The organism is Aeromonas sp. 602396 (assembly GCF_049173735.1).
Lineage (GTDB): Bacteria > Pseudomonadota > Gammaproteobacteria > Enterobacterales > Aeromonadaceae > Aeromonas > Aeromonas veronii_A.
Genome location: NZ_JAAKSD010000013.1, coordinates 1 through 56,828, shown reverse-complemented (window position 1 = coordinate 56,828; position 56,828 = coordinate 1). Strand labels below are relative to the sequence as shown.

Sequence of the window (56,828 nt, the reverse complement as noted above, 5' to 3'; positions counted from 1 at the left end):
TCCAGTTTGATCTATTTGGATGCCTTTGATTGTCATCATTTTCCACGCCTATTTTTCCTTGTGCGCGATCTTCTCCACAAAAACAGTGGATGAAGGGCATCTTGGAAAAGACGTATTCCAATACTGTGTTAAGATGCAAGCCGCTTCATTTTCTCTGAAAAAATCTCCATGCTGCTTCAAGTTAACAATCTGAGCTGCGTGCGTGAAGATCGCACTCTGTTTGAACATCTCTCCTTTGCGGTAGTTCCCGGTGATCTGGTGCAAATTGAAGGTCCCAACGGGGTTGGCAAGACCAGCCTGCTGCGTCTGCTGACTGGCCTGTCTCAGCCGTTTTCCGGTGAAGTGTGCTGGAATGGTGAAAATATTCGCCATTGCCGTGATGAGTACCATGCCAATCTGCTCTATCTCGGTCATCAGCCCGGGGTCAAAGCTGCCTTGACTCCGCTCGAAAATCTCGCCTTTTATCAGAAGCTGCATCATGTATCCCGGCAGACAGTGGATTTGTGGCAGGTGCTTGCCCAGGTTGGGTTGGCCGGTTTTGAAGAGAACCCGACCGGACAGCTCTCGGCAGGTCAACAGCGTCGGGTGGCTCTGGCCAGGCTCTGGCTCAGTGACAAACCGGCTCTCTGGATCCTGGATGAGCCTTTTACCGCCATTGATAAGCAGGGGGTCAAGGTGCTGGAGAGGTTGTTTCTGGCTCATGCCGAGCGGGGGGGGATGGTGATCCTCACCACTCATCAGGATATGACGCTGATGCAGGGTCGACTGAAAACACTCTCGCTTACGCCCTTGCTGCAGGAGTAGTTTCGATGTTGCGTGCCGTCATGTATTTGATCCACCGCGAGTTATTGATGGCCCTGCGCCAGCGTGCAGATATTCTTAACCCGCTCTGGTTTTTCCTTATTGTCATCACCCTGTTCCCACTCGGTATCGGCCCTGAGCCCAAGTTGTTGGCTCGCATTGCTCCCGGCATCATCTGGGTGGCAGCCTTGCTGGCGGCCATGCTGTCGCTGGAGCGACTGTTTCGCGACGACTTTGGCGACGGTTCGTTGGAGCAGATCATGTTGATGCCCCATTCACTCGGGTTGCTGGCGCTGGCCAAAGTGATTGCTCACTGGTTACTGACTGGATTGCCGCTGCTGCTGATTTCGCCCTTGCTGGCAATTTTGCTATCGCTGGATATGAACAGTTATCTGGCGGTAGTCGCCACTCTGGCACTCGGCACACCGGTGCTGAGCCTGCTCGGTGCAGTCGGGGTTGCCCTGACGGTCGGGTTGCGCAAGGGCGGAGTGCTGCTCAGTCTGCTTATCCTGCCGCTCTATATTCCGGTACTGATTTTTGCCACCTCTGCAATTGATGCGGCGGGGATGGGCTTGCCCTATGGCGGACAGCTTGCCATTCTGGCCGCCATGCTGGTTGGTGCCCTGACGCTGACGCCGTTGGCCGTTTCGGCCGCATTGAGGGTCAGTCTTAACTGATGATCTATTGGTAGAACGCAACATGGTTTCGCATGGGGCATTCTTTTCCAGAAATAAAGTTGCGATGGATCAAGCGGATTGCCGCTTATTGCTTTCGAGGTATTTGATGTTATCCCGAGGTCAGTATGTTAGGCCTCGCCAAACAATTAATAACAAAAAGGTTTGTGAGTTATGTGGAAATGGTTGCACCCTTACGCTAAACCCGAACGGGCCTATCGGCTGGCTGGGACCCTGTTGCCCTGGTTTGCTGTGATAAGTCTGCTATCGTTCATCATCGGCACTGTCTGGGGACTGGCTTTTGCCCCCGCCGATTATCAGCAGGGTGACTCCTTCCGGATCATCTATATCCATGTTCCTTCCGCCATTCTTTCGATGGGGGCCTACTCCACCATGGCAGTTGCCGCCTTTATCGGGCTGGTATGGCAACTGCGGATGGCGGACATGACGGTGGCGGCTATCGCACCTGTCGGCGCTGTGTTCACTTTTATTGCACTGTTTACCGGTGCCGCCTGGGGCAAGCCCATGTGGGGAACCTGGTGGGTGTGGGATGCACGGCTCACCTCTGAGCTGATCCTGCTGTTTCTCTATCTCGGCGTGATTGCCCTCTACAACGCCTTCAGTGACAAGGTGGTTGCTGGCCGTGCTGCCGGCATTCTGGCACTGGTGGGGGTGATCAACCTCCCCATCATTCACTACTCGGTGGAGTGGTGGAACACCTTGCACCAGGGGGCCACTATCACCAAGTTTGACAAACCCTCCATCTCTCCCGAGATGCTTTGGCCACTGCTCATCATGATCTTGGCGTTTGTTGCCTTTCTCGGGGCCCTTACCCTGATGCGTTTTCGAAACGAGCTCTTGATGCGGGAGTGGCATCGTCCCTGGGTTCAAGAGATTGCCGAACAGGAGAAGTAAGCATGCACTTTGCCTCATTCAGTGACTTTTTGGCGATGGGCGGTTACGCCTTCTACGTCTGGCTCTCCTTCGGTCTGACCCTGCTCTGTCTGGTCGGTATCATCATTTCTACCCGCATGAAAACCCGTCGTCTGTTTAATGAGTTACGCAGCAAGCAGGCACGCGAGAGCCGTCGCAAGGCGGCCCGGCAGATGGAGAACACCCTATGAACCCGAGACGCAAAAAACGCCTCACCATCATTCTGGCCATCACCCTGGGCCTCGCCACCGTGAGCGGCCTGGTGCTTTACGCCCTCAGTCAGAATATCGACCTCTTCTATACCCCGAGCGAGCTGGTGGAAGGGAAGGGGCCGGACAAGATCAAACCGGAAGAGGGGCAGCGCCTGCGCATTGGTGGTCTGGTGGTCCCCGGCACTGTCAAGCGCGATCCGAACAGCCTCAAGGTTAGCTTCAACCTGATCGACAATGGTGGTCATCAGGTGATGGTGCAATTTGATGGCATCCTGCCGGATCTGTTCCGCGAGGGGCAGGGGATTGTGGCGCAAGGAACTCTCAAGGATGCCACCACGGTCGAAGCGTTCGAGGTACTGGCCAAACACGATGAAAACTACATGCCGCCAGAAGTGGCCGATGCCACCAGTGGCATGCACTTCAAACCTGAATACACCGATGCGCAGTTGAAGGGGAATAAGCCATGATCCCGGAATTAGGACAGTTTGCGCTGATCCTGGCCTTTGCCACCTCCCTGTTGCTGGGTAGCTATCCGCTGCTTGGCGCAAGTCGGGGGCGTCTTGGCATGATGTCGGCGGCTCGTCCGCTCGCCTATGCCCAGTTTTTGTTGCTGCTGCTGTCGTTTCTCTGCCTGACCTGGGCCTTTATCGATAACGACTTTACCGTGCAGTATGTGGCCACTAACTCCAACAGCCTGCTGCCGCTCGCCTATCGTATCTCGGCGGTGTGGGGGGCCCACGAAGGTTCCCTGCTGCTGTGGGTACTGACCCTAGGTGGCTGGACTGCGGCGGTAGCCATGTTCAGCCGCCGTCTGCCGCTCGATGCGGTGGCGCGGGTGCTCGGCGTGTTGGGGCTGATCTCGGTCGGTTTCACCGCGTTCGTGCTGTTCACCTCTGATCCCTTCACCCGCACCTTGCCCTATTTTCCGGTCGATGGCCGTGACCTCAATCCGCTGCTGCAGGATCCGGGTCTGATCTTCCATCCGCCGATGCTCTACATGGGTTATGTAGGATTCTCGGTGGCATTTGCCTTCGCCATAGCCTCATTGATGACCGGTCGTCTTGATGCAACCTGGGCCCGCTGGTCGCGCCCCTGGACCATGGCGGCCTGGGTATTCCTGACCCTCGGCATAGTGCTGGGCTCCTGGTGGGCCTACTACGAGCTCGGTTGGGGCGGCTGGTGGTTCTGGGATCCGGTAGAAAATGCCTCCTTCATGCCCTGGTTGGCGGGTACCGCTCTGCTGCATTCGCTGGCGGTGAGCGAGAAGCGCGCCACCTTCAAGGCGTGGACCGTGCTGCTGGCCCTTTCGGCCTTCTCGCTGAGCCTGCTTGGTACCTTCCTAGTGCGCTCCGGCGTGCTGGTGTCGGTCCATGCGTTTGCCTCCGACCCGACCCGCGGCCTGTTTATTCTCGGCTTCCTGCTGGCGGTGATCGGTTCATCCTTGCTGCTGTTTGCCTTTAAAGGTTCGCAGGTGAAAAGCCACGGCAAGCATGAGCTGTGGAGTCGCGAAACCCTGCTGCTTTGCAACAACATCATGCTGGTGGCTGGCCTGCTGACTGTGCTGCTCGGCACCTTGCTGCCGCTGGTGCACAAGGAGCTGGGGCTGGGGAGCATCTCTATCGGTACTCCCTTCTTCAACCATATCTACAGTTGGCTGATCATTCCGTTTGCCCTGCTGCTGGGGGTTGGTCCGCTGTTTCGCTGGCGCCGCCAGGAGCTTGGCGAGCTCAAGGGCAAGGTGATTCTTGCGCTGGTGCTGAGCCTGGCAGCAGCCCTGCTGTTGCCGCTGATCTTTGCCGAAACCTTCAAGCCGTGGGCTGCGGTGGGGATTGGTCTTGGGGCCTGGGTCATCGTTACCAGCCTGCAGGAGACCTGGGTGCGCGCGACCCACAAGCACAGCTTTGCGGTCGGTGTGCGCAAGCTTGGCAACAGTCACTGGGCTATGATCCTTGGCCATGTGGGGCTGGCAGTCAGCATCATAGGTATCGCCTGCACCCAGAACTACAGCATCGAGAAGGATCTGCGGATGCAGGCGGGTGATCGGGTGCACTTTGCCGATTACGAGTTCGTTTTTGCCGGGATCAAAGAGAAGAACGGCCCCAACTACGATGGCTTCAAGGGCGTGCTGGAAGTGCACAAAAATGGCAAGCAGGTCGCCCTGCTCAAGCCCGAGAAGCGGATGTACACAGTGACCCGGATGCCGATGACCGAAGCGGCCATCGATGCCGGTTTCACGCGAGATCTTTATGCGGCCCTTGGCGAGCAGCTAGACAACAATGCCTGGGCAGTGAGGATCTACTACAAGCCGTTCGTGCGCTGGATCTGGTTCGGCGGCGTCTTTATGGCTATCGGTGGCGTGCTGGCGATGCTCGACAAGCGTTACCGTTTCGGCCGTCGTGAGGAGGAAGCCAAGGCATGAACAAAAAGCTCTGGTTGTTTTTAATTCCCTTTATCGTTTTTTTGCTGGGGGCTGTGTTCCTGTTCAAGGGGCTCTACTCCGATCCCACCAAGCTCGAATCTGTGATGGTGGGCAAGGAGGTACCGGTGTTTACCCTGCAGGACATTTACGATCTGAACAAACAGCACGATCGCAGTATCCTGACCGGTCGCCCCATGCTGCTCAACGTTTGGGCCACCTGGTGCCCGACCTGCTACGGCGAGCACACCTACCTCAAACAGTTGGCAGGGCAGGGCATTCCCATCATCGGCATGAACTACAAGGATGAGCGCGACAAGGCGATCAAATGGCTGGCGGAGCTGGGCAACCCCTATCTGGTCAATCTCTATGATCCGGACGGCATGCTGGGACTGGATCTTGGGGTGTACGGCGCGCCGGAGACCTTCTTTATCGACAGCAAGGGGATCATCCGTTATCGCCACGTGGGGGATATCAATCCCGAGAACTGGGTGTCGACCCTCAAACCCATCTTTGATGCCATGAAGTGAGGGGCGTGCTGATGAGAGTATTTATTGCTTCCCTGCTGCTGTTGCTGGGATGGGTGGTACAAACGCCGGTCATGGCTGCTATCGATGTCTACACCTTCGACAACGACAATCAGGAGCAGGTCTTTCGCGAACTGACCAAAGAGCTGCGCTGCCCCAAGTGCCAGAACCAGGATATCGCCGATTCCAATGCGGGGCTGGCCAAGGACTTGCGTGACAAGACCTACCAGATGGTGCGCGAGGGTAAGGATAAAGAGGAGATCGTGGACTATATGGTTGCCCGCTATGGCAACTTTATCCTCTATAACCCGCCCCTGATGGCATCGACCCTGATCCTCTGGCTTGGCCCGCTGTTAGTGATCGTTATCGGCATCGGCGTGGTGGTGATACGTAGCCGACGCTCTGCGGCAACGTCAGAGCCTGTGGAAAGCACCCTGAGCGATGAAGAGCAGCGTCGCCTGGCCGAGCTGCTCAAAGAGGAAGAGAAACAATGACCGCCTTTTGGATTGTGATTGCGGCCCTGCTGGTGCTGGTGAGTCTGGCTCTGGTGTTACCGTTGTGGCGCAGTGAGGGAAACCAGAGCATCAGTCGCTCGGCGCTCAACAAACAGCTCTATCGTCAGCGCTTGCTAGAGATTGGCGAGGAGCGAGAGCAGGGTGTGCTTGCCGAGGAGCCCGAATCGCTGGTCGAGTTGCAGCGCAGCCTCTTGGATGATATTCCCGATGTGGAGCAGACAGCCCGCAGTGGCAAGAGTCTGAGCTGGATCCCAGGTGTGCTGGTGCTGGTGGTGGTGAGCCTGGGTATCTACTACAAGCTGGGTTCATGGCAGGAGGTGAGCCGCTGGCAGGATGCCAGCAGCCGTCTTGGCGAGCTGAGCAACCGCATTCTGGTGGAGCGGGATGCCCAGGTAACCGAGCAGGATCTGCTGGACTTCACGCTGGCACTGCGTACCCGCCTAAAGGATGAACCGAACGACTACCGCGGCTGGTTGCTGCTCGGACGTTTGGCGCTGGATGGCAATGATCCCGAGATGGCCAACGATGCGCTGTCGCGTGCCTACAAGCTTGCTCCCCAGAAATCGCTGGTGGCGGTGCCCTATGCCCAAGCGCTGATGATGACGGGGGAGGAGGTGCAGGCCGATGCACTGCTGCGTGCAGCCATCGCGCAGGAGCCTGATAATATCGAGGCGCGCTCCGTCTATGCCTTTATGGCGCTGCAGAAAGAGGACTTCCAGACCGCGCTGTCTCGCTGGCAGGCGATGTTGCCCTTGATGGAAAAAGGCTCTCCCCGTTATGTGATGGTTGAGCGCTCCATGGAGTATGCCCGCACGCAGCTCAAGCAGCGTGGCATAGAGGTGACGAATTCAGGCGCAGCCAAAACGGGAACAGAGCAGGTAAAGCAGTCTGACGTTAATGAGGGAGAGTTCCCCATCCACATCACGCTGGCTGCGGGCATCCAGATGCCGGAAGATGCTCACCTCTTCGTCTTTGCCGTGGTGCCCAACGGACCACCCATGCCCATCGCGGTGAAACGTATCGCTGGGCCAACCCTGCCTGTCACCCTTTCACTGGGGGATGGTGACGCCATGATGGAGGGCAGCAAGCTGGAAGCGTATCCAGAACTGCAGTTCAAGGCACGTCTCTCCCGCGGTGGCAATGTGATGAACAAGGAAGGAGCCTTCGAAGGGGTATCCGTGCCGGTCAAGACGGCCGAGACCCCTACTGCTCCGATTGACATCCGTATCGATCACGCCCTCTAATATGTCCTTTGAATAACCCGGCTCCTTGATAGGGGCCGGGTTATCTATACTTCTGATAAATCAAAATAAAACGTCAGGACAATCATATGTATCTTCGTTCAGGGGCCATACTGGCAGCCCTCTTGCTGGCTGGTTGTGCCGGTGGCCCGCCCAAGCCTGGCCCAGAGAGTCTGGATCTCAATCCCGGTATGAATCGTCCGGGCGCCACCAGTACGGCGGCCGACCCGCGTGATCCCTTCCAGGGAGCAAACCGGGCCATGTGGGCGGTCAATTATGATGTGCTGGAGCCCTATGTAGCACGTCCTGTGGTACATGCTTACGCTCGCTATATTCCGGTGGGGGTGAAGGATGGCATTGCCAACTTTGTTGCCAACTTTGATGAACCGAGCAGCATGGTGAACCACCTGATCACCGGTGATTTGAAGGGGGCGGGGACCAACCTGGGGCGCTTTACCCTCAACACCACCGTCGGTCTGCTGGGTATCTTCGATGTGGCCAAACATGCCGGTCTCGAGCGCAACAAGCTGGAGATGGACACAGTGCTGGGCAGGGCCGATATCGGTAATGGTGCCTACATCATGGTGCCTGTCTACGGCCCGACCACCACTCGGGAGCTGGTTGGTGACACCATTGACACCATCTACTTCCCCTATGCCTTGCTGACTATCCCGTTAAGGGTTACTCATTGGGTTCTGGATGGCTTGGGCAATCGCGCCAAGCTGATCGATCAGGAGCGGATCATCGACAACTCCCTCGACCCCTATGCGCTAACCAAGGACTTCTACCTGCAATATAACCAGGGCAAGGTGACGGGCAAGCAGACCGAGCTGAAAGCGTCTCAGCAAGAGCAGGCCGACGATGCCAATCTGGATGAATACATGGACGAGCTGGACCAGTAAACTGGCTATCTCGATATGTAAAAGGCGCCTGCGGGCGCCTCTTTCATTTACGCAGCCATCTAGATATAAAAAAACGCCCCGCAGTGCGGGGCGTTTTGGCAAGCGAGGCTGATTAGGCAGCCAAGTTCTTGGCCACGAATTCCCAGTTAACCAGAGCCCAGAAGGTTTCCATGTACTTCGGACGCAGGTTGCGGAAGTCGATGTAGTAGGCGTGCTCCCACAGGTCAACGGTCAGCAGCGGGGTGGTACCGGCTTCAGTCAGCGGGCAGCCAGCGTTGGAGGTGTTGACGATAGCCAGAGAGCCGTCAGCTTTTTTCACCAGCCAAGTCCAGCTGGAACCGAAGTTGCCGATGGCTGATTTGGTGAAGGCATCTTTGAACTCGGCGAAGGAGCCGAATGCCTTGTTGATAGCATCAGCCAGGGCGCCAGTCGGCTCGCCACCGCCATTCGGGGAGAGGCAGTGCCAGTAGAAGGTGTGGTTCCAGATCTGGGCGGCGTTGTTGAAGATGCCGCCGTTGGAGGTCTTGATGATCTCTTCCAGAGACTTGCCTTCAAACTCGGTACCCGGCACCAGATTGTTCAGGTTGACCACGTAGGTGTTGTGGTGCTTGCCGTGGTGATATTCCAGAGTTTCCTGGGAGATGTGCGGTTCCAGAGCGTTGATTGCATAGGGCAGAGCGGGAAGTTCGAATGCCATTTTCTACTCTCCATTGGCTGGACCGTGCGAAGGCGACGGTTGCAAGACATTGCGTACTCTTTTCTATATGTGAAAAGAGTTGTTTTTAAAATGATGGGGCTGGGTAGCCCAAAGCCAAGGGATTGTAGCAGTATCAAAGATGGCCTAACAACTCTTGATTGGCGCCATGATCGCGATCAATCCTGTGTGGGTTCTTTGCACAATTCGAGCCGGGTCACCCCTTTGTCAGTTTGTGCTCGGGCAAGATTGCAGTAGAATGGCCGCCGAAATCGCTCTAGTGAGGCACCTATGGAAACTATTGAAAAGATTAAGCAGCAGCTGGCTGACAACCCCATCATCATCTACATGAAGGGCTCCCCCAAGCTACCCAGCTGTGGCTTCTCTGCCCAGGCCTCCCAGGCTCTGATGTCCTGCGGCGAGCCGTTTGCCTACGTTGATATCCTGCAGAATCCGGATATCCGCGCCGAATTGCCAAAATTCGCCAACTGGCCGACCTTCCCGCAACTGTGGGTTGAAGGTGAGCTGATCGGTGGCTGTGACATCATGATCGAGATGTTCCAGGCTGGCGAGTTGCAGGCTCTGATCAAAGAGACTGCTGCCAAGTACAAGAAAGATGATGCAGCAGCCGAGTAATCGGTCCTGTGTTGTCGATAGGGAGCCACATCGGCTCCTTTTTTATTATCCCGGTTCTGGCAGGCAAGCAACTGATTGTCGGTTGCAAAAAGCAACGCGTTCGCCCTGAAAAATCTAATCTTTGCCGCTTTGTTTTGGAGTTGTTAACCATATTGATTTCCCAATCTGCGATTACTTTTTTTAATCATTTTGGATTCAAGTGTTGCTGCCATCACATTTTTTGATAATTTCACCGTGACGCAGTCTCTTTGTAGATTTTTTTGTGTTTATGCTCACATTAATTGCAAGTGATAGAACCTAGTATCGCTTCGCCCTGTGAAATAAAACCCTACAAATTAATAAATAAAAAGAGATTTGCGATGAAGATGTATAGCAATCTGCCCATTGGTCTTCATGATATTACCGAAGCCAAAAAAAGACTGACCAACCATATATACAAGACCGCGCAATTACCCTCTAACTACATCAGCGAACGTTGCCATGGCGAGGTTTACCTCAAGCTTGAAAACATGCAACGTACAGGCTCTTTTAAAATTCGCGGTGCCTTCAACAAACTCAGTTCATTAAGTCTGGAGGATCGTCAAAAAGGTGTTGTCGCCTGCTCTGCCGGTAATCACGCGCAGGGGGTATCTTTGTCCAGTGCCATGCTGGGAATTGATGCCAAGGTGGTCATGCCTTGCTGTGCACCAAAATCAAAAATTGCTGCAACCAGCGATTATTCGGCGGAAGTTATTCTGCATGGCAATAGTTTCAATGACACCATTGCCAAAGTCAGCGAAATCGTGGAGATGGAAGGCCGCGTATTTATTCCCCCCTTTGACGATGCAAAAGTGATTGCCGGTCAGGGCACCATTGGCCTGGAAATTATCGAAGATTTGTATGATGTCGATAACATCATAGTGCCGATCGGTGGCGGTGGTTTGATTGCCGGTGTTGCCATGGCTATCAAATCTATTAATCCGACCATCAAGGTGATTGGTGTGCAATCCGAGAATGTGCACGGTATGGCGGCCTCTTTCTATGCCGGTACCATGACCAATCACAGAACCAGCAGCACGCTGGCCGATGGCTGTGATGTGGCAAGACCCGGTTCACTGACCTTCGAAATCGTCAAACAATTGGTGGATGATATTGTACTGGTCACCGAGGATGATATTCGTCATAGCATGGTTGACCTTATTCAGCGCAACAAGGTGATTACCGAAGGGGCGGGAGCTCTGGCCTCGGCAGCGCTGCTCAGTGGCAAGCTGAAACATTATGTCGAAGGTAAAAAGACCGTCAGCATTATTTCGGGTGGCAATATTGATCTGACCCGGATCGCCGAAATTATCGAACAGAACAATATTCGTCATTTTAGCCTGTAAGGAATGCAGTCATGATATTAGACAGTGTTGTCACCGGCAGTAAAGAGAATACGCGTGCATGGCGTAAATCGGATACCACATGGGGATTAGGTCTGTTCGGTACTGCTATCGGGGCGGGGGTCTTGTTCTTTCCAATCCGGGCCGGATATGGTGGCCTGATACCTATATTAATCATGTTGGTGCTGGCTTACCCTATTGCATTTTATTGCCACAGGGCGTTGGCCAGATTATGTCTTTCTGGCAGCAATCCATCGGCAAATATTACCGAGACCGTTGAAGAACATTTTGGCAAAATGGGTGGGGTAGTGATTACCTTCCTCTATTTCTTTGCCATCTGCCCACTGCTGTGGATATATGGTGTGACGATCACCAATACCTTTATGGCATTCTGGGAGCATCAACTGCAAATGGCGCCGCTTAATCGGGGTGTTGTCGCCCTTGGGCTGCTGCTATTGATGGCATTTGTGATCTATTTTGGTAAGGATCTGATGGTTCGCGTAATGAGCTATCTGGTATTTCCTTTCATCGCCAGCCTAGTGGTCATCTCTCTCTCCCTCGTTCCGTACTGGAATAGTGCCGTCTTTGATCAGGTCAACCTTAGCGAGATATCCATGTTCGGTCACGATGGTATTCTGGTCACCGTCTGGCTGGGGATCTCCATCATGGTTTTCTCCTTCAACTTCTCGCCGATTGTCTCCTCTTTCATCGTCTCCAAGCGGGAAGAGTATGAGCAGGAGTTCGGTCGTGATTTTACCGAGAAGCGCTGCTCGAAGATTATCTCCGGTGCCAGCATGCTGATGGTGGCCGTGGTGATGTTCTTTGCCTTCAGCTGCCTGTTTACCCTGTCGCCGCAAAATATGGCGGAAGCCAAGGCCCAGAATATTCCGGTGCTCTCCTATCTGGCCAACCACTTCTCCTCGATGACGGGCAGCAAGTCTGCGTTTGCCACCACTCTGGAGTATGCGGCGTCCATTATCGCGCTGGTTGCTATCTTCAAATCCTTCTTCGGCCACTATCTGGGGACGCTGGAAGGGTTGAACGGCCTTATCCTCCGCTTTGGCTACCAGGGCGACAAGAGCAAGGTTTCCAGTAAAAAACTCAATATGGTCAGTATGTTGTTCATCATGGGCTCCACCTGGCTGGTCGCTTATGTGAACCCCAACATCCTCGACCTGATTGAGGCAATGGGGGCGCCGATCATCGCTTCCCTGCTCTGTCTGCTGCCGATGTATGCCGTCAACAAGACACCGGCACTGGCAAAATATAAAGGTCAGGCCAGCAACCTGTTTGTCACCATCATAGGTGTGCTGACCATCCTGAATATTGTTTCCAAGCTGTTCTGAAAACCTTTTCTGCAAGTCATCAGCCATTCAGATCCCCTTGGCGGGGTCTGCATGGCGTAGTCAGAAGCGCGCAATAACCGGTTCTTGGTTGGCCCAATTATTTGGGCCGAGGGCAAGGCTATCCGTTATTTGGCCACTAAACACAGTGGTAAATATGTTCTGACAGCAGTGACTCGACAGCATAAATATCGAGGCGATGTAATGAAGTTTGATTCGTTGGTTCTGGTTATCAATTGCGGCTCTTCGTCGGTCAAATTCTCGGTACTGGATAGTAAAACCTGCGAGGTGGTGATATCCGGTATGGCGGATGGTATTGAGACGGCCCATCCCCAATTGCAAGTGGGTAAAGAGCCCGCAATGTCATTAGCTGAAAATAACCACACCTGTGCATTGGCTGCCATCGCGGCGGAATTGAAAAAACGGGATCTGCTGGATGCCATTGCACTGGTGGGTCATCGCATTGCTCATGGTGGCAGTGAATTTAGCGAAGCCGTGATCATTGATGAACATGTATTGGCCAAAATAAAGCAGGTGTCACCCTTGGCTCCCCTGCACAATCACGCCAATTTGAGTGGTGTGATGGCGGCTCGTCAGCTATTTCCCACACAACCCCAAATTGCGGTATTTGATACCGGTTTTCACCAGACCCTGAAGCCGGAAGCCTATATCTATGGGCTGCCTTACCAATATCTGCAGGATTATGGCGTGCGCCGCTATGGCTTCCATGGCACCTCCCATCGCTATGTCGCCGAGCAGGCGGTCTCCTTCCTTGGGTTGAATGGCCACGATGCCGGTCTGGTCATTGCTCATCTGGGTAATGGCGCCTCTGTTTGCGCAGTACAGGATGGCAAGAGCGTCGATACCTCGATGGGGATGACGCCGCTGGAGGGGCTGATCATGGGCAGCCGCAGCGGTGATATCGATTTTGGCGTGCTGGCCTATATCGCCAGCAAGACGGGGCAATCCATCGAGGATATCGAGCGGGTATTGAACAAGCAGTCCGGCCTGCTGGGTATTTCGGGGCTCTCCTCCGATATGCGGGTATTGGAAGCTGCCTATCACGAAGGACATCCCGGGGCAAAATTGGCCATTCACGCTTTTGTCCATCGTATTGCCCGCCATATCGGCGGCCATGCCACCTCATTGCGCCGGCTGGATGCCGTTATTTTCACCGGCGGGATCGGCGAGAACTCGGCCTTTATCAGAAAGCTGGTATGCGAACGACTTCAGGTATTTGGCGTAGCGATCAGTGAGCCGTTTAACCAGCGTCCCAATAGCGAGGGCTGCCGGGTGATTTCGGCGGCAGAGTCCATGGTGCTGGCGGCGGTTATTCCCACCAATGAAGAGAAAATGATCGCACTGGATGCCATTCGTCTGGGGCAGCTGGTTCGTCAGGCCGAGTGCGTCTGACATCTTCCACTGTAGTGTCATGAGTAGTGAATGAGGTTTATTTGATGAAAGTTGATATGCAATTGGATCAGGATAAATTCCGTCAGGCATGGCAAGGGTTTGCCGGTGAAAACTGGAAGCACGAGATCAACGTCCGTGATTTTATCCAGCAGAACTACACCCCCTATGAAGGTGACGAGCAGTTTTTAGCAGATGCGACCGAAGCGACCACCACTTTGTGGAATAAGGTGATGGAGGGGATCCGCATCGAGAATGCCACCCACGCGCCGGTCGATTTTGATACCAATATTGCCACGACCATCACCGCCCACGGGCCGGGCTATATCGAGCAGGGGCTGGAAAAGATTGTTGGCCTGCAAACCGACAAGCCCCTTAAAAGAGCGCTGCACCCGTTTGGCGGCGTAAATATGATCCGCAGCTCTTTTGAAGCATATGGCCGGGAGATGGATCCCGAATTTGAATATACCTTCAGCGAATTGCGCAAAACCCATAACCAGGGCGTGTTCGACGTCTACTCTCCCGAGATGTTGCGCTGCCGAAAATCAGGGGTATTGACCGGTTTGCCGGATGGTTACGGCCGTGGTCGCATTATCGGAGATTATCGTCGGGTGGCGCTCTATGGCATAGATTATCTAATCCGTGAACGGGAGCTGCAGTTTGCCGATCTGCAACCGGCTCTCGAGCGGGGAGAGCAGCTGGAGCAGGTGATCCGCCAGCGCGAGGAGCTGGCCGAGCACAAGCGGGCACTGGTGCAGATCAAGCAGATGGCGGCCAGCTATGGCTTTGACATCTCCGGGCCGGCACGCACTGCCCAGCAGGCGGTGCAGTGGCTCTACTTTGCTTATCTGGCGGCGGTGAAGTCGCAAAATGGTGGGGCCATGTCCCTCGGTCGTACCGCTACCTTCCTCGACATCTATATCGAGCGGGATCTGAAGGCGGGGCTTATCAACGAGCAGGATGCCCAGGAGCTGGTCGATCACTTCATCATGAAGATCCGCATGGTGCGCTTCCTGCGTACTCCCGAGTTTGACTCCCTCTTCTCCGGCGATCCCATCTGGGCCACCGAGGTGATCGGCGGCATGGGGCTGGATGGTCGCACCCTGGTGACCAGGAACTCCTTCCGTTATCTCCATACCCTCAAGACCATGGGGCCGGCGCCCGAGCCTAACCTCACCATCCTCTGGGCGGAAGGGTTGCCACGTGCCTTCAAGACCTATGCGGCCCGCGTCTCCATCGATACCTCATCCCTGCAGTATGAGAATGATGACCTGATGCGCACCGATTTCGAGAGCGATGACTACGCCATCGCCTGCTGCGTGAGCCCGATGGTGATCGGCAAGCAGATGCAGTTCTTCGGTGCACGCGCCAACCTGGCCAAGACCCTGCTCTATTGCATCAACGGCGGCGTGGACGAGAAGCTGAAGATCCAGGTTGGTCCGAAAGTGGCGCCCATCATGGACGAGGTGCTGGATTACGAGACCGTCATGGCGAGCCTCGACAGCTTTATGGATTGGCTGGCGGTGCAGTACATCAGCGCGTTGAACCTGATCCACTACATGCACGACAAGTACAGCTATGAGGCCTCGCTGATGGCGCTGCACGATCGCGACGTCTATCGCACCATGGCCTGCGGCATTGCCGGTCTGTCGGTGGCGGTCGATTCGCTGGCGGCCATCAAGTACGCCCGGGTCAAGCCGGTGCGTGATGCTGACGGGCTGGCGGTCGATTTCGTAATTGAGGGGGAGTATCCCCAGTACGGCAACAATGACGAGCGGGCCGACTCCATCGCCTGCGATCTGGTCGAGCGCTTTATGAAGAAGATCCAGGCGTTGCCGACCTACCGCAATGCTGTGCCGACCCAGTCGATCCTGACCATCACCTCCAACGTGGTCTATGGTCAGAAGACCGGCAACACCCCTGATGGTCGCCGTGCCGGTGCCCCGTTTGCACCGGGAGCCAACCCGATGCACGGTCGGGATCGCAAGGGGGCGGTTGCTTCACTCGCCTCGGTGGCCAAGCTGCCGTTCAAATACGCCAAGGACGGGATCTCCTACACTTTCTCCATCGTGCCGGGGGCGCTCGGCAAGGAGCCGGCCAATCGCGAGAACAATCTGGTGGGGCTGATGGATGGCTACTTCCATCATGAGCGGGATGTGGAAGGGGGTCAGCACCTCAACGTCAACGTGATGAACCGCGAGATGCTGCTGGATGCCATCGACAATCCGGACAAGTACCCCAGCCTGACCATCCGGGTCTCCGGTTATGCGGTGCGCTTCAACGCCCTGACCCGCGAGCAGCAGCAGGACGTCATCTCCAGAACCTTCACCAACATGATGTAACTCTCATGCCCGGGGTGAGCAGGCTTGCTCCGGGCCTACTTTTTGTTTGTCAGCACGAGGAAGTAACAGATGCGACAGGTTATCACGACCAGGGCGGCGCCGAGCGCCATCGGCCCCTATGTGCAGGCCACCCGGATTGGCAACATCCTATACACCTCCGGTCAGATCCCACTGGACCCGGTGAGCGGCGACGTTGCGGAGGGGATCGAAGCGCAGACCCTGCGCTCCCTGCAAAACGTACAGGCGATTGTCGAGGCGGCAGGCGGCGAGGTGCGCAACATCTTCAAGACCACGGTGTTTGTCTCGGATCTGAACGACTTTGCTGCGGTGAATCAGGTCTACAACGACTTCTTCACCGAGCACGATGCCATGTATCCGGCGCGCTCTTGCGTGGAAGTGGCCCGCTTGCCGAAGGATGTGAAGATCGAGATAGAGGCGATTGCTGCGCTGTAACCCCATCGGGAGTGTGTCAGCAAGCCAAAACAGAGCGGCTGCCAATGGCAGCCGCTTTTGTCTATATGGTCATCGGGCAGATCAGGCGATCCGTTCGATACGAGCCATGTAAAAGCCGTCGAAGCCGGTTTCGGACGGGCTCACGGTGTGATCGTCACGCAGACGGAAGTTTTCGTTGGCGGCGAGGAACTTGTCCACCTGCTGGCGGTTCTCCTCGGGCAGGATGGAGCAGGTTGCATAGACCAGCAGGCCGCCGACCTTCACCATCTGGCTGTAACGCTGCAGGATCTCTTCTTGCAGCGCGACCAGTACCGGCAGACGCTCGGCGGTATCACGCCACTTGGCATCCGGATTGCGCTTGAGGACGCCCAGACCGGAGCAGGGCACGTCCAGCAGTACGCGGTCGGCGCTCTCTTTGAGGCGCTTGACGGTCTTGCTGCTGGTGATGACCCGGGTCTCCACGTTGTGGGCACCGGCGCGACGGGCGCGCTGCTTGAGGTTCTCCAGCTTCCACTCTTCCACATCCATTGCCAGCAAACGGCCTTTGCCCTGCATCATGGCGGCGATATGCAGGGTCTTGCCACCGGCACCTGCGCAGGCGTCGATGACGCGCATGCCTGGGGTAACCTCCAGAGCCGCTGCAACCAGCTGGGAGCCAGCGTCCTGCTGTTCGAAGCAACCATCGGCAAAAGCCTTGGTACGGAACAGGGCGGCGTCGGAGGTGACCTGCAGGGCTGTCTCCACACCTTCAACCGGAATGGTGGTGACATGCTCTTTGGCCAGCATGGCTTGCAACTCATCACGGGTACACTTGAGGGTGTTGACCCGCAGGTAACGCTTGGGCATCCAGGCCAGCGCTGCACGCTCGGCCGGCCAGGCTTCACCCAGCTGCTCGCTGCCCAGTTTCTCCAGCCAGCTCGGGCAACCATCCATCAATACCGGGTTCTTCTTCGCCTCGGTCAGACGGCGGCGGAATGCTTCTTCATTGAAGCGATCCAGGGTCGGGTGGTTGGGCTGGGCAATTTTGTGGAAGGCGTGCCAGCTGTGCAGCAGTGGCCAGACATTCTTTTCGGCCTGACGCACCTGAATGCCGGTGAGGAAACAATAGAGGCTGAGACGGCGCAGCAGGTCGCCGGTGACCAGAGCAATCCTTGCCTGTTCTTGCGGTTTGAGTTCGATGCCGGAGAAGTGACGGGCATAGGCGCGGTCGAGGGTAAGACCCTGACCGAGCACATCGTCAACAATGGCAACGACCAGATCCCCGAAACGGGGCAACAGTGGGGATTTGAGCATGAGATTAACCTTGGCCAGATAAAGATGAACCGCACCTTTGTGAAGAGGAGCAGTTCTAAAATTGACAAATCCGCGCAATGATAGGGGTTAGACGGGGTTGGCGCAACACTCCCACTCGGGAATGGTGGAAAGGGTTGCTTCAGCTTTGTATTGATGTGGCCGAATAAAAATAAAGTACAGGCCGCAATTCAGGCGATTGCATTAATACAAGGACTAAAAACAATGCATGTGACGAAATACTCTAGGGTGGCCTTGCTGGTTGCCAGCATGCTGGGCTCAACCAGCCTGATGGCCAGCGAGTGGAGCACGGTAGCCGCCAGAGCGACTGCGGAGCAAGGTTATGAGGTGCGGGCCAATCAGTTTCGAGTGGCCAAGGTGCCGCTCGACTATTTTGCCGGACTGCAAGCCGGGGTGAGTGAGCTGACCCTGCCGCTGCCCGATGGGGGGGAGGTCACCTTTGCTCTGGAAGCCTACGACTTGCTGCCTGCAGATCTTGCCGCCAAGTATCCGCAGATCCGCACCTTCAAGGGGTACAACCCGGCGCATCCGATAGAGACGGGGCGCTTCGATCTGGGGCCACAGGGTTTCCATGCCATGTTCAGCCATCAGGGCAAGATGGTGTTTGTCGATCCGCTGCGCAATGCCGAAGGGTATGCCGTCTATTACCAGCAGGATGCCCATAGTCGCCTGGAGGATGAGGCGGACAAGGTGCTTGGCCATGATGCCGACAGGGCGTTGCAGCAAAGGGTGCAGGTGGATGGTAATGTGCGTAAGCGCTACACCATCGCCATTTCGGCGACGGGGGAATATACCCGATACCACGGAGGCTCCAGGGTTCTGACCATGGCGGCCATCACAACCCTGCTCAACCGAGTGAATCAGGTCTATCAACAGGATGTGGGGGCCGAGTTTGTATTGGCCAGTGGCAATGACAACCTGGTCTTTACCGATCCGGCCAGCGATCCCTTTGATAACACCAATGCGGATGCTGATCTGAACGTAGATGTGCAGGCTCAGGCGTTTGCTGCCGGGGATGTGGGGGCATTTGATATCGGCCATGTCCTCAATACTGGAGGCGGTGGTTTGGCGAGTTTGGGGGTGTTATGTGTTGATACCCTGCCACCCTATTACGCCTATGGCGCCAAGTCATCTGGCATGACGGGTTCAAAAGAACCAGTCGGTGATGCTTTCTTTATAGACTATGTGGCCCATGAAATTGGCCACCAGTTTGGTGCCGAGCATACCTTCAACGGCACGACCGGCAATTGTGGTGCGGGTAACCGTGCTGAGGAGCAAGCTTGGGAGCCGGGCAGTGGCAGCTCCATCATGGCCTATGCCGGCATCTGCGGTGAGGAGAATATCCAGCCACACAGCGATCCCTATTTCCATAGCAAGTCCATCGAGCAGATGCGAGCTCATATGGCGAGCGTATCGACCTGCGGAACCACGCTCGCGTTGAGCAATAATGCTCCGCAGGTTGCGGCCGGCAACGATTATGTGATCCCGGCCAATACGCCCTTTGCCCTGAAGGGGGCGGGGGCGGATCTGGATGGTAACCCTCTGCTCTTCAACTGGGAGCAGATCGACAAAGGCACCGAATCGAGCAGCGTCGCTACCATGGTTGACGATGGCTCCCGGCCGCTGTTTCGTTTTGTCTCTCCCACGGCATCGCCGGAGCGGATCCTGCCGAGTTTGCCATCCCTGCTCTCCGGCACGCTTGCCAAAGGAGAGGCCTGGCCGACCACCAACCGGGATCTCAATTTCAGACTGACGGTGCGAGATGGTCAGGGTGGCGTTGCCAGCGATGACATGAAGGTGCAGGTGGTCAATACCGGCACAGCATTTCGCATCACCAGCCCAATTTCCGGGGTCACCCTCACGCCCGGGGGGAGTCAGGCAGTGGCATGGGATGTGGCGGGCACAACTGTGGCGCCGATCAGTTGCAGCAAGGTGGACATCTCGGTGACCCAGGATGAGGGCGCAAGCTGGACAATGCTCGCCGCCGGACAACCCAATAACGGCGCAGCAACGGTAACGTTGCCTGCCGATCTCACCAGCAGTGTCAGGCTGAAAGTGGCTTGTAGCGACAACATCTTCTTTGCCATCAGTCCCCTCAAATTGCCTCTGGTGCAAGGTGGCTCTAATTCAGGTGGCGGTGGTGGTGGCGGGGTGCTCGGATTGTGGACGCTAGCACTGGCGCTGCTTGGCTGGCAACGGAGGCGCAAATGAAGGGAGTCCCTCTGTTGCTGCTTGCCATGCTCGGCGGTTGTCAGGCCGATGCCAGCACCCTGGAGCAGGAGCTGAGTGCAAACCTCGCCAGGCAGGATTACCGCCTGATAGTGATAGCTGGGCGGGGAGAGTTCGCCCCTGGTATTGCAGCCGAGCAGCAGGCAGAGGCCAAGGCGCGCTGTGGCAAGCGTTATCTGGATGGATTGGGCGATGTGATAAGGCCCGGCCAGCACGAAACGCATGCCAAACTGAGTGCCTACGCCAGCGAGTTTAACCGGCGCATGGTGATTCATTGCCCGATAGCATCGGGCGCGGATAAGCAGTAATACGCCAACGAACCAATCCAAATGGGGGGATATTCAGCCTCCTATCTATCCGTGAAGGCGCCAATGGCGCCTTCACTTTTTTCCGTTGTTGAATGGGGTCAGTCTGTATCGCCTGAGATGGGGAGCGTGGGTGTAGCACGATGTCTCAGCGTGACAGAAGTTTTGTGCGAATTTTCTTTTCTGTCTGTCACGCAGATCGTCAATTGACGCTGCACCATACTTGTTGTCACCAAGGTAGGGCAAGGAGGCTCTATGAAGCATGGCATTGCGGTGATTATCACCAGTTTGTCTGTTCAGGTTGCAGCAGAACCACAGTGGACCTTCATGGATGAAAACTTGGAAAGGGGAGGGATCTATGATGTGCGAGCTGAAAAGGTCAGAGTGGTGGTTCCTGACAAGCCTTTTGAACCCGGGCATCTCGCCAGTGTGTTGACTTTGCCACTGCCGGATGGCACTACGGTGCAGTTTGATGTTCATCCCAATGCCTTGCTCCCGGAGCCTTTGGCCCAGCGTTATCCATCTATCAATACTTACAGTGGGAAGGCTATCGATCGGGCGGCGGATACAGGCCGATTTGATGTCACCATACATGGTTTTCACGGTATGTTTACCCATCAGGGGCGTACCTTTTATGTCGATCCGCTTCAGAATGGTTTCTCCTATGCCGTTTATGAACAGCAAGATGCCTGGCGGCGACAGGATGTGGATCAGGTGATTGATCCTCATGGTATCGAGCGTGAGCGAGCTGTGCTGGTCGATGGCAATTTGCGCAAGCGCTATACCATCGCCATCTCGGCAACCGGAGAATATACCCAGTATCATGGTGGTACCAAGGTTGCTGCACTCTCTGCTATTGCAACACTGCTTAATCGGGTCAATGAAGTCTATCGCCGTGATGTGGGGGCCGAGTTTCAGCTTGCAGCCGATACAGACAAGGTGATTTTCACTGATCCGGCGACGGATCCTTTCACCAACTCGACTCAGGATATTGCCATCAATCAGGTCCAACAGGATTTGCTGTTGAATCCATCCTTTGATTTGGGCCATCTGCTGGCGACATCAGGCGGCGGGGTGGCGACCCTGAGATCCCTCTGTAACCCGTTTAGCCGTTCACGGGGCATGACCGGAGGGTCACAGCCTATCGGCGATGCATTCTTTATTGATTATGTGGCTCACGAATTGGGGCACCAGCTGGGGGCCGAGCACTCCTTCAATGGCATGGCCGACAGTTGTGCGACAGGTCGCAAGGCTAGCTCAGCCTGGGAGCCGGGCAGTGGCTCGACCATCATGGCCTATGCCGGGATCTGTGGTGAGGAGAATCTGCAGGTTAACAGCGCACCTTTCTTTCACAGCAAGTCGATCGAGCAGATGCGTACCTTGATGGCCTATTTACCCTCCTGCGGCACCGACCTAGCACTTGCCAATAATGCGCCGGTCGTGGATGCGGGTGTTGATCGCGTGATCCCGGCCAATACCCCTTTCACCCTTGGCGGCAGCGCGCTGGATCTGGATGGGGATGCCTTGAGTTACACCTGGGAGCAGGTGGATCTGGGCAACGCATCCAGCAGTTTGGCCACCATGGTGGATGATGGGTCACGCCCGCTGTTTCGCTTTGTCTCGCCAACTTCGGATCCCCGCCGAACCTTGCCTGCCATGAGCTCGCTGATCACGGGTGTGCTGGCCAAAGGGGAGGCGTGGCCAGCGACCAATCGCAATCTCCAGTTCCGCCTTACCGTACGTGATGGTCAGGGGGCGGTCAGCAGTGATGAGATGGTGGTGCAGGTGATCAATACCGGCGCGGCATTTGCCATCACAGCCCCACAGATTGGCGCCATGGTGGCGGGTAGCACTCAGCTAGTGACATGGAATGTTGCCGGTACCGATCAGCCTCCTATCAACTGTCCCAGCGTGGATTTGGCACTGACACAGAATGGCGGTTCTAGCTGGACTACGCTGGCAAGCGGGCTTGTCAATAACGGTTCGGCCAGTGTGGTGTTGCCTGCACCGTTGATCAGCACGGCTAGGCTGAAGCTGGCATGCAGCAATAATATTTTTTTCTCTATCAATGGGATAAGAGGTAATGCGTCGGCCACTACGGAAAGTGCAACTGTCATTACCGACAACAATACGGGTGGCGGCGGCGGCGGCGGTGGTGGTGCGGTGAGTATCATTGTGATCATCCTGATGGGAGGTGCAGCCGGATGGCGCAGGTATTACGGTTAGCCGTCAGTTTGCTGTTTCTGCATATCTGCGCAGCGCCTGTTGTGGCCGCATCACTGACCGAGGCAATAGATGAGAGTCTTGCTGCTCAGGATTATCGGCTCATCGTGCGCGGCGGGCGTGGCGGCATGGCCCCGGGGGTTGTGGAGTCATTGCAAGCAGAAGCGAGAACCCGGTGCGGAGTCCGTTATCTGAAAGGGTTCGGAGATGTGATTGAGATGGGCAAGGAGGCGGAGTTTGAGCAGCGGATTGACTATGCCACCCGATATAACCGACAGATGCTGGAAAGGTGCATGCCGGAGGCGATTCAGAGGTAATAGTTTGCAGGTAAACACAGCGGGGAGGCAGTTGCCTCCCCGCTGTGTTATGGCTTGTCACTGACAGATGAGCGGAGCACAATGCCTGCGTCACTCTCTTGATGGTCGTGGAACCATTATTTATTTGAAGGAAAATCAAGATGATGGATGTTGCTGATCTGCGCCGTGAATACTCCCGTGGCGGGCTGCACCGGGCCGATCTGCCGGCCGAGCCGCTGGCGCTGTTCGAGAAGTGGTTGGCGCAGGCTTGTGAGGCCAAACTGACCGATCCCACCGCCATGGTGGTGGCGACGGTGGATGCCGATGGTCAGCCCTGGCAGCGCACTGTGCTGCTCAAGCACTACGACGCCCAGGGGATGGTCTTTTACACCAACATGGGCAGCCGTAAGGCGCAGCAGCTGGAAGGCAACCCCCGTATCAGCCTGCTCTTCCCCTGGCACACGCTGGACAGACAGGTTCATGTGACTGGCCGGGTGGAGAAGATGAGCACCTTCGAGGTGATGAAGTATTTCCACAGCCGCCCCAAGGATAGCCAGATCGCTGCCTGGGTCTCCAAGCAGTCGACCCGCATATCGGCCCGCGGCGTGCTGGAGGCCAAGTTCCTCGAGCTCAAGCAGAAGTTTGCCAATGGCGAAGTGCCGCTGCCGAGCTTCTGGGGCGGATTCCGGGTGGTGATCGAGACGGTGGAGTTCTGGCAGGGGGGCGAGCACCGGCTGCACGACCGCTTCTACTACACCCGCGACGGGGATGGCTGGCATATCGAGCGTCTGGCACCCTGAGCGCACTGTTCAATTCTGTTTTCACAAGGAGTGTGTATGCGTCTGTATGGTGATCTGCGTTCCGGCAACTGTTACAAGGTGTGGCTGCTGGCCCGCTGGCTGAAGCTGCCCCTTGAGTGGGTTGAGGTGGATATTCAGGCGGGGGATACCCGTACCCCCGCATTTCTGGCCAAGAACCCCAACGGCAAGATCCCGGTGCTGGAGATTGGCCAGGGCGATACGCTGGCGGAATCCAATGCCATCCTCTTCTATCTGGCGCAGGGCTCGTCTTTGTGGCCAACCGATCCGCGCCAGCAGGCCGAGGTGCTCAAATGGATGTTCTTTGAGCAGTACAGCCATGAGCCCTACATCGCGGTGGCCCGCTTTATCGTTCACTATCTCGGCCGACCCGAGTCGCAGGAGGCGCGGCTCGACAGTCTGAAAGCCGGTGGCGAGAAGGCGCTGGCGGTAATGGAGCAACAGCTGAAACAGAGCCCCTACCTGTGCGGTGATGCGCCGACCATCGCCGATATCGCCCTTTATGCCTACACCCATGTGGCAGAGGAGGGGATCTTCTCTCTGCAGGGGTGGCCCGCTATCCGTAGCTGGATCGCCCGTATCGAAGCCCATCCCCGTCACCTGACGCTGCCCGCGGCCTGTCAGGCCAGCTGATGGAACTGCTGATCGAGGCCAGTCTGTGGCAACCGCAGTGGGCTGCGCTGTTGCCGCACTGGCAGCAGCAGGGTCATCGCTGGCAGCTGCTACTGGGCAAAGAGGCGGCCGCCGTCCTCGATCAAACCGATGCTCCCTGGGCGAGCAGTCCTCCTGACGGGGTGCTCTGCCCGGGAGCCCTGCTGGCTGCCTGGCTCGATGGGGATCTGCTGGCGGATTTTCATGTTGATCCCAGCCGCCAGGTTCTGATCAGTGCCTCCACCTCGCTGCTGACCCTCGCCAGGGAACAGGGGCTGCTCACCCTTGGCCCTGTGGGGGCCGATCTGCCGCTCACCCCCGAGACCGATTTGGGCGCCGTGCTTAATCGCCTGCTGGCGCTCTGCGTGACGGTGCCGACCCTGGCTGAGGGGCATTTGCTATCAGGTGTCGTATTGCGACCACTGCAGGCCGCCGATGAGCGCGAGATAGTGCGCTACTGCAGCGACGAGGCGCTGGCGCGCTACACCCTCAATATTCCTCACCCCTATCCGCCGGAGGGGGCCCGCGACTGGCTGGCCCTCAGCTGGCGCAAGGCGGCGCTTGGCCTTGGCTGGAGCTGGGCCATCACCTTGCCAGAGGAGCAAGGTGCGGCGTTGCTTGGGGTGATCTCCCTGCACTGGAATGGCGAGCTCGCCTGGTGGGTGGGCGTGCCCTGGCAAAATCGCGGTCTGGCGACCCGGGCCGCCAGCTTGGTCAAGGGGTTCGCCTTTGACCAACTGCAACTGCCTGCGCTGACGGCTCGCCATATGCCAGACAATTTAGCCTCCGGCCGGGTGATGGCAAAAGTGGGGATGCACTATCGCGGGCGGCGCCATATCAGCGGTCGCCAGTCGTGTGAGGTGAGCTACTGGCGGCTGGATCGCCCCCTCTCCTTGCCAGCCCCTTTACTTGATGAGATTGATCATTGGCTGGCGGATGAGCGGATCGCCGTAGTGATCCTGTGTGATCCCGCAACGACCAATCGGCAGAGTGCCAACGGAAAGCAGGCTATCTCGCTCTTTGTGGATGAGAGGGGCGCGGGGGAGGAGTCCTGCTCTATTCGCTGCCCGCCGCATCTTGAGAGGTCTCTGGAGCTGCACTGTTACCCCGTCGAACTGCTGGAGCAGGCCGAACCGGAGCAGTTGTCCCATCTTGGCGGCGTCTTGCTGAAAGACAGGGATGAACAGGGGCTGGCGTGGTTGCTGCAACTGGCCGCGCTGCAGCGTCAAGGGCCCGAGCGGCTTAGTCGTGAGGAGCGCGCATCACGGCTCCACTGGTTCAACCAATTGATGGCGCAGGCGCTGGGTGGTAACTGTGACTCGTCGCAGATACGCTATCAGCAGTTACGGCTGCTAGTGGAGCTGCCGGAGCTGGTCGATGAGCTGGATGGTTGTTGGCATCAAACGCCCGAACTGACTTTTGAGCGGTTGGCGCGGGAGGCTCCCGCCCTTTGGCTGGCCTACCGCGAGGCGATGAACAGGGTCACCCCGGCGACGCTAACCGCCTTGCAGCAGCAGTTTGCAGCTCGTTTTCCTGAGTGCACCCTCCCATTTTTGGACAAAGGTACTCAGAGTGACCAGCCGTTATGTGGAATAATGCCTGCTCTGCTGTACGAGGAGTAATACCTGATGTTGAGAACCGAGCGCCCCGGTGACATGCTGCCGGTCTATGAGCTGCTGAGTGCCGCCTTCGGTCGTTCCGATGAGGCCGAACTGGTCAACCGCCTGCGCGAATGTGGTGCTGCCGTGGTGACCATGGTCGAAGAGGAAGAGTACGAGTTCATGGGGCACCTGATGCTAAGCCCGATCACCATTAACGGCATGGAAGGGCCTTGGCTCGGTCTGGCGCCGGTCGCGGTTCATCCCGACTGGCAAGGCCAGGGGATTGGCTCGGATCTTATCCGTGAAGGGCTTGATACGGCGCTCGAGATGGACTGGAAAGGGGTCGTTGTACTCGGGGATCCGGCCTATTACAGCCGTTTCGGTTTCCGCCCGGCCAGCGAGTTTGGCCTGCACTGCATCTATGAGGTGCCTGCCGACTGCTTTATGGCGATGGAGCTGCAGGAGCGCGGTTTTGCGGGTGTGCAGGGTGAGGTGCTCTATCACCCCCTGTTTGATGAACTCCCCGACGAGCTGCCGGACGCGCAGGCAGAAGTGTCCCATTTATAGCGAGACGTCGCAGCGACAAGCCATAACGAAAAAGCCCTCATCGAGGGCTTTTTCATCTTGTATTGGTCCCTGCCGGGCTTATTCGAGCAAATTGGCTCAGGCAATGATGTCGAGCTGGGTGCCCTTGCGATTATCTTCGCCCACCATGTCACCCATCTGCTGGGCGAGCGGGCTCTGCTGGAATTGCATGTAGTCGCTCAGATTCTGCTGGCGCTGGTAGCGATTGGCCGCCTGATAGAGTTCCGCAGTGCTCGGGCCCGACTTGCTGTCGCTCTCCTGACCGCTGGCCTCCAGGTAGCGCTCCACCACGGCCTTATCTTGCTGGTTGGCCGTATAAGAGACCGCCAGAGTTCTGCGAGCCGTTGCTTTCTCTTCGCTCTGCGCCTGCACTTCATCCTTCTTGGCCAGTGCTTCGTTACGGGCCTGACTGACCTGCTCGGGTGTGACAGTCGGAGAGGAGGGGTATTTGCCGTAATCGGGCAGCGGCATGGGTCGGGAGGTGATTTGCATGGTGGCGCTTCTCTTTTGAACAGGGACGGACGCATGATACTCATCGATCTTAGTTCAATAAATCACCACTTGTCGGTTCATCAAGAGTGGGTTCAGTTTCGCGCATCGATTGTTAATTGAACCGTATCTGAGTGACAAAAAAGGCGCCATAAGGCGCCTTTTTGTCGTTCAGTCATCGCTGGATCAGTTGAAGAACCAGTACCCGCGGTTGACGAGACGGGTCAGCAGTTGCAGGAAACCGGCCTGATCGGCCAGCTCCACCATATCGGCTTGAGTGATGATGTCTTTGTCACACAACAGCGAAATGGCGGCCGCGTCTTCGCTCTGCAGGGTCCAGGCTTCGCCGTCGATGAAGCACTGCTGGCTTTCGCCGCTAAACCAGACGGTGCGCAGACCCGGCACCTTGATGGCTGGCTCGCCCTGGGTCAGCAGGTCGGCCACTTCCTCGGCGCTGTAGTCCGGCTCCACCGGATTGACGTCCAGATCGTGCTTGGCCTCGGAGATCATGGTGCCGAACCACTCCTTGAACAGAGTCTCGTCATCGAGGGCCTGCTGCATCAGCTCGCGCAGACGGTGCAGCTCGTGGGGCTGGATCTCGCCGTGACGGGCGCGGGGCTTGAGATCTGCATCGCCGTAACGCTCGGTACGCACCTCGTTGTCGATCAGGTGATCGGCAAAGGAGGAGATAAGCGCCTTGGCATCCGGCGCGCGGAAGCCCACCGAGAAGTTCATGGAGGGCTCGATGGCGTAGCCTTCGTGGGGGAATCCGGGCGGAATGTAGAGAATGTCACCCGGCTCCATGATGACGTCGATGATCGCCTCGAACGGCTCGCAGTGCAGCAGGGCGGCGTGGGCGGCAAACTCGTTGAGCGGCTTGGCATCGCCAACCCGCCAGTGGCGTTTGCCCAGACCCTGGGTGATAAACACATCGTAATTGTCGATGTGGGGGCCGACACCCGCATGGGGGGTGGAGAAGCTCACCATCACATCGTCAAAGCGCCAGCCCGGAATGAACTGGAACGGCACCGCCAGCTCGTTCACCTCGGGAGCCCAGTGGTTGCAAGCCTGTACCAGAATGGTCCAGTTCTCTTCGCCCAGATGGTCGTAGGATTCGAAGGGGCCGTGGGCAGCATCCCACTTGCCGTCGAAACGGGTGACGAGGCGGGACTCTACCACCTCTTCCATGGCCAGACCCGCCAGCTCGTCCGGGCTGATGGGATCCTGAAAGTCCTTGAAGCCACCCTTGATAAGGAGCGGGCGCTTCTGCCAGTAGTGCTCAAGGAAGTGAGCGATATCCAGATTGAGTTCGTACATGCTGTTTCTCGTGTCTCGCAAAGAGGTTTTGCCCAAGGCAGGCTTGGGAAAAGCCACTCGGGATCCTGCCGTGGCAGGGAAAATAACAGGGGCCCTGTGGCGTATCGTGCACAGGGCCCCTTCGTCACTGCCGGTTGGCTTACTTCAGCAGATCGACCAGACGCTGGGCGTCACCGATGTAGTTGGCCGGGGTCAGCTTCTTCAGCTCAACCTTGACCGCTTCCGGCAACTCTAGGGTGTCGATAAAGGTACGCATCCCTTCGGCATCGACGCGGCGACCACGGGTCAGCTCCTTGAGTTTCTCGTAGGGCTTCCCGATACCGTAGCGGCGCATCACGGTCTGGATCGGCTCGGCCAGCACTTCCCAGTTGGCATCCAGATCGGCGGCCATGGCGGCGTCGTTGGCTTCCAGCTTGGAGATGCCCTTCAGGGTCGCCTGATAGGCAATCAGTGAGTAACCCACCGCCACACCCAGGTTGCGCAGTACGGTAGAGTCGGTCAGATCACGCTGCCAGCGGGAGATGGGCAGCTTGCTCGCCAGATGCTGGAACACGGCGTTGGCCAGACCCAGATTGCCTTCGGAGTTCTCGAAGTCGATGGGGTTGACCTTATGCGGCATGGTGGAGGAGCCGATTTCCCCCGCGATGGTGCGCTGCTTGAAGTGACCCAGGGAGATGTAACCCCACACATCGCGGTCGAAGTCGATCAGGATGGTGTTGAAGCGGGCCATGGCGTCGAACAGCTCGGCGATATAGTCGTGCGGCTCGATCTGGGTGGTGTAGGGGTTCCAGGCCAGACCCAGGGAGGTAACAAACTCCTCGGAGAACTGGTGCCAGTCCACATCCGGGTAGGCGCTGAGGTGGGCGTTGTAGTTGCCGACCGCACCGTTGATCTTGCCGAGGATCTCCACCGCCATGATCTGCTTGAACTGGCGCTCCAGACGGTAGGCGACGTTGGCCATCTCCTTGCCCATGGTGCTCGGGGTCGCCGGCTGGCCGTGGGTGCGGGAGAGCAGCGGCATATCGCGGTACTCGTGAGCCAGACGCTTGAGCTCGCTGATCAGCTTTTCGCAATAAGGCTTGATGACCTCTTCGCGGGCGGTTTTCAGCATCAGACCGTGGGAGTTGTTGTTGATGTCTTCCGAGGTGCAGGCGAAGTGGATGAACTCGCTGACAGCCGCCAGCTCCGGGTTCACTTCAACCTTCTCTTTGAGGAAGTACTCCACCGCTTTCACATCATGGTTGGTGGTGCGCTCGATCTGTTTGATGCGGGCGGCGTCACTCTCGTTGAAGTTGCTGACGATGCCGTCGAGCAGGGTGTTGGCGGCCGCGCTCAGGGCAGGGACTTCCGGGATCCCGGCGTGGCTGGCCAGTTTTTGCAACCAGCGCACCTCGACTTCGACGCGAAAACGCAGCAGGCCGAATTCGGAGAAGATAGGGCGCAGGGCATCGGCCTTGTCGCCATAACGACCGTCAATCGGGGAAACAGCAGTCAGCGCGGACAGCTCCATGGGGTGAACTCCTGATGATTTGTGTGGGGGATCCGTATCCACTCGCGCGTGGGGCTGAGTCGTTGTCAGGGCGGATGTGCGGCTGTTCACCCTGATGTTGACCTCGCTTGCCCGCGCGCGAGCCGATGATTAGTAACGCTTGGCCAGTTCCACCATCTTCTTGCGAGCGAAGATGATCTGGGTGCGGCTGCCACCGAGCTGACGCCACAGCACGCAGGCACGAATGCCCGCCAGCAGCAGGGCGCGCACCTTGTGCTGCACCAGCGGCTGTTGCAGGAACAGCGGGGTACCCGCCACCTGGATGCGCGGCCCGATGGGGCTGATAAGATCGCTGTAGATGCTCGCCATGTTGGCCAAAATCTGCTCGTCGAGCAGATCGAAGTGCTGTTGCTGGCGGCCAATCTGGCTGATCCGCTCACCCAGCATATTGAGAATGTCCTTGCGCTTGGCCAGCTTGCGCTCCAGTGCAATCAGGCTTACCACGTAGCGGGTCAGCTCGGCATTCTTCTGGCTGCCGTCGGCACCCAGCTGCTCGACCAGCGCACGGTAGCCGTCGCGAATGGCCAGATGGGTGTTGTTGAACACCTCGAGCGGCTGGCTCGGGTTGGTCACCAGAATGCTGGAGAGGCTCTCGCGCAGGGCAGCCTCGTCACAGCTGCCGTCTCGGGCCACCTTCTGCACCAGATACGCGGCCTGGCAGATGCCGGCAAAGGCCATTGTTCTGTCTTGGAATTTATCGCTCACGTCTGCTGCCTTCTGTTAAGGATTCAAACCGGATGGCTGAAACGTTGTTCGATGATGCCGCCGCCCAGACACACTTCCCCGTCGTAGAAGACGGCGGACTGGCCCGGGGTCACCGCAGCCTGTTTCTCGTCGAAGATGACCCGGATGGTCTCGTCGTCGATGGGCTGGATCAGGCAGGGGATATCCTGCTGACGGTAGCGGGTCTTGACGGTGCAGCGACGCGGCTCGCGAATGGGAGTGCGATCCACCCAGTGCAACTGGCTGGCAATCAGGCCATCGGAGTAGAGGCGAGGATGCTCGCCCTGCGCCACCACCAGCACGTTGCGCTCGACCTCTTTGTCGACCACATACCAGGCCTCTTCGGTGGCATCCTTTCGACCACCGATACCGAGCCCCTTGCGCTGGCCCAGGGTGTGATACATCAGACCCTGATGCTCGCCGATCACCTTGCCATCCACGGTCTCGATTTTACCGGGCTGGGCGGGCAGGAACTTGGCCAGGAAGTCCTTGAACTTGCGCTCGCCGATAAAGCAGATACCGGTGGAGTCTTTCTTCTTGGCGGTGATGAGATCCAGCTGCTCGGCGATGCGGCGCACCTCGGGCTTCTCCAGATCGCCAACCGGGAACAGGCTCTGACCCACTTGCTTCTCGCTCAGGGTATAGAGGAAGTAGCTCTGATCCTTGTTGGTATCGAGACCGCGCAGCAGGCGCGGGCGGCCGGTGCTGTCGTCACGGCGCACATAGTGGCCGGTGGCGATGTAGGTGGCACCCAGCTCTTCGGCGGCAAATTCGAGGAACGCCTTGAACTTGATCTCCTTGTTGCAAAGGATATCGGGGTTTGGCGTGCGGCCAGCCTTGTACTCTTCGAGGAAGTGCTCGAACACATTGTCCCAGTACTCGGCCGCGAAGTTGATAGTGTGGAGTTTCATCCCCAGCTTGTCGCAGACGGCCTTGGCATCAGCCAAATCCTGGGCGGCAGAGCAGTACTCGTCCGTGTCGTCTTCTTCCCAGTTCTTCATGAACAAGCCTTCGACCTGATAGCCCTGCTGCTGGAGCAGGTAGGCCGAGACGGAAGAATCCACGCCGCCGGACATGCCGACGATCACCTTGATTTGGCTGTTGTCTGTCATTAGTCGAAGTTACCAGTTCGTTTAAACGGGGCGTATTCTACCAGAGTTTTGCGCCCCCGGTCACATCTCCATGCCACTGTCCCCATCAGGAACCTTGCGACAGGAAATCGTTTTTCTTGTGGCGATTGCCAGCGGATGCCTGCTCTGTCCCTAGCTCTGGATAAAGGCCTTGAGCGCCGAGAGCGGCAGGCGTGTTCCCGCCAGATAATCCTCGATGCACTGCCACACCAGCGGGCTTCTCAGGGCCGGTTTGCACTCGGCGATCTCCTCCAGGGTGAGCCAGTGGCAGGCGAGGATATCGCCGTCAGGATCCTCTGGATGGTGCTGACCCGGCGCTTTTTCAAGGTCGAAGATGATGGCTGTGCGCACATAGGTGGCCTCGCTGTCGGCCGGTTTGTAGAGATAGGTGCCAAGCCAGGAGGTAGGCGTGGCGGTCAGCCCCGTCTCCTCTTTCAGCTCGCGGCAGGCGGCGGTGAGCAGATCTTCACCGGCCTCCACATGGCCGGCGGGCTGGTTGAAGCGGCGCTGGCCTTTTATCTCCTCTTCCACCACCAGAAAGCGGCCCTGCCACTGCACCAGCGCGGCAACCGTCAATCTGGCCTGCATGCGCTCATGCGGCGTTTTTTCCTGCGATGCAGAAAGGTTATCGCTCATAAGGACTCCTTGTCTCGTTACCGGTTTGGCCCCGGCCGGAGCGGGGGCTCGATTCAGCGCTGTTCTTTACTGTTCGATTGCCAGCGGGCTGCGCGTCACTTCGAGGGGTTGTTGCGGGCCGGTCGGCGCGCGGTACCACGGCCGCTGCTGCGATTGGCCGGGCGGGGGCTCGCGTCACGGCTGTCGCGCCGCTGGCCCTGACCATGCGGGCTTCGGGTCGGTTGGGAAGCGCGTGGATTGCTGCTGCCCGTGCCCTGACTGCGCGGTTTGTTGGGTGCCTGTGCCCTGCGCGGGGCTGGCGCCAACTCGGGAGCGGGCAGGGCGCGGCTCTCGCCGGGGGCCAGACCATCTAACGTCCAGTCGCCGATGGCGTAGCGAATAAGGCGCAAGGTGGGGTGGCCGATATGGGCGGTCATCCGCCGTACCTGGCGGTTGCGCCCCTCCACTATCTTGATCTCCAGCCAGCTGGTGGGGATCTCCTTGCGATCGCGGATCGGCGGATTGCGCGGCCACACCGCAGGTTCATCCATGATACGCGCCCCGGCGGGCAGGGTCATGCCGTCATTGAGCTCCACACCGGCGCGCAGGGCGGCCAGTTTCTCTTCGCTGGGGATGCCTTCCACCTGCACCCAGTAGGTCTTGGGGGTCTTTTCCCCAGGCTGGGTGAGGCGCGCCTGCAGCTTGCCATCGTTGGTGAGCAGCAGCAGCCCCTCGCTGTCGCGATCGAGCCGCCCTGCGGCGTAGATGCCGGGCTCTTTGATGTAATCCTTGAGAGTCTCGCGGCCCGCCTCGTCGGTGAACTGGCAGAGCACCATATAGGGCTTGTTCAGCAGGAGCAATTTGCGATCCTCTGGGGCCAGCTCCGGTTTGCGGGGGGATGCATGGCGGGGGGCGGCGGGTTTGGCCGCCGTGCGCGGGGCGTTATCGCGCGGCGCGCGGCTGACAGAGAGACGGGAGCGGGGAGATTTCATCGGATACACACTTCAGACAGACGATGGCAGCGAGTGTACCACAGGGTGCTGAGGGCAGGATGAATGGCTGGCGTTACAGCAAGCAGCGCCCGGAGCCAATTCGCCTAGCTCAGCAGGCTCTCGATCACGATAGCCTGACGGGCGGGGGGCGAGCCCGCCAACAGCAGGGCGTGGCTGACCACATCGTCGATCATCGCCTGCGCCAGTCGGGTGAGGGGGCGCAGGGTCTCCCGTCCGCTACCAACCGGCACCGCCAGCAGAATAATGGTCTGCACCGGCCCGATTTGAGAGCCCCACTCGATGGGCTCCTTGCAATTGAGCAGGGTCAGCGCTGGCTGGCTGATCCCTTCGCTCAATACATGGGGCATGGCAAGGCCGGGGCGGATGATGGTGGCTGAGACCTGCTCGCGCCGTTCCACCGCGGCGGTCAGTGTGGCGCGGTCGGTGATCAGCTCGGCGGGCAGCAGATCGATCAGATGCTCGAGGGCCTCGGCCTTGCTCAGCGGTTCGGGGCTGTGGGCCAGCTGGCGCAGGGCAAACTGGTAGTCGGGCAGGGCGTTGGCCAGTCGCAACTCCGCCAGTGCGGCGGTGTGCGGGCGCACCAGCGGTTGACCCAGCTCCCCGCACCAGCAGGTGAAGGCCATGTGGGCGAGCTCGGCATCGCACCCTTCGATCTGCAACTGGCAGAGATCGCCGGGTTGGGTGGCGAGGGTCAACAGGGAGAGCTGGTTGCTGGCGGCAACGGTCTGGCGCCGGGTGAGGTTGGCGCAGCGGATGGTGGATTTGAACATCCCCGCCAGCCGGTTCAACTGCTTGGCCTGGGTGATGCTCAACCCCTGCTGGCAGTAGAAGGTGATTTCGCGGGTCAGCATCAGGCCGGGATCGGCAGGGCCTTGAGTACGGCGTTGGCATCCAGCAGCACGGTTTCCAGTCTCACCTGATGGATGGTGCAGCCGAGGAAGCGCTCTTTCTGCTCAATCTCGATATCGGAGGCAATCAGCACCAGGTCGGCGCTGGCAATATCGCGGGCGGTCAGCATGTTTTCCATGCCCATGGCGCCCTGTGTCTCGACCTTGATCTTGAGTCCCAGCCCAGTGGCGGCTTTTTGCAGGGCATCGGCAGCCATATAGGTATGGGCGATACCGGTCGGGCAAGCGGTGACGGCGACGATCTTCATCTGCTCTCTGTGATGCTGACAAGGGGGAGCAACAAGATAGCGCCAGCGGGGGGCTTTTACCAAAAGTCCATATGAAAAGTGGGATCTTGATGGGGATATGCCCGTCCCTTGAACGGCAATGCAGGCTGATATGGGCTAGTTGGGAGTGGGGTTTCCCAAAAAACAAGGGCCACCCCTGTGGGTGACCCTGAACAATCTGCGTCTGTTGTTATGGCTATCAGGCGGTCTGGGCAGCCAGCTCGGCGGCTTTCAGTTCGCGCTTGATGCGGCGGATTTTGCGCTCTTCGGCGACCGCGACACAACCCATCAGCACCAGACAGGCGGCGGCTGCGATGTCCAGCGCCGCGAAGGTGCCGGTCCAGCCGGTCAGGCCGAAGATGGGGGTGCCATCGGCGATCATGCCCAGACCCAGTTTGGCGAAGCTGTCACCAATCAGGTAAGCGAAGGTGCCCTTGACGCCATCGGCCACGCTGATGCCCTGCTTGGGGACGAAGCCCACGGCGGCCACGCCGATCAGCAGTTGCGGACCAAACACCAGGAAGCCCAGGGTGAACAGGGAGCCCAGGAACATAAACTGGGTGGTCGCATGCTGGTAGAGACCCAGGGTGGCGATGATCAGCGCCAGTGCCACGCAGGCAACCAGACCACGACGACCATTGGCCAGATCGGAGAGGTAACCCCACATCAGGGTGCCGACTAGTGCGCCCACTTCGAAGAAGGTAAAGCCCTGAATAGCCACATCTTTGGAGAAGCCCAGCTCCTGGTGGGCATAGACGGTAGACCACTGGTCGATACCGATACGCACCACGTAGAGGAAGATGTTGGCAAAGCAGAGCAGCCAGATCACCTTGTTGAGCAGCACATACTTCACGAAGATCTGCCACTTGGTCAGCTGCTGCTCTTCGGTAGCGATATCCTCTTCGCTCGCTACTTCGTCAAACAGCTCTTCCACCTTGCCAAGGCCGTAGGCTTCCGGTGAATCGCTACCAAAGCGCAGGCCGATAAAGCCGACGATCAGCGCGATGATGGAGGGGAAGATAAACATGCCGAGCACGTTGCCATCAAACAGGTAGTTGGCACCGAACAGCGCCACACCGGCTGCACCGGCACCGCCCACGTTGTGGGAGAGGTTCCACATGCCCAGATAGGTGCCGCGCTTGTTGCGAGGGGTCCACTTGGTGATGGTGGAGTAGCTGCAGGAGCCACCACAGCTCTGGAAGAAACCGCTCAGGGCATAGAAGAAGATCATGAAGTAGAGGCTGAAACCGGTGCCGCCCATGCTGGCACTGAAGCCCAGCATGCAGAGCGCGGAGAGGATCAGCATCAGCGGCAGGAATTGCTTGGTGTTCTTGCCGTCGGCGTAGTAGGAGACGATGGTCTTGCCCACCCCGTAGGTGATGGAGAAGCCAAGGCCGATCATGCCAAGCTCGGTCATGGAGAGACCGTACTCCTGGATCATGTCATTTTGCGCAATGTTGAAGTTCTTGCGGATCAGATACATGGTCAAATAGCCAATAAATACAACCAGATAAGATTGCATAAACGGCTTGAACCAGAGCTTGCGCCGGGCTTCGACCGGCAGGTCCAGGGTGGGGACCCGGACCTGTTGGAGCAATTTCAACATCTTCGTTCATCCTCTGCGAGATAGACGGTATTTCCGCCGCGCCCCTCATTTGTAGATAGGTTGTTCGAGGTCACGCCACGGAAGGGGGAACGGAACATCGGGGCTGTCAGCCGTTGCAGCGCTCGACGCTCCATCCATATAAACCCGGGCCCGGCACGGGATGACGGGGCACATTGCCCGTCGCGGTGCGGGTCACGACATCAGGTGAGGTGACTCTAATAAGAGGGGCAAAAAATGGCTTGAGAGCCATCCCTAGTGGGGCTAGGAAATTTTCCTAGTTTTTGCGCTTTCGCGGACAAAGCGTGAGAAACATCACACCGCTGATGCCGGATTGCTGCCATTTCAGCCAGTTTGGCGCTTTGTGCGAGTGCTGGGCTGGGCTGGGCTGGGCTGGGCTGGGCTTGGCTGGGCTTGGCTTGGCTGGGATGGGGAGGTGGGATGGATTGGCCAGAAGGTAGCCAGGGAAAGGTAAGGGGAGAAGTTAAGGGAAAAGTGAAGGGAGAGGGCTGATTGACCACCAATTCTCAGGTGGCGATATTGGGGAAAGGCCCGTCAGCCATCCCAAAAACAAGAGGCCACCCCGTGGGGTGGCCTCTTGTCATGTTTTACGAGCCGCGATGGCGAGGGGGCACTCAGGCCGCCTTGGCCAGAGTTACCTCATCACTCTTTTTGACCCGCAGTTTTTTCAGGGCAACCGCCACCACGCCGGTGACGATGGCACCGCAGATCATGCAGAGCAGGGCCAGCAGCGGCTTGTTGACGGCACCCAGCAGGGCCACAATGGGGCCACCGTGAGCAACGCTGTTGGTGATGCCAAACAGGAAGGCCATCACGGCTGCGGTCATGCTGCCCAGCACGTTGGCCGGAATGACGGCCAGCGGGTCACGGGCGGCGAACGGAATCGCACCTTCGGAGATACCCACCAGACCCATGGCACCGGCGGCTTTGCCCGCTTCGATCTCGGACTCGTCAAAGATGCCGAGCTTGCGACCGAGCACGGTCGCAAGCGACATGCCAAGGGGCGCGGCCGGGATGGCGCAGGCCATGGCGCCCATAAACTGGGTCTGGCCGGAGGCAATCATGCCGACGGAGAACAGGAATGCCACCTTGTTGACCGGGCCACCCATATCAAAGCCGGCCATACCACCCAGCACGATACCCAGCAGCACCAGACTGCCACCGCTCATGGAGAGCAGCATGGCGTTGAGGCCGGTCATCATGTCGGCAATCGGGGCGCCGATGATGAAGATAAAGACCGCAGCGATAAACAGGGAACCTACGATAGGGGCGATCAGGATAGGCACCAGCGGTTGCACCATCTTGTGGTACTGACGGGTGGCAATCCAGCGCACCAGATAGCCGACCAGCAGGCCCGCGATGATGGCACCGATAAAGCCGGTACCGGCGTCAGCGCCGTAGAAGCTGCCGTTGTTGGCGATCCAGCCACCGATAAAGCCCGGTGCCAGCGCCGGACGATCACCGATGGCGTAGGCGATATAGCCCGCCAGAATGGGGATCATCAGGGTGAAGGCGGCCACGCCGACGTTGAGGATCTGGTTCCACATGCTCCCTTCCGGGATCTGCATGCCGCTCGGGGTCGGGTTGCCGCCGATGGCGAGTGCCAGCGCAATCAACAGACCGCCGGTCACCACGAACGGGATCATGTGAGAGACGCCGTTCATCAGGTAGCGATAGAGATCGGAACTGCCGCCCGCGCTCTTCTCTTCACCTTTTTTATCTTCTTTGCCAGCCACATAGGCGGGGGCTTTCAGGGCCTGCTCGATCAGACCCTTGCCATCCTTGATGGGGGCCTTGACGCCGGTCTTGATGAGGGGCTTGCCGGCAAAGCGGGCCATATCCACCTGCTTGTCACAGGCGACCACGATGGCGCTGGCGCGAGCGATCTCGTCCGCGGTCGGGCTGTTCTTGACGCCGATGGAGCCGTTGGTCTCCACCTTCACCTCATAACCCAGCTCCTTGGCGGCGCGCTCCAGCGACTCGGCCGCCAGATAGGTGTGGGCGATACCGGCCGGGCAGCCGGTGACACCGATGATAAAGCCCTTGCTGGTGGTCGGGGCCGCGCTCTGCTCCTCTTTCTTGGTCAGCAGCAGCGCCAGCGCATCGGCCGGGGTTTTTGCCGCCAGCAGTTTGGCGATAAAGCCCTCTTCGATCAGCTTGCCGGAGAGCTCGGCCAGCACTTCGATATGGTGGTTGGCGCCGCCATCGGGGGAGGCGATCATAAAGAAAATGTGGGACGGCTTGCCATCTTCGGCGCCGTAGTCGATGCCGTTGCGACTGATGCCGATGGCGACCGCCGGATTGCACACCGCCGCACTCTTGGCGTGGGGCAGGGCCACGCCCTCTTCAAAGCCGGTGTTACCCAGATCTTCGCGGGCCCACAGATCCTTGATAAAGGCCTGCTCGTTGCTGACCTTGCCTTGCGACGCCAGCAGGCGGGCCATCTCGGTGAAGACCTCTTCCTTACGCGTCGCTTTCAAATCGAGGTTGATCAGATGTTCATTGATCAAGGTGGTGATCATGGCGCTCTCCCCGCTTCCGGTGACGGAAGCTATGCGTGAGTACGTATCGACGTACTGGATAAAAATGACCTGATCATTATCGCGGCTCGTCCACTCCCTCCCTATCGGACAAATGTGCCAATAACTGGATTTTTGTGCGCAGTAAAACGCGATGTGATGAAGATCCCGTTTTCAGGCAGGACTCGCCATTTTCAGATGTTCACACATTTTTTCTTTAAAAACAGATAAATGGATTATGGTTAGGCTCGCCGTCAGGTTTGCAATGCGCCATATCAATAAATTAATCATCAGCGGGGTCTGGATTTATATGTGGTTTTAAGGCGTTATTAGATGTGACCCTTCTCACAAAAAGTCGCAGTTTCGTCGGGCGGATTAGGATTTTTATGCGCCTGATGGCGGAGGCCAATCGCATTGGCTGGGCGAGCGCAGAGGGGCGTTGTTTGGGAAGAAAGTGTGGTGGCAAGAGAGGGATGGCTGAAAAGAGAGAGGTGATAACACGAACGTTCGAATACGCTGCGCTATTCGAACCTGCGGATTACACAATATGCGCCACCGACCCCAGCCAGTTGGGAACTTGTTGCCGATACCACTCCAGATATTGCTGTGCCTGCGGCTTCTCCCTTCTGGTCAGCAGATTGGTGACCTCAATAATCAGCCAGCACTTGGCCATGACGAGATGGCGCAGCAACCGGTTGCCAGAGAGCAGCGAACTGTGGCGCAGATAGCGTTCAATGATGGTTTCATACTCAGCCAGCGAACCCATCCGCGGCACCAGCGGGGCTAGATCGATGGCCGGACTGCCATAACCAAATCGCTCCCAGTCAAATAACACCATCTCACCATTGTTGCGGGTGCCCCAGTTGCCCTCATTGCTATCTCCCGAAATCAGGCATGACTCCTCGAATAGTTCGTGACCAAGTTGCTGGATATGGCGGATCTTCTCGTTTACCGCTTCCGGCAAGCAGAGTACAGAGAGCGCCTCGTCGGTGTCGGCGAGCGACCAGCCGTGAGTTTTCACCGCAAAGTCGGGCTGATAGTTGGCGTTATGCAGGCAGGCCAGCTGAGCAAAGGTCTGTTCGTTGTGGTGCAGCTGCGTGAGCGTGACCGGATGAGGGATCTGCTCAAGGAACAGGGTCTCCCCTTCGACCTTGAGCAGGGCTGGAGTGTTGAGCCCGCTCAAATGCAGTGCGGCGCGTTGGTAGAAATGGCGCTCGACAGGCGATGCGCCGCTTTTTCTGATACAGGGTTTGCCATCCAGCAGCTGGATACTTACCGAAGCGCCCCCCATTTTCGCCAGCTCCTGTTGCGTCATCCTCTACCCCGTTAGCTATGAGTGGTCAGTTGCGTGAGATAGCTATGTACCTCTGTGCGAGTCGTGAAACGGTGCTTGTCGTTTGGGAATCGATCAAACAGCTCGTGATGGAATTGGCGGGAGCTTTTGCCGGCTCGCTGCCCATATTCCGATGCCCACACCAGCAGTTGTTGAAAGCTCTCTTCGGCTGCTACGGCATCCCGTTGCCTGGCACTTTGTGATCCGCGCGATAGCAGTGAATCACGGCATACTGACCAGTCGAGATCCAGAAAAAGCAGGGTATCGGCGGCATCAAGCAGTTGCTCGGCCAGGGCACCAAATACCCCTTCGACCACCCATGATGGCTCTTGAGCAAGTGTTTGAATGGCATGATCAATCTCATGCTGGGGCCGTTTTTGGTTAAACCCGCCCGGTTGCCAGACGATGGTGTCCAGATTGACCTCGCGGATAGTTAACCCCTCAGCCAATCGAGCTGCCAACCAGCTCTTGCCCGACCCAGAGTTGCCAATAATCAGAATTCGTTTCATCTATGAGCGCTCTTTTCTGGAACAGATATCTGGAGGCTGGAAAGTAGGGGGCAATGCGCAGCTCTGCGGGATCGGCCTCCAGCAGCAGCGCTAGCGGCAGTTGGTCGGGGTTCGTCTCGACAAACGTCATCTTTATTTCTCTTTTATCCCGCTCTGACGGTCCGTGGTGCGCCGTCCTCTGGGCCTGATGGTCACTCAATATTCCAGAAACTTCTCGCCGCAGCGCTCGCAGATCAGGTGCTTTACATGGGTGGCCTGGTAAGCCAGCGTTTCGCCAAACGCCCAGTTGGTAATGCTGCTGGAAGTAAAGGCTTGCCAGAAGGCTTTGCGCGGATCCTTGGGCATGATGTCCTGGCTGTGATCGCGGGCGACCAATACCACGAGATGGCGGGTACGCTCCCTGCATTTGTCACAGCGATGGATTTCACTCGGCGGGTTCTGGTCGTGCGGGTTGCTCATAAATGGGCTCGTGAAGTGAGGCAGGCGCCCATCATATTCCTCTCCACTTGGCTCTCAATCTCTCCTTGCTGACGCAGTGAGCAGGCTCACATTTTTGCGCCCCCTCTTTGTTATTTTCCCGCGCGCCGCAGCCGTGTGCCTCTGGTCGATGCCCGCTTCTGCGGTTTGCTGGTGAGTGGTGATGATATGGCGGGTGGGGTGAGCTCGGGCTTGTCCAGCCAGCTCAGGCCGACTCCCGTTTTTGCAGATTGGGGGTGATGATATGGCGGTTGGGGGCGAGCTCGGGTTGCTGCATCCGGGTCAGCAGTCGTTTTGCCGCCTGACGGCCGATTTCGCGGGCCGGTGAGCTGACGAAGGTGAGGGCGGGGGAGGTGAGTTCGGCCTCCGCCACATCGTCAAAGCCGAGCAGGGCCACCTGCTGGCCGATGTAGTTGTCCTTGCCCACGGTGCGGCCGCTCGCCTCGACGCCATAGATGGCGCCGAGCGCCACCTCGGGGTAGTGGCAGAGCACGGCGGTCACCTTGGGATGCTGGTGCAGCAGCTGGGCGATGGTGTCGGCGGCGCTGCGCTGGGTGCGCTCGCACTCCAGTACCCACTCCGGTTTGAAGGGCAGGCCATATTGCAGCAGGCTGGCGCAGTAGCCGCCGATCCGCTCGGCACGGGTGAGGGAGTCGGCCCGCCCGCCGACATAGGCGATATGGCGGTGCCCCTGCTCGATAAGGTAGGTGGTGGCCTGCTTGGCGGCGTGGGTGTTGTCGGGGCCGATAAAGTCCACGTCATCCCGATAGTAGGAGCGGGCGGCGCACACCACCGGCAGCTCGGAGTCGAGCAGGGTTTCCAGGGTTTTGGCCGCCGCGCCGCGCACCGGATTGAAGATGATGCCCGCCACCCCTTGGCGTGACAGGGAGTGGATGCTCTGCTGCAGCCGCTCCGGGCTGTGGCCGCACTGGGTCAGAAACAGCAGATAGCCCTGCTGCTCCAGCACCTCGCTCACCCCGGCGGTCACCTCGGTATAGAAGGGGTCGGTGATGTCGCGCAGGATCAGCCCCACCAGATTGGACTGCTGGCTGCGCAGGTTGGCGGCGGCGCTGTTGGGCACATAGTCGAGCTCTTTTATCGCCTGTTGCACCCGCTCGGCGGTGGCCGGGGAGATACGTCCCTTGCCGTTGAGCACCATGGAGACGGTGGTGACCGACACTCCCGCCCGCTGGGCGACATCGGTGATCTTGGTGGCTTTGGCAGAGAGGGATTTGGGCGACATAGGGCGAATGGACGACGGACAGTTGAAAGCGAGGCCCCAGCATACCTGCTCATATGCCCAAGTGAAACGTTACATCACCATCTGGCCGATCCGGCTCACAAATTTGGATCCTGCCGTCAGCCAGCCCCCTTATTCTGTGATCCTGTCGGCACTTGTAAATTGATAAAACGTTTTATCATCCAGCAAAACCTGATGCTGACCCGCGCCTTTTGCTTCGAGATTGCCTCGAGCGGGGGAGGGCAGCCGCAGATATTGCTGTCTATTCACAAGGAGCCGTTTCATGGCCAAGCCTCAAGCCAAATCCACCATCTGGGAGTTCCTGCAGAGCCTCGGCAAGACCTTTATGTTGCCGGTCGCCCTGCTGGCCTTCTCGGGCATCCTGCTCGGTGTCGGCAGCTCGCTCACCAGCGATGCGGTCAAGCAGAGCATGCCCTTCCTCGACAATACCGTGCTGCAACTGCTGTTCCTCTGGATGACCAAGGTGGGGCTGGTGGCCTTTATCTACCTGCCGGTGATGTTTGCGGTGGCCATTCCGCTCGGGCTGGCGCGAGAAGAGAAGGGGGTCGCGGCCTTTGCCGGTTTCGTCGGCTATGCGGCGCTCAACCTCTCCATCAACTTCTACCTCACCGTGGCCAACGTCATCGGTGACGCGGCGGCGGAGAAGGCCTACGGGGTGAAATCGATCCTCGGCATCAGCTCCATCGACACCGGGATTCTGGGGGCCATCATCGTCGGGGTGATCGTCGCGAAGCTCCACGCCCGTTTCTACACCTACAAGATGCCCGATGCGCTCGCCTTCTTCGGCGGTGCCCGCTTCGTGCCCATCATCACCGCGCTGGTGCTGGGTGTAGTCGGTCTGGTCGTGCCGTTCGTCTGGCCCTGGTTTGCTGCCGGCATCAATGGCATCGGGGCGCTCATCTCCCACGCCGGTCCCTTCGGCCCCTTCCTGTTCGGTACCGGTGAGCGTCTGCTGCTGCCGCTCGGCCTGCACCACATTCTGGTGGCGCTTATTCGCTTTACCGAAGCGGGCGGCACCCAGCTGGTATGTGGTCACGAGGTGAGCGGCGCCCTCAATATCTTCTACGCCGAGCTCTCTTGCGCCGACACTTCCGGCTTCTCGGTCTCTGCCACCTCCTTCCTCTCTCAGGGCAAGATGCCTGCCTTCCTCGGCGGCCTGCCGGGTGCGGCGCTCGCCATGTATCACTGCGCCCGTCCGGAAAATCGTGGCAAGATCAAGGCGCTGCTGGTCTCCGGTGTGGTGGCCTGCGTCATCGGCGGCATCACAGAGCCGCTGGAGTTCCTGTTCCTGTTCGTGGCACCGGTACTCTACGTCATTCACGCCATCCTGACCGGTCTGGGCTTTATGACCATGGGGCTGCTCGGCGTCACCATCGGCAACACCGACGGCAACCTGATCGATTTTCTGGTGTTCGGCGTGCTGCAAGGCACCGCCACCAAGTGGTATCTGGTGCCGGTCGCGGCCGCCATCTGGTTTGCCATCTACTACAGCGTGTTCCGCTTCGCCATCGTGCGCTTTAACCTGAAAACCCCGGGCCGCGAGATTGAAACCAGCGAGACTGCCCAGCCCGCAGGCAAGAAGGCCGGCAACAGCGGTTACAACGGTGAAATCATCCTCAACGCCCTGGGCGGTGCCGATAACATTCTGGCGCTCGATAACTGCATCACCCGCCTGCGGATGTCGGTGCAAGACATGAGCCGGGTTGATGACAAGGTATTGAAGGCAAACGGCGCCATCGGGGTGATCAAGCTCGACGAGCACAACCTGCAGGTGGTGATCGGCCCGCAGGTGCATCTGGTGAAAAACCAGCTGCAGAGTCTGATGGGGGCCTGAACCGGCCAATAAGATCCGAACGGGGGGCGCAAGCCCCCCTTGTTTGCCTCTCTCAATATGTCTCCTGTTTATGGAGGGAGAAACTTCATGCACGATATTTATGACTTCGACCATGTGGTCGACCGCCACGGCACCTACTGCACTCAGTGGGACTATGTAGCCGACCGTTTTGGCCATGCCGATCTGCTCCCCTTTACCATCTCCGACATGGATTTCGAGACCGCCCCCTGCATTCGCCAGACCTTGGCAACTCGCCTGGAGCACGGGGTATTTGGCTACAGCCGCTGGAATCACGACGACTTCAAAGGGGCGGTGAGCGACTGGTTTGCCCACCGCCACGGGGCGAGCCTCGACCCCAAGACGCTGGTCTACGGCCCCTCGGTCATCTATGTGATTGCCCAGCTGGTGAGCCTCTGGTCGGCGCCGGGTGAGGGGGTGCTGGTGCATACCCCCGCCTACGACGCCTTCGGCAATATGCTGACTGCCAACGACAGGGTGCTGCTGCCCTGTCCGCTCAAAAAAACAGAGGGGAGCTACCAGATCGACTGGGCCTGCTTCGAGCAGCAAGCCGCTCGTCCCGATTGCCTGATTTTGCTGCTCTGCAGCCCCCACAACCCCACCGGCCGGGTCTGGACGCGGGATGAACTGGGCCGGATGGCCGCCATCTGTCAGCGCCACGGGGTCAAGGTGATCTCGGACGACATCCATATGGATGTGAGCTTTGCCCGCTACCTGCCGTGGAGCGAGGTGGCACCGGACGATCACTGGGCGCTGGTGAGCTCGGGCTCCAAATCCTTCAATATTCCCGCCCTTGGCGGCGCCTACGCCTTTATCGCCAACGCCGCGGCGCGGGCCTCCTATCTGCAGCGGCTCAAGGCGGCCCATGGCCTATCATCGCCGCCCATTCTCGGGGTGCTGGCCCATATCAGCGCCTATCGGGACGGGGCTGCCTGGCTCGATGCGCTCAAATCCTACCTGCACGGCAATCTCGCCCACGTAGCGGCGCGCCTCAACGCAGCCTTCCCCGCCATCGACTATCGGGTGCCCGAGGGAACCTATCTCGCCTGGATTGACTTGAACGGTCTTGGCATCGACACCACCGAACGGATGAATGAATTGCAAACCTTGCTGGTGGAGAAATACCGGGTCGCCATCATGCGCGGCGACACCTACGGCCCCGAAGGCACAGGCTATATCCGCCTCAACGTCGGCTGCCCGCGCTCGAAGGTTGACCAGGGGCTCGACGCCCTGATCGGCGCGCTGGGGGAGGTGGGGTAGAGCAAATCCATTCAACATGAGAAACATAACGGGGCCATCAGTGATGGCCCCGTTATGTGGGGAAATATAAAAAACCGCCCCGGATTTACGGGGCGGTTTTTTATTTTGCGATACCGAGATGAGTCGTGGACGACACAAGGGCTCAGCGATAGCGGCCACGTACCGAGCTGCTGGCACGGCCGGCCATCTTGATCAGGCTCTGGCGGGTGTGCAGGTGGCAGAGCGCGACGCCGAGGGCATCTGCTGCATCCGCCTGCGGGGTGGCGGAGAGTTTCAGCAGATGGGTCACCATATGCTGCACCTGCTCCTTGGCGGCGCCGCCAGTGCCGACCACCGCCTGCTTGATCTGGGTGGCAGAGTATTCGCTCACCGGCAGATAGGCGTTGACCGCGGCGACGATGGCGCTGCCCCGGGCCTGCCCCAGTTTCAGGGCCGAGTCGGCGTTGCGGGCCATAAAGACCCGCTCGATGGCAAACTCGGTGGGTTTGAACTGGGTGATGATCTCGCATACCCCGTCATAGACCTGCTTGAGGCGCTCCGGCAGCTCGCCGCAATCGGTGCGGATGCAGCCAGAGCCAAGGTATTCGGCCTTGCCGCCCACGACCCGGATAACCCCGTATCCGGTGATCCGCGAACCCGGATCGATGCCCAAAATAATGCTCATGGGTGTTGATTGCTCTAAACGCGAGTGATGGCCGCCAAGATAGCAAACTGTGGCCCGTTTGGCTGTATGTCCCGGGTCAAGCGGGCAAAGATTGGCCAGCTTGACCCGGGCGTGGCTACCCCTTGAACAGCGCTATGGTGTCGCCATCCTGCAGGCTGCCGGCGCCACGCACCACCACCCGATCCCCCTGCTTGAGGGAGCCGCTCACCGCCACCTGCTGGCTGTCGCCAAACAGCACGGTGACCGGCACCCGATTCACCTTGAGCGATTTGCCGCTTCGCGCCACCTGATAGACCACGCTGCCATCGGTGCCGAGCACCAGGGCATCCCGGGGCAGCAGCATGCTCTGTTGCTCCCCCAGTGGCAGGGCAACCCGCACCGGCGAGCCGATGATGAAGGTGCCCGCTTCCGGTTTGAGGCGCAGCTCGATGAGGCGCGACTTGGGATCGGCGCTGGCGGCTCGCTGGTAATAGACGCCGTGACCGCTCAGCTGCTCCCCCTCCACCCGCAGCCGGGTTTGCGGCGCCAGCTGCTGGGCCCATAGAATGGGGGCCTGCAGGCGGATATCCGGCTGATCCGGGTTGACCAGCTCCAGCGCCTGCTCGCCCGCGTCCACATGCTCGCCGGGCTGGATGAAGTGGTTGTTCACCACTCCGTCGAACGGGGCATAGATGTGGCTGCGGCGCAGCTGTTCCTCAATTTGGTTCACCTGTATGGCGGCCAGCCGCTCGGCCAGCGCGGCCTGCTCCACATCGTAACTGGCCTTGTCGTATTGGCTCTGGGAGGCGCTCTTTTGCTGGTGCAGTCGGGTGATCCGCTGGGATTCGGCGCGGGCGAAGCGCAGGTTGCTCTGCCATTTCGCCTGCTCGGCGCGAGCCTGCTCCAGCGAGAGGCGCAGCGCCGCGCTGTCGAGGCGCAGCAGCTCATCCCCTTTTTTGACCCGGCTGCCAAATTCGGCGATCCACTCCACCCGGCCGCTCACTTCGGCGCTGAGTGCCGCCTGCTGGCGACTCGCCACCGTGCCGCTGACCCAGATATTGGCGGCCGCATCCCCTTGGGTCACATCCGCCAGGGTCACCATCTTGCCCTGATCGGCCAATACCGGTAGCGCACTGCCTGCAATCAGCACAGCGCCAGCCAACATTCGGGTAATCATGTGTGTCATCGATGAGCTCCTTGCTCAGGCCCGCTGGCGCAGGGGTTGTGGGATCGCCACCTGTTCCCCGAGACGCAGGAAGGCAGGCAACAGGATCAGGGTAAACAGGGTGCTGCAGCTCATGCCGCCGACAATGACGGTGGCGAGTCCGCGGTAAATTTCACTCCCTTCGCTCGGGCTCAGCATCAGCGGCAGCATGCCGAAGATGCTGGTGAGACTGGTCATGGCGATGGGGCGCATCCGGCTTTGCAGGGCATCGGCCACCGCCAGCTGACGGCTCATGCCGTCCCGCTCGGCGGTGCGGGTCTGATGCACCAGCAGGATGGCGTTGTTGACCACCAGTCCCAGCAGGATGACAAAGCCGATGATGGTGAGCAGATCCATCGGCAGCGGCACCAGCAGCCCGCTCAGTTGCAGCGCCAGTACGCCGCCAACCGAGGCTAGGGGCAGGGTGAGCAGCACCAGTAGCGCATCCTTGAGGGAGGCAAACACTCCCCACAGCAGCACCAGCAGGATCACCACGGCGAACAGGAAGATGGTCCCCAGATTGTCGAGAGCCTGTTGCAGGCTGTCGGCGTTGCCGGCAATGCGCAGCTCGCCACCGGCGGGCAGCAGGGGGCGGATGGCGGCAAAACTGCGGTTTTTCAGGGTGTCGATCACCTGCTCCATGGTCATGCCCGCCGGAGGTGCTATCTGCAGGCTGATGCTGCGCCGCCCATCGGCCCGGAAGATGCTGGCCGGGCCCATGTCGTGCTCCACCCGCAGCAGCTCGCCAAGGGGGACGATGCGCCCGGAGGGGGTGGCCAGCGGCACTGCCTTCAGTTCGTCCGGATTGGCGGAGCTCTGCCCCATCAGCATGATGTCGAGCCGATCCTCGCCGTCGAAATACTCGCCAACCCGCAAGCCGTCGCCAAAGGTCTGGATGATGGCGGGCAGGGGCGTGCGATCCCAACCCACTTCGGCGAGACGTCGATCTTGCGGCACCAGTTTGAGCTCGGGTGCGGTGAAGTCGAGACTAGGTTCGGGCCGGATCTGTGCTCCCGGCAGGTCCTTGCTGAGGATCGCCATGCTGGCACGGGCCGCCTGATAGAGCTCGGGCAGGTTACCCCCCTGCAGCAGCAGGGAGACGCCGTTTTCGCTGTCAAAGCCGCCAAACAGCGACCCCTGACCGCCGAACACCCGGGTGTCGGGAATACCCACCAGCAGCTGTTTCATCAACAGGCTCTCCAGCTCCTTGATGCGGTTTTCGTCCTTGGGGCGCACGCCAATCTGGGCCCCCCCCGGGTAGCGCAAGATGTAGTAGTTCTTGAGTGCAGGCTCTTTCTCCCCCTTCATGTAGGGGGCGAGGCGGGCGATCAGGGTATCGATCACCTCTTCGCGCTGGGCCTTGAGGTTGACCCCGGGGGTGAAGTTCATCCAGACATCCACCGCGTCCCGTTTCACGTCCGGCAGATAGTCCATCTTGGGCAGCAGCGCCCAGGTGGCCAGTGCCGGCAGACTCATCATCAGGGTAATGACCGTCCAGCGCTGGCGTGAGGTCGAGGTCCAGCGGATCACGTGACGGGTAGTGCGCTGCCACAGCGACTCATAGGGATCGGTCAGTGTTTCATGTCCCATCCAGCGCGCCGCCACCGCGGGCAGCACGGTGACGGCGACCAGCATGGAGACCGTCACGGCGCAGGCGATGGTGAGCGCCAGATCGGCAAACAGCTGACCCTCCACATCGTTGAGCAGCAGCACCGGCAGGAAGATGGCGACCGTGGTGAGGGTGGAGGCGACCAGCGCCGTCCACACCTGACGGGTGCCTTCGAGCGCCGCCTCCGCCTTGCTCAAATCCCCCCGCTCGTGGCGCCGGTAGATGCTCTCCAGCACCACGATGGCGGCGTCGAGCACCATGCCGACGGCAAAGGCGATGCCCGCCAGCGAGATGATATTGAGGGTGCGATCCATCACCTTGAGCAGGCAGAAGGTGAGCATGATGCTGATGGGGATGGCGAGGGCAATCATCAGGGTCGCCTTGAGCTGGCGCAGGAAGAGCCAGAGGATGGCGCAGGAGAGCAGCACCCCGAGCCCCAGGTTGGCGGTGACCATGCTGACGGCGTGATTGATGTAGAGGGAGGCATCGAACGACTGCTCCATGTGCAGCCCGACCGGCTCCAGCACCTCGCGGTTGAGCTCGTTCACCCGGGCCTTGATCGCCTCAAGGGATGCCAGGGCGTTGGCACCGCTCTCCTTGAAGATCTGGGCGGCGATGGCGGTATTGCCGTTCTGGATCCGCAGCACCGGGTTCTCTTCCCGGGCCACCCTTACTTCTGCTACATCCCGCAGATAGATGGGCAGGCCATCGCGCCAGTCCACCACCTTGTCCCCCAGCGTCTCGACATCATAGCGACCGGCGAAGCGCAGCTTGTACTCCCAGCGACCAATGTCGAGGGTACCGGCCGACACGTCCCAGCCGGTGGTGGCGCGGCTGGCCAGCACCGGGATCTCAACTCCCAGCTCGGCGGCGCGGTAGGGGTCGAAGCGGATCTGGATCTGGCGCTCGTTGATCCCCTCGATTGCGACCGTCGAGACCCCTTCGATGCGTTCCAGCTCGGGTTTGACCCTCGCCTCGATCAACGCCTGATGATCATCGATCACCCCCTTGGCGCCGGGCAGCTGCTGGATGAAGAAGAAGGTGAGGGTATCGTTGCTGCTGTAGTTGTTGACGTAGGGGCCGCCAATCTTGTCCGGCAGTCCCGAGACCCGGTTCAGTCGCGAAATCACATCGAGTTGGGCCCGTTGCATGTCGGTGCCGAGGGCAAACTCCATGTCGATTTCGGTAAAGCCGGGATAGCTGTTGCTGACAAGGCTCTTGAGCCCTTGCACCCCCTGCATCTCCTGCTCGATGGGGTCGGTGATCTCCGACTCCATCTCTTGCGGCGAGGCGGAACGCCAGCTCACCGAGATGTTGAGGTGTGGACGGTCGATGTCGGGGAACAGCTGGATCGGCAGTCCCCGGATGCTGAGCAGGCCCAGCAGGAAAATCAGCACGATCGAGACCGCCACCCAGATGGGGCGTTCGATCGCCGTTTTGGCGAGGTTCATTCACTCTTCCTGAGTTGTTGTTATCGGCCATTCCGCTGGCCTTGCTTCCAAAGTCCCTGCAACAGGGACTCAAGCATTTAACTGGAATTCTCCCGGCTTGTAAATGCATGGTTAACAAACAAAAAAACCGGCCACGAGGGCCGGTTTGGTAATGGTTTGCCAGGGGATCAGGCGGCGTGCTCGACCTTGTTTGGCTGCTTGTTTGCTTGCTGGGAGAAGCCTTCCAGCTCGCCCGGGGCGAAGTTGTCTACCTGAATCGCTTCGTAGCGCAGGGCATCGGCGGCCAGCAGCTTGTCCGCTTCGTCCTTGCTCAGGATGGAACCGGCCAGCGCGGCGGCAACCAGCTCCGGCAGCGCCAGTTTGCGGGGCAGTTTGCCCTCTTTCTGGGCCTGCACCAGCTTCTTCTCGTAGGGCTGCACAGCGACCATGGCCTGGAAGGCGCGCTCCATCAGGCCGACCGGATCCGCCTCGTCCTTGCCTACATAGCAGAGGGCGGTCAGACGGTCGCGGAATTCGCCCGGCTTCATCATGGCCAGACAGATGGCGTGGCAGCGATCGTCGGCTGGCATCTTGTAACCGACGCCGAACGGGAACACCACGCGCTTGAGTACGGCACCCACCACCTTGTTCGGGAAGTTCTGGAAGAAGCCCTCGAACGCCTTGCCAATCAGGTAGAGGTTGCGCTCCACCGCGTACTGCACGAACGGCAGATCGGAGACCATGCGGCCCTGATCCTCGTAGTGCTTGAGGGTGGCGGAGGCCAGATAGAGGTGGCTCAGCACGTCACCCAGACGGGCGGAGATCATCTCCTTGCGCTTGAGATCGCCCCCCAGCATCAGCATGGAGACGTCGGCGCACAGGGCCAGCCCTTTACTCATGCGGGACAGCTGCTTGTAGTAGCGGGCGGTTTCACCAGCCACCGGTGCGCTGTTGAACTGACCCAGAGTCAGCCCCTGGAACAGGGAACCGAAGAAGTTGCCGGCGCCGAAGGCGATGTGCTTCATCAGCAGGGCGTCAAACTTCTCGAGACCGCGTTCCACGTCGGTGTCGGCTGCAGCTTCCAGCTCGGCAAAGACGTACGGGTGGCAGCGGGTAGCCCCTTGCCCGAAGATCATCAGGTTGCGGGTCAGGATGTTGGCCCCTTCCACCGTGATGGCGACCGGAATACCCATGTAGGCGTAGCCGGTGTAGTTTTTCGGGCCCAGCTGGATGGCACGACCGGCGTGGATGTCCATGGAGTCATCCATGATTTGACGCGCCATTTCGGTCATGTGGTACTTGGAAATCGCGGTGACGATGGCCGGTGCCTGACCCAAGTCCAGCGAACCGGCGGTCATACGACGGGCTCCTTCCAGCTGATAGGTGAGGCCGCCGATGCGAGCCAGCGCCTCTTGCACCCCTTCAAACTTGCCGATGGACATGCCGAACTGTTTACGCACGTAGGAGTAGGCGCCCACGGTACGGCTCGCCATGTGACCGCAAGCGGTGCCCAGCGCAGGCAGCGAGATGCCGCGACCGGCGGAGAGGCACTCCACCAGCATGCGCCAGCCACGACCGGCGTAATCCGGGCCGCCGATGATCCAGTCGAGCGGAATAAACACATCCTTGCCGAAAGTCGGGCCGTTCAGGAACGCCAGACCCATGGGGTAGTGGCGATCGCCGACGCGCACGCCCGGGTGGCTGGTGGGGATGAGGGCGCAGGTGATGCCGAGCTCTTCCTTGTCACCCAGCAGTTTTTCCGGGTCATAGAGTTTGAACGCCAGCCCCAGCACGGTAGCGCGCGGCGCCAGGGTGATGTAGCGCTTGTTCCAGTTGAGGCGAATACCCAGCACCTCTTCACCCTTGTGCATCCCTTTGCAGATGATTCCCTTGTCAGGAATGGCACCTGCATCGGAGCCCGCCTCCGGCCCGGTCAGGGCGAAGCAGGGCACCTCTTTGCCATTGGCCAGCCCCGGCAGCCAGAAATCTTTCTGGGCCTGGGTGCCATAGTGCATCAGCAGCTCGCCCGGGCCGAGGGAGTTCGGCACCATGACGGTGACCGCCACGCTCAGGCTCTTGGTGGCGATGCGGGTGACGATGGTGGAGTTGGCAATCGCCGAGAACTCGCGGCCGCCATAGGATTTCGGGATGATCAGGGAGAAGAAGCCTTCCTTCTTCAGATAGTCCCACACCGGTTCCGGCAGGTCTTTGGTTTCGTTGACGATCTTGAAGTCATCAACCATGGCGAGCAGGGTTTCGACCTGATTGTCGATAAAGGCCTGCTCCTCTGCGGTCAGTTCGGCCTTGCCGTAACCGTGCAGTTTTTTCCAGTCGGGGTTGCCGCGAAACAACTCGCCATCCCACCAGACGGAGCCGGCTTCCATGGCCTCCCGCTCGGTGGCTGACAAGGGCGGCAATATCTTTTTGAAGATGCCGAACACCGGACGGGTTACCACCTTTTTACGGATGGAGGGTACGCCGAGCACAACGGCTATCGCCAGCACCAGCAGGACAAGCAATGTGATCATACCGAAGTTCCTTCTATTTCACTGTTTCCGTTGATTTATAGTTGGTTGTTACACGGCCAGGGAGAGCCTGGTCGACTCCACGGGCGCCCCGACTCCGGACGCCAGATAAGGAATAACGTTGCGCACCAGCCCTTCCACATCGAGCTGCTGGCCAAAGTCGGCCAGGGCGATGTCGCGCAGGGCATCGGCAGAGGCCATGGTGAATACGACGGTGCCCAGGGTGAAGTGCAGGCGCCAGAAGAGATCCGCGGGCGACAGGGCCGGATTGGCCTTGGAGATGGCCTGGGTGATCCGCTGCAAAATGGGGCCATAGTGGGCGGTGATAAAGCGGCGCAGGTGGCCCTGGCTGTCGATATAGCCGCGCCCCAGCAGCTGCATAAAGATGGCCGGGCCGTTGGCTCGCACCGCCGAGAGTTTCATCAGTGGCTCTACAAAACTTTCAAACAGTTGCAGCAGGGTCAGCTGCTCTTGCTCCATCAGTACCCGCAGGCGAGCATCAAGATCGGGCATAAACAGGCTCAGATAGCGGTCGAGCACCGCCTGGATCAGCTCCTTCTTGGAGCCGAAGTGATAGTTCACCGACGCCAGATTAACGTCGGCCTCGCTGGTGATCAGACGCAAAGAGGTATCGGCGAATCCCCGCTCGGCAAACAGCACTTCAGCGGCGTCGAGAATACGGTTTTTGGTATCGATTTTACTCACTGGACACCTCACTTAAACGAATGTTTAAAAAGTACGTTTCATAACGTGAAGTGTCAAGAGAATGTGAATGAGTGTTAGCGGAATGTTTTTCGATGAAAAAAGCAAAGTGGGCGGAACTTAGTCAAAAAGCAGGACTCTATATCTATGCCACTGCAATTAAACATTAAGTCTCGCCCAACCTGCTCCATGCTAGTTGGGCTTTTTTTTTGCGCGTTTGTTACCGGTTTGCGGTTTGCAGGCAAAAAAAACCGCCGCAGGGCGCGACGGTGGGGAAAGTGAGTTCGCGTCATCCTGACGGCAAACTGTCGATGCGAGTTCAGGCATGTATCGACGGAGGCAGTATGCCAGCCAGAGCCCCTCAGACTATGTCAGCTTCGCGGTTTTTTGTGACAAAGTGTGGCAAGCACTGGCGTGGCCCAAGCTGCCGCTCTTTGCTATGCTGCCCCTTCAAAATATGAGGGGAGAGAAGATGAAGTACCCGGTCGATACCCACACTCACACCATTGCCAGCACCCATGCCTACAGCACCATCCACGACTATCTGCCGATAGCCAGGGCCAAGGGGATCAAGCTGTTTGCCACCACGGATCACGGGCCCGAGATGGCCGATGCCCCTCATGTCTGGCATTTTGCCAACTTGCCGATATTGCCAAGAGTGGTGGATGGGGTAGGGATCCTGCGGGGTATCGAGGCCAACATCAAAAACCTCGACGGGGAGATCGATTTTCCCGAGCGCTATGAGTCGCGCCTCGACATGATCATGGCGGGTTTTCATGAGCAGGTATTCCCTCCCTGCGATCAGGCCACCCATACCCAGGCGATGATCAACGCCATCAAGAGCGGCCGGGTCGATATGATCAGCCACCCGGGCAACCCCGCATTTCCCATCGACATTCAGGCGGTGGTCAAGGCGGCCGCTGACTATCGGGTAGCGCTGGAGATCAACAACTCCTCCTTCATTCATTCCCGCCCGGGGAGCGAAGGCAACTGCCGTGCCATAGTCGAAGCCGCGCGAGATCTGGGGGCCTATCTCACCTTCGGCTCCGATTCCCACGTGGCATTTACTCTTGGAGATTTTGACCACTGCCACCGTCTGGTGACCGAAGCGGGCTTCCCGCAAGAGCGGATCCTGGTGCGCTCTCCCCGCGCCCTGCTCGATTTCCTCGAGAGCCGCGGCCGCGCCCATATCCCCGAGTTTGTCGATCTGTAAATCGGGCTCTAACACCATGAGCCAACTCATAAAATCGAGCTGGCTCAATTGACTTGCCGGTCATTTTTTATGAATGTGGAGAGCAACAAGCCGGTATAGCTCAGTTGGTAGAGCAGCGCATTCGTAATGCGAAGGTCAGGAGTTCGATTCCCCTTATCGGCACCATATAAAACAAAGTGTTAGGTTTTTTCGTTAACGATTTTAGTGTGAGTTTATCGTCGGCGTACTTGTTGGCGTACTTGTTGTGAAGAGTATAGAATGGGTCGTTTCTTACTCTTGTCATACGCGCCTTATGTGTAAGGTCATCCACCTGTTCTCCCAATTTCAATACATCAACCCGGTTACCTTCTGTGTAGATGCTGGAGCCGTGAATAGTTAGTTGCACCATTTAGTGTTGCTGGCTTCATGGTCATAGCAACGATGATGGCTCGCTACCACTCATCAATAGTGGTATTTGCTGATTGATACAGTTGCTCAGGGGGGGGCAGATCAATCAGAAAACGCAGATTTCCCTTCCCCAAGTAGCAGTTACACTTTGGTTTGTGACCGGCTAGCCAAGACTATTCAGTTTGTTTATAGCGCTCACAACACCGTCATGTCCTCTACCTGAGCGTTGTATGTCGCAGATTGATTTTGCCCTTCATCAACTGCTTGAACCGATTCATCGCCGTCTCTGCCAGTGGGTTGAGCTTCGGCATCATGGACATTTTCCAATGACACTTCCACCGCCACGATATCGTGAGTGGCCGGGTCTACTGCCAGATGCAACTTGCACCGCACTTGCCGCCGTGTTTTTGACCTTCCACTCACCATCTCCAAATATCTTGAGGCCAGTCGAGTCGAACACTAGGTCGGTAATGCGTCCCTTTGGGGGCTGTCGATAGGCCACTGTTACTGTGCGTGCACGCTTGCTGACACAGCTATAGTCCGGTGAGCACGACGGCACATTTATCAACTCGAACAGGGAGTCGAGTAGTTCCTGAGTAGCCCGCAGAGTGAGGTTGAAAATTCCCTTGAGCATCAGGGAGGTACTGATGGTCTGGTCAGTGTAAAGCGGGCTGCGGTCCCGCCGTACATGAAGGTCGTAGCGAAACCAATTGCTCATGGCTTCGGCATCAATCCAGAAGGTGAGTTAGCCACTATTAATCAAAGATTTGTTGTATTTAGGTCAGTTGGCGATGGAGTGAGGCGACGTACCCATAATGCAGACTTGAAGAGGATGGTGGTGATCAGAACGCCAAATCCTCAGGTAGTTACATTCAAGCTGTATAGATTTGGGCAACAACGCCTCTGTAAGTAAGAAAGGCATGATAACGAGTTTTGATTGGGTTTTTGTTGGCGAAGTTTTATACAGAGCTGTTGAAAACAAGGCTACTCTATTGCAAGTTCAGCTATGTTCAGTACACCAACATAAGGATGGTTATTTATAATCGCTTATAAAATAGCTCTAATTATTTATAAGACATAATAATTGTCTGTCATTTCTATGTGGTTATTTATAAAGTCTAATAGAGTCAATGGCTTATTTCGTTTTCTCTCTAAGTTTTTCTTGTGTATTTTTATATATGTGATTTAATCCTTCTCAAACTAGAATGTGAGGGGTATATGGTATACGAGCAAGATATTCGTTTGATCAAGATGACTGAAGTAGTAAAAAAAACAGGCATGTCCAGGTCTACAGTTTATAGCTTAATAAGTCACGGATTGTTTCCACAACAGGTAAGTTTGGGGCCTCGCTCCGTTGCATTTGTAGAGGCAGAAATTGACTCTTGGATTAGAAATAAAATTGCAATTAGAAATCGTTGTAATGCTAATAGGTATACAGATTAACTCCAGCAATAATGTTTATCTATACCTTGATAGAGTGAAAAATAAACCACACGTCAAATGGCTTGTGGTTTTCTTTGAGATGCAACCGTTTACCTTTATCACGATACTGATAGTCCATTCACTGTGGGTACTTAGGCGCAGATCACCCCGTTGTCAGCCGACAATCGCTGTTTACCAGTGTCAAAATTCCATTTCACGATACCTGTAGTTGTTCAGGTCAGCGGGTACTCAGGTGCAGATCACTCCGTTGTCAGCCGACAATCGATGTTTGCCAGTGTCAAAATTCCATTTCACGATACCTGTAGTTGTTCAGGTCAGCGGGTACTCAGGTGCAGATCACTCCGTTGT

General features: G+C 58.3%; 50 protein-coding genes, 1 tRNA gene and 2 pseudogenes. 29 read left to right on the top strand and 24 right to left on the bottom strand.

Features of this window, described 5'->3' with window-relative positions:
* Window positions 1–168 precede the first annotated feature (168 nt).
* From ccmA to G5229_RS15320, 10 genes are all read left to right on the top strand, one after another.
* Window positions 169–804, top strand: coding sequence for a cytochrome c biogenesis heme-transporting ATPase CcmA (ccmA, locus tag G5229_RS15365; RefSeq protein WP_216951798.1), 636 nt, complete (start codon window positions 169–171; stop codon window positions 802–804).
* Window positions 805–809: 5 nt separating this feature from the next.
* The gene (gene ccmB / locus G5229_RS15360) at window positions 810–1,478 is read left to right on the top strand and encodes a heme exporter protein CcmB (RefSeq protein WP_216951797.1); all 669 of its coding nucleotides are present in this window, start codon (window positions 810–812) and stop codon (window positions 1,476–1,478) included.
* Between the two features lie 171 nt (window positions 1,479–1,649).
* Window positions 1,650–2,390 (top strand): heme ABC transporter permease, encoded by a 741-nt coding sequence (locus G5229_RS15355; protein ID WP_216951796.1) that lies wholly within the window; start codon window positions 1,650–1,652, stop codon window positions 2,388–2,390.
* A 2-nt stretch (window positions 2,391–2,392) separates the two neighbouring features.
* A complete protein-coding gene (ccmD, locus tag G5229_RS15350) occupies window positions 2,393–2,599 on the top strand; it encodes a heme exporter protein CcmD (RefSeq protein WP_216951795.1) in 207 nt (68 codons plus the stop codon).
* Entirely contained in the window at window positions 2,596–3,087 is a 492-nt protein-coding gene (gene ccmE, locus G5229_RS15345; RefSeq protein WP_005344003.1) for a cytochrome c maturation protein CcmE, read from the top strand. The genes ccmD and ccmE overlap by 4 nt, the downstream gene beginning before the upstream one ends.
* Window positions 3,084–5,039, top strand: a complete 1,956-nt coding sequence (locus tag G5229_RS15340; RefSeq protein ID WP_216951794.1) for a heme lyase CcmF/NrfE family subunit — start codon at window positions 3,084–3,086, stop codon at window positions 5,037–5,039. Before ccmE ends, G5229_RS15340 begins: the two co-directional genes overlap by 4 nt.
* Window positions 5,036–5,566: a DsbE family thiol:disulfide interchange protein gene (locus tag G5229_RS15335; protein WP_279505510.1), complete on the top strand. Its 531-nt coding sequence runs from the start codon at window positions 5,036–5,038 to the stop codon at window positions 5,564–5,566. Before G5229_RS15340 ends, G5229_RS15335 begins: the two co-directional genes overlap by 4 nt.
* Window positions 5,567–5,577: 11 nt before the next feature.
* Window positions 5,578–6,057, top strand: a complete 480-nt coding sequence (locus tag G5229_RS15330) for a cytochrome c-type biogenesis protein (RefSeq protein WP_227341076.1) — start codon at window positions 5,578–5,580, stop codon at window positions 6,055–6,057.
* On the top strand, window positions 6,054–7,322 hold the full coding sequence (gene ccmI, locus G5229_RS15325) for a c-type cytochrome biogenesis protein CcmI (protein WP_421209524.1): 1,269 nt from the start codon (window positions 6,054–6,056) through the stop codon (window positions 7,320–7,322). Before G5229_RS15330 ends, ccmI begins: the two co-directional genes overlap by 4 nt.
* An 86-nt stretch (window positions 7,323–7,408) precedes the next feature.
* Window positions 7,409–8,221, top strand: a complete 813-nt coding sequence (locus G5229_RS15320; RefSeq protein ID WP_216951790.1) for an MlaA family lipoprotein — start codon at window positions 7,409–7,411, stop codon at window positions 8,219–8,221.
* Between the two features lie 112 nt (window positions 8,222–8,333).
* On the opposite strand, the gene sodB is transcribed toward G5229_RS15320, so the two are convergent.
* Window positions 8,334–8,918: a superoxide dismutase [Fe] gene (gene sodB / locus G5229_RS15315; protein ID WP_005334664.1), complete on the bottom strand. Its 585-nt coding sequence runs from the start codon at window positions 8,916–8,918 to the stop codon at window positions 8,334–8,336.
* Window positions 8,919–9,206: 288 nt separating this feature from the next.
* Between sodB and G5229_RS15310 the strand changes: the two genes are divergently transcribed.
* The 6 genes from G5229_RS15310 to G5229_RS15285 all read left to right on the top strand — a co-directional run bounded on the left by G5229_RS15310 (window position 9,207) and on the right by G5229_RS15285 (window position 16,460).
* On the top strand, window positions 9,207–9,551 hold the full coding sequence (locus G5229_RS15310) for a Grx4 family monothiol glutaredoxin (protein WP_005353650.1): 345 nt from the start codon (window positions 9,207–9,209) through the stop codon (window positions 9,549–9,551).
* Window positions 9,552–9,910: 359 nt separating this feature from the next.
* Window positions 9,911–10,915, top strand: coding sequence for a bifunctional threonine ammonia-lyase/L-serine ammonia-lyase TdcB (gene tdcB / locus G5229_RS15305; RefSeq protein WP_421209521.1), 1,005 nt, complete (start codon window positions 9,911–9,913; stop codon window positions 10,913–10,915).
* A gap of 11 nt (window positions 10,916–10,926) precedes the next feature.
* A complete protein-coding gene (gene tdcC, locus G5229_RS15300) occupies window positions 10,927–12,258 on the top strand; it encodes a threonine/serine transporter TdcC (RefSeq protein ID WP_279505501.1) in 1,332 nt (443 codons plus the stop codon).
* Between the two features lie 201 nt (window positions 12,259–12,459).
* Window positions 12,460–13,668, top strand: coding sequence for a propionate kinase (gene tdcD, locus G5229_RS15295; protein WP_421209519.1), 1,209 nt, complete (start codon window positions 12,460–12,462; stop codon window positions 13,666–13,668).
* Between the two features lie 44 nt (window positions 13,669–13,712).
* On the top strand, window positions 13,713–16,007 hold the full coding sequence (gene pflB, locus G5229_RS15290; RefSeq protein WP_421209517.1) for a formate C-acetyltransferase: 2,295 nt from the start codon (window positions 13,713–13,715) through the stop codon (window positions 16,005–16,007).
* Window positions 16,008–16,076: 69 nt separating this feature from the next.
* A complete protein-coding gene (locus G5229_RS15285) occupies window positions 16,077–16,460 on the top strand; it encodes a RidA family protein (protein WP_421209515.1) in 384 nt (127 codons plus the stop codon).
* A gap of 81 nt (window positions 16,461–16,541) precedes the next feature.
* Here the strand turns inward: G5229_RS15285 and G5229_RS15280 are convergent, their stop codons facing one another.
* Window positions 16,542–17,753 carry an RsmB/NOP family class I SAM-dependent RNA methyltransferase gene (locus G5229_RS15280; protein WP_421209513.1) on the bottom strand — a complete coding sequence of 404 codons (1,212 nt, stop codon included), beginning with the start codon at window positions 17,751–17,753 and terminating at the stop codon, window positions 16,542–16,544.
* 222 nt (window positions 17,754–17,975) lie between these two features.
* Between G5229_RS15280 and G5229_RS15275 the strand changes: the two genes are divergently transcribed.
* The 8 genes from G5229_RS15275 to G5229_RS15240 all read left to right on the top strand — a co-directional run bounded on the left by G5229_RS15275 (window position 17,976) and on the right by G5229_RS15240 (window position 26,461).
* Window positions 17,976–19,982 (top strand): reprolysin-like metallopeptidase, encoded by a 2,007-nt coding sequence (locus G5229_RS15275; RefSeq protein WP_421209511.1) that lies wholly within the window; start codon window positions 17,976–17,978, stop codon window positions 19,980–19,982.
* Window positions 19,979–20,308, top strand: coding sequence for a hypothetical protein (locus G5229_RS15270; RefSeq protein ID WP_421209510.1), 330 nt, complete (start codon window positions 19,979–19,981; stop codon window positions 20,306–20,308). Before G5229_RS15275 ends, G5229_RS15270 begins: the two co-directional genes overlap by 4 nt.
* Before the next feature lie 252 nt (window positions 20,309–20,560).
* Entirely contained in the window at window positions 20,561–22,531 is a 1,971-nt protein-coding gene (locus tag G5229_RS15265; protein ID WP_421209509.1) for a reprolysin-like metallopeptidase, read from the top strand.
* Window positions 22,510–22,845, top strand: coding sequence for a hypothetical protein (locus G5229_RS15260; RefSeq protein ID WP_227341066.1), 336 nt, complete (start codon window positions 22,510–22,512; stop codon window positions 22,843–22,845). Before G5229_RS15265 ends, G5229_RS15260 begins: the two co-directional genes overlap by 22 nt.
* 140 nt (window positions 22,846–22,985) lie before the next feature.
* Complete coding sequence (gene pdxH, locus G5229_RS15255) at window positions 22,986–23,624, top strand: pyridoxamine 5'-phosphate oxidase (RefSeq protein WP_005353629.1); 639 nt, start codon at window positions 22,986–22,988, stop codon at window positions 23,622–23,624.
* 36 nt (window positions 23,625–23,660) lie between these two features.
* A complete protein-coding gene (locus G5229_RS15250; protein WP_421209507.1) occupies window positions 23,661–24,275 on the top strand; it encodes a glutathione S-transferase family protein in 615 nt (204 codons plus the stop codon).
* Window positions 24,275–25,915, top strand: coding sequence for a GNAT family N-acetyltransferase (locus G5229_RS15245; RefSeq protein ID WP_421209505.1), 1,641 nt, complete (start codon window positions 24,275–24,277; stop codon window positions 25,913–25,915). Before G5229_RS15250 ends, G5229_RS15245 begins: the two co-directional genes overlap by 1 nt.
* Window positions 25,916–25,921: 6 nt before the next feature.
* Complete coding sequence (locus G5229_RS15240) at window positions 25,922–26,461, top strand: GNAT family N-acetyltransferase (protein WP_005344037.1); 540 nt, start codon at window positions 25,922–25,924, stop codon at window positions 26,459–26,461.
* Window positions 26,462–26,557: 96 nt separating this feature from the next.
* On the opposite strand, the gene G5229_RS15235 is transcribed toward G5229_RS15240, so the two are convergent.
* The 16 genes and pseudogenes from G5229_RS15235 to G5229_RS15160 form a co-directional block, all read right to left on the bottom strand.
* The gene (locus G5229_RS15235; protein WP_266134046.1) at window positions 26,558–26,971 is read right to left on the bottom strand and encodes a hypothetical protein; all 414 of its coding nucleotides are present in this window, start codon (window positions 26,969–26,971) and stop codon (window positions 26,558–26,560) included.
* A 183-nt stretch (window positions 26,972–27,154) separates the two neighbouring features.
* On the bottom strand, window positions 27,155–28,285 hold the full coding sequence (locus G5229_RS15230; RefSeq protein WP_005353621.1) for a cupin domain-containing protein: 1,131 nt from the start codon (window positions 28,283–28,285) through the stop codon (window positions 27,155–27,157).
* A 139-nt stretch (window positions 28,286–28,424) separates the two neighbouring features.
* The gene (purB, locus tag G5229_RS15225; protein WP_421209503.1) at window positions 28,425–29,795 is read right to left on the bottom strand and encodes an adenylosuccinate lyase; all 1,371 of its coding nucleotides are present in this window, start codon (window positions 29,793–29,795) and stop codon (window positions 28,425–28,427) included.
* Window positions 29,796–29,924: 129 nt separating this feature from the next.
* The gene (gene hflD, locus G5229_RS15220) at window positions 29,925–30,539 is read right to left on the bottom strand and encodes a high frequency lysogenization protein HflD (protein ID WP_005334622.1); all 615 of its coding nucleotides are present in this window, start codon (window positions 30,537–30,539) and stop codon (window positions 29,925–29,927) included.
* 23 nt (window positions 30,540–30,562) lie between these two features.
* Entirely contained in the window at window positions 30,563–31,669 is a 1,107-nt protein-coding gene (mnmA, locus tag G5229_RS15215) for a tRNA 2-thiouridine(34) synthase MnmA (protein WP_005353619.1), read from the bottom strand.
* Between the two features lie 150 nt (window positions 31,670–31,819).
* Complete coding sequence (locus tag G5229_RS15210) at window positions 31,820–32,323, bottom strand: NUDIX hydrolase (protein WP_421172556.1); 504 nt, start codon at window positions 32,321–32,323, stop codon at window positions 31,820–31,822.
* A 95-nt stretch (window positions 32,324–32,418) separates the two neighbouring features.
* On the bottom strand, window positions 32,419–33,294 hold the full coding sequence (rluE, locus tag G5229_RS15205) for a 23S rRNA pseudouridine(2457) synthase RluE (RefSeq protein WP_421209501.1): 876 nt from the start codon (window positions 33,292–33,294) through the stop codon (window positions 32,419–32,421).
* A 104-nt stretch (window positions 33,295–33,398) separates the two neighbouring features.
* On the bottom strand, window positions 33,399–34,166 hold the full coding sequence (locus G5229_RS15200; protein WP_421209499.1) for a PTS sugar transporter subunit IIA: 768 nt from the start codon (window positions 34,164–34,166) through the stop codon (window positions 33,399–33,401).
* Window positions 34,166–34,471: a PTS fructose transporter subunit IIB gene (locus tag G5229_RS15195; RefSeq protein WP_005334611.1), complete on the bottom strand. Its 306-nt coding sequence runs from the start codon at window positions 34,469–34,471 to the stop codon at window positions 34,166–34,168. Before G5229_RS15195 ends, G5229_RS15200 begins: the two co-directional genes overlap by 1 nt.
* A 217-nt stretch (window positions 34,472–34,688) precedes the next feature.
* A complete protein-coding gene (gene uhpT, locus G5229_RS15190; RefSeq protein WP_005353611.1) occupies window positions 34,689–36,095 on the bottom strand; it encodes a hexose-6-phosphate:phosphate antiporter in 1,407 nt (468 codons plus the stop codon).
* Between the two features lie 632 nt (window positions 36,096–36,727).
* Window positions 36,728–38,635 carry a PTS fructose transporter subunit IIABC gene (locus G5229_RS15185; protein WP_421209498.1) on the bottom strand — a complete coding sequence of 636 codons (1,908 nt, stop codon included), beginning with the start codon at window positions 38,633–38,635 and terminating at the stop codon, window positions 36,728–36,730.
* A gap of 535 nt (window positions 38,636–39,170) precedes the next feature.
* Window positions 39,171–39,947 carry a phosphotransferase family protein gene (locus G5229_RS15180; RefSeq protein WP_421209496.1) on the bottom strand — a complete coding sequence of 259 codons (777 nt, stop codon included), beginning with the start codon at window positions 39,945–39,947 and terminating at the stop codon, window positions 39,171–39,173.
* Between the two features lie 11 nt (window positions 39,948–39,958).
* A complete protein-coding gene (locus tag G5229_RS15175; RefSeq protein ID WP_216951773.1) occupies window positions 39,959–40,474 on the bottom strand; it encodes an AAA family ATPase in 516 nt (171 codons plus the stop codon).
* A gap of 31 nt (window positions 40,475–40,505) precedes the next feature.
* A pseudogene (locus G5229_RS15170) lies at window positions 40,506–40,604 on the bottom strand (GNAT family N-acetyltransferase); the annotation flags it as partial.
* 65 nt (window positions 40,605–40,669) lie between these two features.
* Entirely contained in the window at window positions 40,670–40,933 is a 264-nt protein-coding gene (locus G5229_RS15165) for a hypothetical protein (protein ID WP_421209494.1), read from the bottom strand.
* Between the two features lie 223 nt (window positions 40,934–41,156).
* Window positions 41,157–42,194, bottom strand: a complete 1,038-nt coding sequence (locus G5229_RS15160) for a Mal regulon transcriptional regulator MalI (RefSeq protein WP_103252222.1) — start codon at window positions 42,192–42,194, stop codon at window positions 41,157–41,159.
* Window positions 42,195–42,474: 280 nt separating this feature from the next.
* Here G5229_RS15160 and malX point away from each other — a divergent pair, with 280 nt between their 5' ends.
* Both malX and G5229_RS15150 read left to right on the top strand, forming a co-directional pair.
* Window positions 42,475–44,046, top strand: coding sequence for a maltose/glucose-specific PTS transporter subunit IIBC (malX, locus tag G5229_RS15155; RefSeq protein ID WP_005353570.1), 1,572 nt, complete (start codon window positions 42,475–42,477; stop codon window positions 44,044–44,046).
* Window positions 44,047–44,133: 87 nt separating this feature from the next.
* Window positions 44,134–45,324 (top strand): MalY/PatB family protein, encoded by a 1,191-nt coding sequence (locus G5229_RS15150; protein WP_421209492.1) that lies wholly within the window; start codon window positions 44,134–44,136, stop codon window positions 45,322–45,324.
* A gap of 142 nt (window positions 45,325–45,466) precedes the next feature.
* On the opposite strand, the gene ruvC is transcribed toward G5229_RS15150, so the two are convergent.
* The 5 genes from ruvC to G5229_RS15125 form a co-directional block, all read right to left on the bottom strand.
* A complete protein-coding gene (ruvC, locus tag G5229_RS15145; RefSeq protein WP_005334512.1) occupies window positions 45,467–45,988 on the bottom strand; it encodes a crossover junction endodeoxyribonuclease RuvC in 522 nt (173 codons plus the stop codon).
* 115 nt (window positions 45,989–46,103) lie between these two features.
* Entirely contained in the window at window positions 46,104–47,153 is a 1,050-nt protein-coding gene (locus tag G5229_RS15140; RefSeq protein WP_421209490.1) for an efflux RND transporter periplasmic adaptor subunit, read from the bottom strand.
* 15 nt (window positions 47,154–47,168) lie between these two features.
* Window positions 47,169–50,231: an efflux RND transporter permease subunit gene (locus tag G5229_RS15135; RefSeq protein ID WP_421209488.1), complete on the bottom strand. Its 3,063-nt coding sequence runs from the start codon at window positions 50,229–50,231 to the stop codon at window positions 47,169–47,171.
* A gap of 167 nt (window positions 50,232–50,398) precedes the next feature.
* Window positions 50,399–52,738 (bottom strand): acyl-CoA dehydrogenase, encoded by a 2,340-nt coding sequence (locus tag G5229_RS15130; protein WP_236353445.1) that lies wholly within the window; start codon window positions 52,736–52,738, stop codon window positions 50,399–50,401.
* A 48-nt stretch (window positions 52,739–52,786) separates the two neighbouring features.
* Window positions 52,787–53,440 carry a TetR/AcrR family transcriptional regulator gene (locus G5229_RS15125; protein ID WP_005334507.1) on the bottom strand — a complete coding sequence of 218 codons (654 nt, stop codon included), beginning with the start codon at window positions 53,438–53,440 and terminating at the stop codon, window positions 52,787–52,789.
* Window positions 53,441–53,909: 469 nt separating this feature from the next.
* Here G5229_RS15125 and G5229_RS15120 point away from each other — a divergent pair, with 469 nt between their 5' ends.
* Entirely contained in the window at window positions 53,910–54,650 is a 741-nt protein-coding gene (locus tag G5229_RS15120) for a phosphatase (protein ID WP_201986556.1), read from the top strand.
* Between the two features lie 89 nt (window positions 54,651–54,739).
* A tRNA-Thr gene (locus tag G5229_RS15115) sits at window positions 54,740–54,815 on the top strand.
* 513 nt (window positions 54,816–55,328) lie between these two features.
* Here G5229_RS15115 and G5229_RS15110 read toward each other — a convergent pair.
* Window positions 55,329–55,800, bottom strand: a pseudogene (locus tag G5229_RS15110) (IS5 family transposase); the annotation flags it as partial.
* 455 nt (window positions 55,801–56,255) lie between these two features.
* On the opposite strand from G5229_RS15110, the gene G5229_RS15105 reads away from it, so the two are divergent.
* Complete coding sequence (locus G5229_RS15105) at window positions 56,256–56,480, top strand: AlpA family transcriptional regulator (RefSeq protein WP_042082421.1); 225 nt, start codon at window positions 56,256–56,258, stop codon at window positions 56,478–56,480.
* Window positions 56,481–56,828 lie beyond the last annotated feature (348 nt).

Excerpts from the sequence above, each read along its gene's own strand:
- ccmA (WP_216951798.1), top strand. The coding sequence starts at position 169 with ATGCTGCTTCAAGTTAACAATCTGAGCTGCGTGCGTGAAGATCGCACT.
- ccmB (WP_216951797.1), top strand. The coding sequence starts at position 810 with ATGTTGCGTGCCGTCATGTATTTGATCCACCGCGAGTTATTGATGGCC.
- G5229_RS15355 (WP_216951796.1), top strand. The coding sequence starts at position 1,650 with ATGTGGAAATGGTTGCACCCTTACGCTAAACCCGAACGGGCCTATCGG.
- ccmD (WP_216951795.1), top strand. The coding sequence starts at position 2,393 with ATGCACTTTGCCTCATTCAGTGACTTTTTGGCGATGGGCGGTTACGCC.
- ccmE (WP_005344003.1), top strand. The coding sequence starts at position 2,596 with ATGAACCCGAGACGCAAAAAACGCCTCACCATCATTCTGGCCATCACC.
- G5229_RS15340 (WP_216951794.1), top strand. The coding sequence starts at position 3,084 with ATGATCCCGGAATTAGGACAGTTTGCGCTGATCCTGGCCTTTGCCACC.
- G5229_RS15335 (WP_279505510.1), top strand. The coding sequence starts at position 5,036 with ATGAACAAAAAGCTCTGGTTGTTTTTAATTCCCTTTATCGTTTTTTTG.
- G5229_RS15330 (WP_227341076.1), top strand. The coding sequence starts at position 5,578 with ATGAGAGTATTTATTGCTTCCCTGCTGCTGTTGCTGGGATGGGTGGTA.
- ccmI (WP_421209524.1), top strand. The coding sequence starts at position 6,054 with ATGACCGCCTTTTGGATTGTGATTGCGGCCCTGCTGGTGCTGGTGAGT.
- G5229_RS15320 (WP_216951790.1), top strand. The coding sequence starts at position 7,409 with ATGTATCTTCGTTCAGGGGCCATACTGGCAGCCCTCTTGCTGGCTGGT.
- sodB (WP_005334664.1), bottom strand. The coding sequence starts at position 8,918 with ATGGCATTCGAACTTCCCGCTCTGCCCTATGCAATCAACGCTCTGGAA.
- G5229_RS15310 (WP_005353650.1), top strand. The coding sequence starts at position 9,207 with ATGGAAACTATTGAAAAGATTAAGCAGCAGCTGGCTGACAACCCCATC.
- tdcB (WP_421209521.1), top strand. The coding sequence starts at position 9,911 with ATGAAGATGTATAGCAATCTGCCCATTGGTCTTCATGATATTACCGAA.
- tdcC (WP_279505501.1), top strand. The coding sequence starts at position 10,927 with ATGATATTAGACAGTGTTGTCACCGGCAGTAAAGAGAATACGCGTGCA.
- tdcD (WP_421209519.1), top strand. The coding sequence starts at position 12,460 with ATGAAGTTTGATTCGTTGGTTCTGGTTATCAATTGCGGCTCTTCGTCG.
- pflB (WP_421209517.1), top strand. The coding sequence starts at position 13,713 with ATGAAAGTTGATATGCAATTGGATCAGGATAAATTCCGTCAGGCATGG.
- G5229_RS15285 (WP_421209515.1), top strand. The coding sequence starts at position 16,077 with ATGCGACAGGTTATCACGACCAGGGCGGCGCCGAGCGCCATCGGCCCC.
- G5229_RS15280 (WP_421209513.1), bottom strand. The coding sequence starts at position 17,753 with ATGCTCAAATCCCCACTGTTGCCCCGTTTCGGGGATCTGGTCGTTGCC.
- G5229_RS15275 (WP_421209511.1), top strand. The coding sequence starts at position 17,976 with ATGCATGTGACGAAATACTCTAGGGTGGCCTTGCTGGTTGCCAGCATG.
- G5229_RS15270 (WP_421209510.1), top strand. The coding sequence starts at position 19,979 with ATGAAGGGAGTCCCTCTGTTGCTGCTTGCCATGCTCGGCGGTTGTCAG.
- G5229_RS15265 (WP_421209509.1), top strand. The coding sequence starts at position 20,561 with ATGAAGCATGGCATTGCGGTGATTATCACCAGTTTGTCTGTTCAGGTT.
- G5229_RS15260 (WP_227341066.1), top strand. The coding sequence starts at position 22,510 with ATGGCGCAGGTATTACGGTTAGCCGTCAGTTTGCTGTTTCTGCATATC.
- pdxH (WP_005353629.1), top strand. The coding sequence starts at position 22,986 with ATGATGGATGTTGCTGATCTGCGCCGTGAATACTCCCGTGGCGGGCTG.
- G5229_RS15250 (WP_421209507.1), top strand. The coding sequence starts at position 23,661 with ATGCGTCTGTATGGTGATCTGCGTTCCGGCAACTGTTACAAGGTGTGG.
- G5229_RS15245 (WP_421209505.1), top strand. The coding sequence starts at position 24,275 with ATGGAACTGCTGATCGAGGCCAGTCTGTGGCAACCGCAGTGGGCTGCG.
- G5229_RS15240 (WP_005344037.1), top strand. The coding sequence starts at position 25,922 with ATGTTGAGAACCGAGCGCCCCGGTGACATGCTGCCGGTCTATGAGCTG.
- G5229_RS15235 (WP_266134046.1), bottom strand. The coding sequence starts at position 26,971 with ATGCAAATCACCTCCCGACCCATGCCGCTGCCCGATTACGGCAAATAC.
- G5229_RS15230 (WP_005353621.1), bottom strand. The coding sequence starts at position 28,285 with ATGTACGAACTCAATCTGGATATCGCTCACTTCCTTGAGCACTACTGG.
- purB (WP_421209503.1), bottom strand. The coding sequence starts at position 29,795 with ATGGAGCTGTCCGCGCTGACTGCTGTTTCCCCGATTGACGGTCGTTAT.
- mnmA (WP_005353619.1), bottom strand. The coding sequence starts at position 31,669 with ATGACAGACAACAGCCAAATCAAGGTGATCGTCGGCATGTCCGGCGGC.
- G5229_RS15210 (WP_421172556.1), bottom strand. The coding sequence starts at position 32,323 with ATGAGCGATAACCTTTCTGCATCGCAGGAAAAAACGCCGCATGAGCGC.
- rluE (WP_421209501.1), bottom strand. The coding sequence starts at position 33,294 with ATGAAATCTCCCCGCTCCCGTCTCTCTGTCAGCCGCGCGCCGCGCGAT.
- G5229_RS15200 (WP_421209499.1), bottom strand. The coding sequence starts at position 34,166 with ATGCTGACCCGCGAAATCACCTTCTACTGCCAGCAGGGGTTGAGCATC.
- G5229_RS15195 (WP_005334611.1), bottom strand. The coding sequence starts at position 34,471 with ATGAAGATCGTCGCCGTCACCGCTTGCCCGACCGGTATCGCCCATACC.
- uhpT (WP_005353611.1), bottom strand. The coding sequence starts at position 36,095 with ATGTTGAAATTGCTCCAACAGGTCCGGGTCCCCACCCTGGACCTGCCG.
- G5229_RS15185 (WP_421209498.1), bottom strand. The coding sequence starts at position 38,635 with ATGATCACCACCTTGATCAATGAACATCTGATCAACCTCGATTTGAAA.
- G5229_RS15180 (WP_421209496.1), bottom strand. The coding sequence starts at position 39,947 with ATGACGCAACAGGAGCTGGCGAAAATGGGGGGCGCTTCGGTAAGTATC.
- G5229_RS15175 (WP_216951773.1), bottom strand. The coding sequence starts at position 40,474 with ATGAAACGAATTCTGATTATTGGCAACTCTGGGTCGGGCAAGAGCTGG.
- G5229_RS15165 (WP_421209494.1), bottom strand. The coding sequence starts at position 40,933 with ATGAGCAACCCGCACGACCAGAACCCGCCGAGTGAAATCCATCGCTGT.
- G5229_RS15160 (WP_103252222.1), bottom strand. The coding sequence starts at position 42,194 with ATGTCGCCCAAATCCCTCTCTGCCAAAGCCACCAAGATCACCGATGTC.
- malX (WP_005353570.1), top strand. The coding sequence starts at position 42,475 with ATGGCCAAGCCTCAAGCCAAATCCACCATCTGGGAGTTCCTGCAGAGC.
- G5229_RS15150 (WP_421209492.1), top strand. The coding sequence starts at position 44,134 with ATGCACGATATTTATGACTTCGACCATGTGGTCGACCGCCACGGCACC.
- ruvC (WP_005334512.1), bottom strand. The coding sequence starts at position 45,988 with ATGAGCATTATTTTGGGCATCGATCCGGGTTCGCGGATCACCGGATAC.
- G5229_RS15140 (WP_421209490.1), bottom strand. The coding sequence starts at position 47,153 with ATGACACACATGATTACCCGAATGTTGGCTGGCGCTGTGCTGATTGCA.
- G5229_RS15135 (WP_421209488.1), bottom strand. The coding sequence starts at position 50,231 with ATGAACCTCGCCAAAACGGCGATCGAACGCCCCATCTGGGTGGCGGTC.
- G5229_RS15130 (WP_236353445.1), bottom strand. The coding sequence starts at position 52,738 with ATGATCACATTGCTTGTCCTGCTGGTGCTGGCGATAGCCGTTGTGCTC.
- G5229_RS15120 (WP_201986556.1), top strand. The coding sequence starts at position 53,910 with ATGAAGTACCCGGTCGATACCCACACTCACACCATTGCCAGCACCCAT.
- G5229_RS15105 (WP_042082421.1), top strand. The coding sequence starts at position 56,256 with ATGGTATACGAGCAAGATATTCGTTTGATCAAGATGACTGAAGTAGTA.